The sequence below is a fragment of the Pontibacter rufus genome (assembly GCF_015694705.1).
Classification (GTDB): Bacteria; Bacteroidota; Bacteroidia; order Cytophagales; family Hymenobacteraceae; genus Pontibacter; species Pontibacter rufus.
Genome location: NZ_JADQDR010000008.1, coordinates 230,687 through 288,357 on the forward strand (window position 1 = coordinate 230,687; position 57,671 = coordinate 288,357).

Sequence of the window (57,671 nt, forward strand, 5' to 3'; positions counted from 1 at the left end):
AGCTATAAAAAGGATACGAGCTACAAGCTCGCACCAGCAGCGTTTATCTCCCTTCCACCAAAATTCTTCCAGAATGACAGAAGGGAAAACAGGTTTACTTCTCCAGCCATACCGATTCGACCTCCAGGCTGTACGGCTTTTTAGCATCTGCCGGAGTCAGGCTCTCGCCAATGGTGATTTCCAACTTCTCTGCCTGTTTCAGGTTAAAAGGCTCTACGCTGCCCGGCTTAAACCAGAACGGCTGGAAACCGGGGTATGGCCGCGGCAACAGGATAAAAGGAGCCGGCTTCAGGCTACGCAGCGGAATTTCAATTTGTTGAAAATGATTGTTTAAGGTGATGTATGCTGTATAGGCGGAGGCATCATCCGTTATCAGGGACACTTTTACCTGCACCGGCGCGGCATTGCCGGTACGCGCTTTCACGACCAGTTTATCAAACGAGGCAAGCTCCGATTGCCTGCCTTTTACCTTGTTGGCAAAGTATGATTGAAAACCAAGTACACGCTCGCCACCCAGTTCTTTGACTGCCAGCCGAAGTATAAGCTGGCCGGGCTGTGCTGCTGTTATCAATTGCCGCTCGTCGCTTTTCCACAGGTTCGGGTATACGTACACGTCGCGGTCGGTGGTGGCGTTAAACAGTTCCAAAGCACCGTTAGGGGCCGCCACAAACGTCTGCCAGGTGTCGTTCTGGTAATAGTCCCAGGCAAAAGGATTGCCTTTGTGGTTGCCGGGGAAAGTATAAAATGCGCTGTCGGACTGCTGCACCATAATTCTATAGTTTACCAGGCCGGGCGTAGCGATGTCGGCGGGTGCTTCTGCCTGGTACATGTAGGCGGCAGTGCGTTCCATCGGTATCGTCTTCCAGACAGCGCTTGTGTTGTTCATCAGCAGCGTTACTTTAGCGGTGGTGTCTATCCCAACAATTTTTGCTTTCACAGTAAAAGGCTGCCCTGCTGATACTTCCTGATAAGGCTGATGTACCACAACGGGGCCAGAGATAGCAGGCGCAGGAGCCACAAATTCATTTAACTGAATGGCACCCAACCCGCTGCTTCCGCTCCAGGAGCTTTTGTTTTTTGTGGTTAAAAGATATGTGCCGGGCCGGATTTTAAAGTTTCCTGTTTTAGCTTGCACATCGTAGCTGTTGCCTTGGTTCAGGCCTTTAATGTGGAAGCGCTCGCCCAGGTCGGGGAGGCTGATTTGCATGGGCTGCGTTTGCCACTGAATGCGGGTAACGGTTTTCGCGGGAGAGGCTTTGGCAACAGGGTCGCTGACCTGAATGGCATCCGGCATCACTTCCAGCCGCCACACGCCTTTGTCCAGTTTATCTATAAAGTAGGCGCCCAGCCCCTCATACTCCACTACCGGCGAGCTGCCTACACCGGCAATGTGTTCGAGTTTGGCGGCATCTGCCGGTTTGGTGCGGGTGGTGTTGGAGTAGTAAAATTCCTGCGGCGTATTCATCTCGCTCAGCTGCTCTTTGTAACTCACCCGAAACACATCAAAAACAGTATCGTTGGGGAAAGTACCGTAACTTTTGAGGCGGGGCAATTTGTGAAAAGCTTTGGAGGCAATCAGCAGGCTGATGGCTTTGCCGGGCGTATAGGCCAGGTTCAGGTAGTGCGTCTGGTATTCGGTGTTGGCATAGGCGGTAGCCATCGGGTCGTAGGCAAACTGGGTGGCCCACTGAAAGCCCGCGCCTCGAAAGCTGCGCGCCATAGCCGGGTACATATCGGACTGCATCACATCGCCCGCATCAAACTCATATACCATACGGGCCTTTCCTGCAAACTCCGGAATGGTGTCAAACGGGATGCGGTAGGTGTCCACGTTGGGCAGGTAGTTGCCCTGCAAGGTATGGCCTGCTACCAGCCCCGTGGGGTACCACTGAAAACTGAAACCATCTACATCCGCTTTGGCCACCGCATCGGCATAAGTGGGTGACTCGCTGATGTTGTAGAAAACAGGTTTGCTCCAGCCGGTGCTGCGGATAGCTTTCACCAGGCGGTTAATGTATGCTGTGGTTCCGGCTTTTGGGCCGCTGTGGTGGGGTTCGTTGTTTATTTCGGCGGCAATTACGTCGGGGTCCTGGCCGTAGATGCGTTTGGTGTAGGGATTTACGTGGCGGAAGAACTGTTTCAGGTAATTTTCCTGTGCCTTTATGGCTTTCTCTGTTACCAGTGCCTGCTGTTTGTTGTAGATGCTGGAGAAACCTGCCGTTTTCTCATCCTTTTCCGGGTAGCCGTTCCCCCAGAAAGCGATGGGCGTGACGAGGATTTTAATATTTCGCTGCTTCAGCTTGTACACCAGGTAATCGAACAGGCGCAGGTGCTCGTTTTCCAGCAGGTTGCCCACTGAATCCGTTATCTCGGTGTCCCAGACGTGTACCCGGAAAGCATCGAGCCCAAGCCGGGCCATGTGGTATACATCATTGTCGATGGCTTTTTCCAGGTCTGCGTGCAGGGCTTTGTGCGAGCGGTAGCCGTAGGCAAAAGGAACGGTATAGTTTACACCGAAGAAGGCGGCCTCTTTGTTGGTTTTCTCCCAGCGCAGCACGCCCTTTTTATCCACGTATACGCCGCTACGCTTCTGGCTGAACACGTGCGTACTCGTTATACTTAATAGTACACCTAAAAACAAAGCCTTAAAAGCTGCTTTTATCCAATTCCTCATTTATCTAATGTTTTAAGTACTAACGTTACGCAAAAGTATGCGAAATCTCTTGTTTATACGCTTGCTGAAAAGTCCCCCTTGGAAGGTAATCTTGCAGGAAAAAATAGTAAAACGCTACAGCCGCTCCTCAGTTTTGCTTTTGATGCTGGTGCGAGCTTGCAGCTCGTACCTTTTTTCATCAAGGAGTGCATTCCGCCATCTCTGTATAGTCGCTCTACAACAGATTAAATAACAAAAATCTGCTTAAAGCTGGTATACAAGCGGAGGTACGAGCTGCAAGCTCGCACCAGCTATATGCTTTCATTTTTCCCTGCAAGATGAGCTTCAAAGGGGACAAAAAGTAAAGGTGCGTAACGTCAGTTGTAAAGTATAATCAGGGCAGTTTTACCAGCTTCCTGACCATGCGTTTTTCGCCTGTCTGTATCTGTAAAAAATAAGTGCCGGCAGCCAGGCCCTGCAGGTTTAGCGGCTGTGTCAGGGTTTCCGTGCTTTTCCGCATTTTTACCGTGCGGAGTATAGCGCCTGTCAGGTTGGTGAGCTGCATCGATACTTCGCCGCGGTACGCATCCGACAGCTCAACAAAAGCTTTGTCCTGCGACGGGTTGGGGTAAACGAGCATGTTGGCATTGTCGGCCAGTTCGTCTTTGGCTGCCAGCACCACGCGCTGCCAGGGCACTAAATCAGGCTTGGGGGCAGGCAGCGGTTTGGTGGTATACAGGTGAAACTCGCCCGGCTGCAGCACAATCGTTTCGGCGGTGTTGCTGACGCTCAGCTCCTGGCCTGTAAAATAATCATACCATTTGCCGGCCTGCGGAAAGCCGGAAGGCACCGACAACTTCTGGATATCAAAGTTACCGATGATGTACACGGTCATACTTGTGTCGTTCAGGGTAATGCGCTTTATGTATCCATCCAGCGAAAGCGTGAAATCTTCGGTACGGAAGGCCGGCTGTGTTTCTTTCAGGTGGATGAGGGCGGCATACACGTCGTAGAGTTTTCCGCGGTCGGCATTTTGCTGGTATTCCCAGTGCAGCGGTTTGCGCCCGGTGCGGCCATTTTCGTTGATAGGCACATCGTAACCCAGTTCCCCGAACTGCCAAATAAGTTTGGGGCCAGGTATAGGCAGGAAGAAAGCCGCTGCCAGCTTCGACCGGTTGAGGGCTGTTTTTAAATCACGCGTGTTGTAGCTGCTGTTGGAGCGGCCGTTCTGCAGTACATCGTACAGCAACCTTTCCTCGTCGTGGCTTTCCAAGTAACCTACCACGTTCGGGTTTTCCCAGCCTCTTTCCTTGTAAGATATCCAGCTTGGATTAGCTTCGTTTCCTTTTGCGGCATTGCGGTAATCGTAGTTCAGGTTGCCCCAGAACAGCATGCCATAGTCGGCCAGCACCTTTTCCTCCTCGTTCACGGCAAAGTGCTCGAGTATCACATAAGCAGTTTCGTCTACGGCGCGGATGTGGTCATAAATGCGTTTCCAGATGGCGATGCGGCTGGCGTCGTAAGCGCTCCAGGCATCCACATCGTTGCCGCTGTTTTTCTGCGTAAAACCTTTGGAAAGGTCGAAACGGTAGCCGTCCACATGATATTCTTCCAGCCAGAATGTAGTAACCCGGTCTACAAAAGCCTGCGTGTTGGGGCTTTCGTGGTTAAAGTCGAAGAAAACGCTGTAGGGGTGCGTGGCCTGCTGGTTGAAGTATGGGTTATCAGCCGAGGGCTTGTTGCCATCCCAGTACAGCTTCACGTACGGAAACTCATAATCGGCCTGGTTCAGCACCATGTCCAGTATCACAGCGATGCCGTTTTCGTGACATTTGTCGATGAAGGCTTTCAGGTTTTTCGCCGTACCATAGGCCTTGTCGGGAGCAAAGTAAAAGGTAGGATTGTAGCCCCAGGAATCATTACCGGTAAATTCCGTTACCGGCATCAGCTCAATCGCATTTATACCTAAGCGCTTTAGGTAAGAGAGCGTATCGGCCAGCGTCGTATAGTTCTGGGTTTCCACAAAGTCGCGCACCAGCAGCTCGTAGATGACCATTGTTTCCACTTCCGGCCGCTTAAAGTCCTGTACCTTCCAGGTATAAGGCGTTTGATTTGTCTGCATTATAGATACGATGCCGGTAGCGCCCTGTGGGTATGGTTTCAGGTTGGGGTAGGAGGTGCCGGAAATGTACTTATCGTTGTCTGGGTCCAGGATTTTCTGCGCATAAGGGTCAGCCACGGCAATGGTGCCATCCACCAGGTACTGATACGCTACTTCCTCACCGGCCGGCAAATCATCCAGCACAATCCAGTAGCGGTTGCCGTCGGGGGTGCGGTTCATCAGGTATGGGGCAGAAGGCGTCCAGTTGTTGAACTCGCCGATAACATATGCAAAGCTTTTACCGGATGCGAACAGGGACAGGATGACTTTGGTGGGACTGATGTAGTTTACGCCGTCCACAATGCCTGCAGGAAGCGCGGCCACGGTGGGCTGTGGTTTTATAGTATAAGCGAAGCTGGCCGTAGCCATTTCGGTGGCAGTGGCAGCTTCGAGGGTTATTACCTTTTCGGCTCCGGCATCTGTTCCCGTGTTTAAAGTATAGGTGATGGCATCGGCATCCTCCACCGTTTTCAACACCGTATTTTCTGCCTTCAGCATGAGGGTGGCCTTTTGGGAGGCAACGGCGCTGATTTCTATAGTTGCATTTGCATCCACGTAAAAGGACTTCTCTGCAGGATTGGTAAACGCAATAGTCAGCTTGTCGTCATACACGGTGATGAAGAAATCTTCGGTCTGCGCTTTCCCGTCGCCGCTCTTCAGCAACACCCCCAGCCTGCGGATAGGTTTATCGGCCGGAACCCCGAAGTATTGTCGCGGCACCAGCGTTATCTGCCACTTGTCGTTGCCCAGCGCGGTCATTTTGCCCGGTGCAAAAGGTTTGCTGAAGTCTGTCTGCCCGGTGGGCTGGTATTCAAAAGCTTCGCCGGTAGCTGTCGTGCCTGCGCCCGACCACAGGTATACATCATCAGTTTTGCCCAGCAGCCCTTTGGCGCGTGCGTCTTTGGCTTTCGACAGGTCAAACGTAATGGTTACTTCCTTGTCGGCAGTCGGAAATTCAGGACTGGTGGTGACGACCTGCGCCATCAGGCACAGGGGCAGCAGGAGGAAGGTAAAGAGCAGTAAGTAGATTTTTCGCATAGACATGTCGTAAGCAGGCAAAAGAAAACGTACCAAAGACCCGATATTTGAAAGTCCCCGCTCTATACTGCTTTCCAGGCAAGCATGATTAATTTTCGCACTTATACTCCGCATCACGGAGCCGTAGTTATAGCGCTAAAGGTAGCAAGATTCTATGGTGAATTTTAATGCTGCAGCATAACAAAAGCACACCACACAGTAAAGTATTATTTGTTTCTATACCAGGGTATGGCCTGATAGCCTGCTTTTTTAATGCAATTTAAGCCGGGCAGCTCTGCATATTATTCTGCGAAATGATCGTTCAACCGGATAAAAGCAGATGAGCGTAACGAAAGACAGCCTCCCCTCGTTCTTAAAATTCGTGCTATTGACTTTAAACAAACTTAATAAAGAAAGGGAGAGAACGTATGTTTTATCACGTAAAAGAATTACAGTTTAACGCCCGGGTTTCGAAGCCCGATCCAAAATTTGCCAGCCTGCTGCTGGAGCAGTTTGGCGGCGCAAACGGCGAGCTGAAAGCGGCCATGCAATATTTTGTGCAGGCATTTCCGGCAAGGCAGCCACACCCCGATAAGTATGATTTACTCATGGACATCGCCACAGAAGAATTCAGCCACCTGGAGATTGTAGGCGCTACCATTCAGATGCTGCTGGGCGGTATCAGCGGTGAGTTGAAGAAATCAGCAGAAGAATCAGAAATCATGCAGTTGCTGGACGGCAAATCGGCCAAGGAAAATTTCATACACGAGGCGATGGTAAATCCGCAGTTTTTTGCCCTCAGCGGCGGAGGCCCAACCTTAACAAACAGCCAGGGTGTGCCCTGGAACGCAGCCTATGTAACAGCCAATGGCGACCTGACTGTGGACCTGCGCTCTAATATGGCGGCAGAATCGCGCGCCAAAATTGTATATGAGTACCTGTTACAGTTCACCGATGACCCTTACGTAAAAGAAACGCTCCGCTTCCTGATGACGCGTGAGGTGGCACACTTCCAGATGTTTGAGGCTGCCTTGGATTCTATCCAGCCAAACTTCCCGCCCGGAGTGTTGCAGAGTGATCCGCGATACAGCAATACATACTATAACATGTCGAACGGCGCGGATGTGCGTGGCCCCTGGAACGAAGGCCCTAGCCCCAAAATGGGGGAAACATGGCAGTATGTACATGACCCGCTGCGCCAGGTAATTGAAACCAACGGCTTGCTGGATAAGGAGATTGAAGGTACCAGCCGCACACAGGAAAGCGTAGAGGCCATGAACAAACAACTCAGCGAAGAGCGCAGCGCCAAAATAGAGGCAGCCGTGCCAAAAGGTGAGAACGAGTGGAGCACTTATCCGCAAAACGGCTATTAAGCTGCTGAGAGCGTTATTTATGACGAAAAACGAGAACGAAGTTAATAATACTTCAAAACATAACGGGTCGGTGGAGATTCAGGTCTACACCGACCCGCTTTGTTGTTGGAGCTGGGGTTTTGAGCCGCAATGGCGCAGGCTGCGCTACGAATATGGCAGCCAGGTGAAATGGCGATACCGTATGGCTGGCCTTATACCGGACTGGAGCAGCTATACTGATCCGATGAACTCGGTAAGCAGGCCCGTGCAGATGGGGCCAATGTGGCTGGAAGTACACCATTTGTCGGGTATGCCCCTGCAGGATAAAATATGGTTTACTGATCCGCCTGCTTCTTCCTATCCGGCTTGCATGGCTGTGAAAAGTGCAGGCTTGCAGTCGCCGGCAGCCGAGGAGATGTACCTGCGCCGCGTACGCGAGGCCGTGATGCTGCAGGGCCGCAACATTGCTAAACGCGAGGTACTGCTGGATGTGGCAAAAGAACTTTCGGAAAGCAAGCCGGAGCTGCTGGACTATACTGCTTTTGAGCGGGAACTTACCGGGCAGGTGGCGCGGAAAGCCTTTGAGGAGGATCTGCAGCAGGTGCGCTACCATCTCATTGGCCGCTATCCCACGCTCACCATCAGCAAACCCGGACAAACGGGCGTAATGATAGTGGGCTACAGGCCTTATGACGCTTTGGTAACCGCCCTCGGGCAGGCTGCCCCGGAACTGCAACCCGTGCAACAGGCCACAGACGCCGAAAGCTACCGCCGCTTTTGGGCAGGCGCCACCGACAGGGAAGTGCAGGAAGCGCTTGGCCAGGAGGCTACCAGTTCTTCGGCAGCAAAAGCCTGATTGCTTTTTCTGTTGCCTGGCTTTATAACTGGAACTCCGAAGAAGTATAATTATGCTGATAGTGCAGGCGCCATATAGTTTGATAAACACCAGATGCTAAAAATTACTACATTCGCCTGTCCATAACAACAGCATCCGCTGCAGAGGTATTATGAGCAGACTAAACCGTTACCAGCTCGCTTTTTTCAGATGGCGCCGAAGCCAGAGCAATAACCGTATCCTGCCTTTTATACTTAGCGTGGTAGTTGGGCTGATAGTAGGGCTTTCGGCCATACTTATCAAAACAATCATATTTTATTTTGAGCAGTATGCGGTATACTTCGCCCCGCAGCTGCTATACTTCCTGCTGCCCCTCATCGGCTTTTTGCTGGTTACTTTCCTCAACCGCAACATATTCAGCAAAACCGCCCATTTTAATGGTGCGCGCAGCGTAATAGAGGCCATTGAAAAGAAATCATCCATTATCAAGCTCAGGCTTATTTATTCCAAATTTATCACGACGGGGCTTACCATCGGTTTTGGGGGAAGTTCGGGCGTGGAGGCGGCTATTATTACCAACGGCGGGGCAGTAGGCTCTAACCTGGGCCAGATACTGGGGCTGGGGTACCGGTTGCGTACCCTGCTGGTTGGCTGTGGCGTGGCAGCAGGCATTTCGGCTGTGTATAATGCACCGATGGGCGGTTTTATATTTGCCCTCGAAACCATACTGCCGGAGTTTACGCCCACCTTGCTGATTCCGCTGCTGGTGGCAGCGGCTACCGGTAAAATCCTGTTCGAGTTTATCATGGGGCAGGAGTTCCGGTTTGAGGTGCCTATTACAGATTTTGCCTATGAGCAGATCCCGCTGGTGGTTTTACTGGGTGTGCTGGGCTGGCTAATGTCAAGCTACCTGCTGCGGACATACAGCTTCTGTTTCCGTTATTTCTCCAAAATTAAAAACGATTACCTGCGCGCACTGACAGGCGGCATTGCCTTGGGCAGCATTATCTTTCTGCTGCCGCCCATGTATGGCGAGGGATATGTAAGTATAGATGCCCTGCTGAAATCGGAGGAGCGATCGCTGTTGTTTAACTCGCCGCTGGCAGCGCTGCCCAACACCACCTGGGTTACTTTGGCCTACTTTTTCCTGATAACGATGGCCAAGCCGCTGAGCACAGGTATTTGCGTAAACTCCGGTGGCGAAGGCGGCTATTTTGCGCCATCCATTATCACCGGGGGCTTTATGGGCTTCTTTTTTTACAAACTGGCGGTACTGGCGTTTCCTTTTTATGGACTCAACCAGGCTACGTATATGTTCCTGGGCATGGCCAGTATTTTTGCCTGCATTATGAACGCGCCGGTAACTGCTATATTCCTGGTAGCGGAAATTACGCAGAGTTATGAGCTTTTCGTGCCGCTGATGCTGGTTTGCGCTGTTTCCTATTTCCTGAAATATTATGTGGAGAACCTGCGCCAGAACGTGAAGCAACCCAAGGCTCAGGGCAAAGCATTGCGCGTAGACAGGATTTTGCTGAACCAGCTAAGTATAAGGCAGCTAATGGAGGAGGACGATCTGCCTGTGCAGGAAGATACTACATTCCGGACGGTGGTAGAAAACTTTTCCAATTCAAGCAAAGACCTGCAGCAGGTACTCGATTCGCGCGGAAACCTGAAAGGCATTATCTCTCTCAACGATTTCCGCAAGCGCCTTGGCGATATCTCTAACTATGATACCATACTTGCCCGCGACCTGATGCATCCGCCCACCGTTACTGTGGATATTGACGAACCCGCCTCCGAAGTACTGGCAAAATTTGATGCCTGCAAGCTGTGGTCTTTGCCCGTGGTGCGGAATGGTAAGTTTAAAGGGTTTATTTCCAAGAGCAGGCTCCTATCGCAGTACCGCAACGAACTGACCCGTGTGAACCGTTTTTTCTGAGAGTACAGTAGTTTAGGGAGGTATGGGCACAGCACAGGTATCGCTTTGCTGCCTGTGCTTGCGCTGCTTGCAGGCAACTTACTGAGCCTGCTTCTTAAGCTTCTGAATAGTTGTATCGCTCAGGGGCTTTTCCAAAAAATCAGTAACAAGTTTATACTTACCGGCCCTTTTTACCTCCTGCGCATCCAGGGAGGAAGTAAGTATAAAAATCCGGGTGCTGTCGATAATTTGCTGCTCGTAAGGTGCCAGGGCATCCAGCAGTCCCCAGCCGCTCATCAGGGGCATGTTCAGGTCAAGGAAAACTATTTCCGGCAGGGGCTGCGGCGAGGTACCGTCTATGTTCGCCAGCAAGGCGTCGATAGCATCTTTGGTACTCATAAAGCTCTGGTACTCTTCTGCAAACGCTTCAAAATCCAGCGTTGCCTCCGTCAGGAAAATGCTTACCTCATCATCATCCACAATAAAAACTCTTTTATACATGTATTGCGCCTAGGTATAGTATAAATGTTGTGCCCTTGTCAGGGCGCTTTGCACCGCTATTTTCTGCCGGCGCTTCCGCCTGTGTTTTTAGTACAAAAAGGTACAGGCGGCATCCTGAAATTGCACGGAACGGAATACCGCCTGAAGTATAGTTTCTTAAAACTCAGCTTCTGATGTTACGTTTCTGACCTTGCCCTGCTTTTCCCAAAGTTTCAGGTCTTGTTTCAGGAACTTTTTGTTGCGTTTGGTCAGGCTTTCAGGGTCCAGACCGGAAAGATCGGGGCGACCGGCGTTTACCCAGGCTGTGTACCAGTAACTTGCCGTTTCGGCAATAGCCTGCCGCATCTGCCGTTCTACCATACCGCGCAGGCGCTTGTGGTATTCGGCAGCGTAAGCCTGGGTATGCATCGGCTGGTTATACTTGTTTTTGGCCACTGCGCCCACAGAATCTTTGTCATAAATCTGCGCCTCCGGGTACGTATTTTTTAATTGCAGCTCTACCTGCAGCAGCGAGTCGGCCAGGCTGTTGCTGTGCGCGATGATGTTCCAGGTTTCGGCGGTAATATCTTCGATATAACGGGCCTCGCCTGCGTTCAGGTTATAAGTGCCGCCAAACATCTCGGGCAACTGCGACTCCCAGAAAGCATGAATGCCGCGCTGGTTGGTAGCCTGCCCGTCGTGGTTGATGGATGTATGAAGCGGCATGTGTGCGTCAGCAATGTAGTGGCCCAGGTCGGCGGCTAAAAACAGGATTTCCGATTTGCGCTTCGCTTTAAACGCCTGCGTCAGTTTCTCCGTCATTTCCTGTATATACCAGGGCAGGATGCCATTGTCCTCCAGGGTTTCGGCATTGAACTGTGCTTTGGCCTCTGTTGCGGTTTTGGGGAGGCTTTGTACCGCGTTATCGCCATAAGCTTCCAGATCGATGAAGTGACGGTTGAACTCAGCTTTGTCGTTGATGGTATACTTGCGCAAATCCGGCACAACAGCCTCTTCGGTTATAAAATCGAGGTGATTGTAGAAGAAGGTACGCATCGGCGCAGGAAGGGCAAACACGGCAGCACGGTTGATATGCTGATGCCCCCATGCCCCCCACGCAAACAGCAAAGGCACGGCACCAAACAGGGCTATTGCTGTAAAAATGATTTTTTTAGACAGGAAACGCTTCATTCGTTCAATTGTAAAAATGGGCCGCGTCTATAACTTAACCCGGCCGTTGATATCCTTGCAAGCCTTAAACATACTTACAATTCCTGTCCTTAAAAAGGGGTGGACAGGCATGAGCAGAGCGAAAGGCAAACTGTGGCAAAATAAACAAGCCACCCGGATGAGTGGCTTGTTTATTTTGCTGCCTGATTGAGCAGGGTTATTTTACGGTTTTATTGTCGTCAGTGGTAGCGTTCGAGATTTCACTCGTAACTTCTTTGGCGGCATTCTTAAACTCGTTAATACCTTTTCCTAAACCTCTTGCGAGTTCAGGAATGCGTTTTGCGCCGAACAGCAGCAGGATAACAACCAGGATTAAGAGAATCTCTGAACCTCCCAGGTCGCCTATAAAAGCTAGAATGTTGGTGATAACCATGGCTTTATATTTTAAATGAACCGCAACAAAGGTAAATGGAATTTAAATTAAATGCTGCAAAAAATGAGGGTAAATTAAAATTCTTTTTAATGTGCCGGCGGCCGGAATTAATTTCCTGCCAGGCAGTATAGCGCGATTGCCCCGGCCAGCTAATCTCAAGCAAGTATACCTATCTGCGCTTCGCCATGCTGAAAAAACGGTGAAGCTTCTCTGCTTTAATCTGACAAATAATAAAGTAAGCTGAATATGCAACTTTTTATATGAATATGAGTTAAGGGGGCTTTAAGCTTAAGAACTTGCTTTCGCCATACTTTTATCATCTTTTATCCTTCATAATGTACCTTTAAAACTTTTATCTGAAAATTTAATGGAGGAATATCACCACGAGAGGCGCATTTAAAAATATTTCTCGTATTTAATACAACCAAGAAAAAGTTTTACTGTATCAGGATGTTGAAGATATTCATCTTACAGCGCCCAAAACTATGCACACCAAAGTCAACAAGTAAAATAACAGAACATGAGGGAAAATCTACAAAACACAATACAGTCAGGTAAAATTAAGGGGGAGTTATTTTTAGGTTCGTCTAAAGTATTCAAAAAAAGCCTGTTTAAGCAGAAATGGTCTTTCCTGCTGCTGTGCTTTCTGTCGTTTATAAGTTTACCTGGCCGGGGGGCTATACTTCCTGCTATGCCGGAAGTAGGCTTCATCATGTCTCCGGCACCTGCCGGTGTAGCAGGGAATGCGCCTGCTTTTGCCAAGTCAGCTTATACCTTTGCCGTGTCGGATAATGCAGACCTGGGATACTCTGTAGGCAGCGTAACGGCTTCGGACCCTGAGGGCAGCTCTGTAAGATATACCCTTACCGCAGGAAACACGAATAGTACCTTTGCCCTTAACAGTACAACGGGTTCTATTTCTCTGGCTAAATTTCTGGACTATCATTTACAGGATCGCTTTACATTAACGGTGAAAGCAACTGATGCGGAGGGGTTGTCTGATGTTGCGACGGTTACGGTTACAGTTAACAGCGGAACTCCGTCTCCTGATTTTAGCAGTATACAATGGGGTACGGCTGCCAGCCAGCCGATGGCCACGCATGAGGTACACGGCGTAACGGTAAATGGCAAGCTCTATATTTTTGGAGGATATGATGTTGAGAAACAACCCGACTGGACACCAACAAAACGGTCGTATGTGTATGATCCCGCCCTGAACAAGTGGAGCAGCATTGCCGACCTGCCACATACGCCACGAGGCGCAGACTTTGGGGGAGTAACCCATGAAGGGCTTACCACAGACGGTACAGATATTTATTTTGCCGGTGGTTACACAGCAAGATCGACCGGTACCGGGCAGGTATTTGGTACCAAGCAGGTATGGAAGTATAATGTTGCCAGCAACACCTACACAGCCCTTCCCAGTCTTCCGAAGGAACTGGCGGCAGGCCAGATGCAATACCTGAAAGGTAAACTGCATTATGCGGGCGGAGCAAACTTATCCCGTGCAGACATTGCTGACCATTATGTATTAGATTTAGACAACCTTTCTGCCGGCTGGAAAACGTTAGCGCCTCTATCTAATCCGCGCAACCATCCGGGTTCAGCTGTATACCAGGGCAAGCTATACTATATTGGCGGCGCGCATCACCAGAACGATGCAACTGTGGCACAAAAGACAGTTGAAGTATACGATCCGGAGAAAAATACCTGGACCAGAGTAGCGGATATGCCTGTTGGCCGGGATCATATCTCCTCGTCTGTTTTTGTGATGGGAAACCGCATTATCGTCATCGGCGGTGAAACGTCACATAATGTCAGATCAAAATTGGTGTCGGCTTACAATCCCGCCACCAACACCTGGTCGGAACTTACTCCCCTGCCTGCCATTACGTCTGCCGGAATAGGTGTAGCGCTAAAAGGAGCTATGTTTTATACTGGCGGTAACTTTTCTAAAACTAACCGCAAAGGAGTTTTGCCGGCCACAGCAGTAAGTCAGCAGGTGTCGAGCCTGACCCTGGTGAATGCAGACAACGAAGCAGACCTGCAGACGCTGGTGAACGGGAGCACTTTGAACCTGGCAACGCTGCCCAGCAGGAGCTTCAACATCCGGGCCAACACCAATCCGGCTACTGTAGGCAGCGTAAAGTTTACCTTAAGCGGCACACAGAGCAAAACGGCTACGGAAAGCGGCAAGCCTTACGCCCTGTTCGGCGATGACGTGCATGGCGACTACTACGCCTGGACGCCTGCTGTGGGAAGCTATACTTTAACAGCCACACCTTACACTGCTGCCAAAGGCGCAGGCACGGCAGGCACTACCCTGACGGTGAGCTTCACAGTGGTGGACCAGGCCCCGGAAGAGAACCAGCCGCTGATAAGCAACGTGTCTGCCACCACAGGCAATGCTTACACGGTCACAGATGTGGCAGCAGGCAAGCTCATGTATACCGACCGTACTTACAAAATCACCTCTGTGCCTGCTTCTCTTGCTGGCGCATCGCTGATTCAGACGGCCAACAATGATAAATGGAATACCAGTACTTCGCTGCTCAGCTTCCGCCTGGCACAGAAAGCAACTGTCTACATCGCTTACGACCCGAGAGGCACCACGCTTCCAGGCTGGCTGAGCGGCTGGCAGAAGCTCAGCGATAGATTAGGGGTAGATGATTCTAAAATCAGCAGCATGGATTTGTACAGCAAGAGCTTTGAAGCAGGAGAAGTAACGCTGGGCGGCAACAAGGCAAGCCCTGCTGCAGGCGCAGAGAACAACTACCTGGTGCTGGCGCTGGCTGCTGTCACTCCGGCCACCTCTTCTGCGCTGGTGAGCAATGTCGCTGCTGTGAGCGGCCGCAGCTACAGCCTGGCAGAAGCACAGGCAGGCGAGCTCATGTACACTGACCGTACTTATCAGATTACATCTGTGCCATCTTTTTTGCAGAATGCAGCGCTGATTCAGCCGGCCAATGACGATAAAAAAAGCACGAGCACTTCGCTGCTCTCTTTTGAGTTGTCGGAGCAGGCGGTTGTCTATGTGGCTTACGACCCGAGAGGCACCATGCTACCAGGCTGGCTGAGCGGCTGGCAGAAGCTCAGCGACAGATTAGGTGTGGATGATTCGCAGATAAGCAGCATGGACCTGTATAGCAAGAGCTTTGAAGCAGGAGAGGTAACGCTGGGTGGTAATCTGGCCAGTCCGGCAAGAGGTGCCCAGACGAATTACCTCGTCATTGCTGTGCCAGCCAATCAGACGCTCACTGCCACGGCACAAGCTGTTCAGGCAGCAGAGCAGCCCCTGCGCCTGCGCCTTTTCCCTAATCCGAATACGGGAAGCAGCGTGTATGTAGAAGTAGAAAGCCTGGCTGCTCACGAAACTGTTAAAATAACTTTATATGATGTACTGGGCCATGCGCTGATTTCGCAGGAGATTGTTACAGACAAAGCGGGAAAGGCAGGAACTGCCATGTTACTTAGCAGCCAGATGAAGAAAGGTGTATACTTTATAGAAGCCCTTGCCCCCTCTGGTAAACTGCAGTCTAAGCTGCTCGTACAATAGCAGGAATTATTTAAATAACATGAGTAGTACCTCAGGAAGGATAATCAACTGTCCCGGGGTGCTACTCATACTTATACTTGCGGGGAGCACTTTAATTGCCCGGAGCCAGGTGAAGAACAGGAGATAAACTTATGTTGCACTGCAGCAAATTAGCAGAGCATAAATGATGTTTTTTCGTTGGTGGAATGCAAGGCTTTCGCCGGATCAGGGTTATACATAATCTGCAAATAACGTTAATCAGAACATAAGATAAAGAACTACTGCTGCGTAGCTTGGGAATAGGAGAATATTTCGGTTAGCTCTAGCTTAAGAAAAAATTATTATATAATTATTGCAAAAAAATTATATAAAATAACTAGATTTGCCGTATACAGAATTTATGCACAATTGTAACAAACTACTATAATTGTATCTACATTAAAACTACCTTACACTGCCGCATGACAAAATAATTTAAGCACGCCTGAGTTCAATTATACTTTAGAAGTATAAAGCCGCTATTATAAAAGCACGACGTTATAAAATACTTTGTGAAGAATATCAAAATTTAAACTCCGAAAAAGAGTAAATATGAATAAGATTTATACTTACAGTTCCTGCAGCCGCAAGTCTTTGGCAATGCTGATTATGGGACTTATAGCTGGCCTACAGCTTTTATCGTTTGCTTTTGCACCTGGAGCCGCTGCATACAGCACGGAATACCGGAAAAGCAACAACATTACCACTATAGCACAGCCCGCTGAAGCAGCTGCCCTGATAACAAATGTTTCGGCGAGTAGCGGTAAGAGTTACGTGGTTACTGATTTGGCAACAGGTAAGCTCATGTATACCGACCGCACTTATCAGATTACATCCGTGCCATCCGCACTGACAGGCGCTACGCTTATCGAGACGGCCAATGACGATAAAAAGAGTACCAGTTCTTCACTGCTCTCTTTCGACCTGTCAGAGCAGTCTACTATTTATGTGGCTTACGACCCCAGAGCTACAACACTTCCTTCCTGGCTCAGCGGCTGGCAGAAGCTCACTGACAAATTAGGGGTAGATGATTCGCAGATAAGCAGCATGGTCTTGTATAGCAAGACCTTTGATGCAGGAGAAGTGACTTTAGGCGGTAATCTGGCAAGTCCGGCAAAAGGTGCTGAGACGAACTATCTCATAATAGCCAAGCAAACTGCCATCACACCCGCGTCTACAGGATTGGTAACGGATGTTTCGGCCAGCAGCGGCAAAAACTATGTGGTTACGGAGTTGGCGGCAGGCAAGCTCATGTATACCGACCGTACCTATAAAATCACTACAGTACCATCCTCCCTTACTGGCGCTACACTTATTGAGACGGCCAATGACGATAAAAAGAGCACCAGCACCTCGCTGCTTAGCTTTAACCTGTCGGAGCAGTCTGTTGTATATGTGGCTTACGACCCGCGCGGCACCACGCTGCCAAGCTGGCTCAGCGGCTGGCAAAAGCTCACCGATAAATTAGGTGTGGATGACTCGCAGATAAGCAACATGGACCTGTATAGCAAGACTTTTGCTGCAGGAGAAGTGGTTTTAGGTGGTAATCTGGCTAGCCCGGCAAAAGGTGCCCAGACGAATTATCTGGTCATAGCTAAGCAAACTGCTACGCCGCCTACATCTACAGCATTAGTAACAGGTGTGGTTGCCAGCAGCGGTAAGAAATATGTGGTTACGGATTTGGCAGCAGGTAAACTCATGTATACCGACCGTACTTACAAAATCACTACAGTGCCATCCGTGCTGACAAGCGCTACGCTTATCCAGACGGCTAACGACGACAAGTATAATACCAGCACTTCACTGCTTAGCTTCAACCTGTCGGAGCAGTCTGTTGTGTATGTGGCTTACGACCCGCGCGGCACCACGCTACCAGGCTGGCTGAGCGGCTGGCAGAAGCTCACTGACAGGCTGGGTGTGGATGACTCGCAGATAAGCAATATGGACTTGTATAGTATGTCCTTTCCGGCTGGTAAAGTGAGCCTGGGCGGTAACCTGGCAAGTCCGGCAAAAGGTGCAGCGAACAATTACCTGGTAATTGCTAAGCGGGAAGACGTAGCGGTTAAATCACTGTCTTTTACCACGACTTCATTAAATTACACCGCAGTGCAGGGAGGTACCGTTTCTGCTCAGTCTACACAGCTATCAGCGAGCCAGGGTACACCAACTATTACGCTTAGTAAAACCAGCGCTACCTGGCTGACCCTGCCAAATGCCGGACTTGGCACAGTAACTTTCGGCTCCTCTAACATCAGCACGAATCTTACGCCCGGCACTTACCAGGCAACGGTAACGGCTTCGGCAGACGGTTATACATCCGCCAGTCTACGCATAACACTGACCGTAACAGCTCCTCCAGCTTCTTCTTCGGAGGTGAATATAAACTTTCAGCTGGCTTCCACATCCACGCCTTCGGGCTATACAGCGGATGCCGGCCAGGCTTATAGCTCAGCACGCGGCTACGGCTGGCTGGATGCGGCTACCGGACAACCAAAAGATATAACGGCTAGCATGCGCCAGCGATCAGGTACAGACGAACTGCGCCTGCGTACGTTCGCGCAAATGCAGGACACGCCGAGCAGCTGGGAGTATGCAGTGCCCAATGGCATGTATAATGTAACGGTAAGTGCCGGCGATCCGAGCTACTTCGACAGCAAACATCAGGTAAACGTAGAAGGTATACCAGCCATTTCTGGATTTGTGCCAAGCAGTACAGAGAAGTATCGCTCCGGTACTGTAACAGTAGAGGTGAAAGACGGTAAGCTGACCATAGATGCTGCAGGCGGACAGAACACAAAACTAAACTATGCACTCATCAGTCCGTCCACAGCCGGTAGCGATGACATTGCGCCTATTGCCACTGTTAAACTATCCGGAACGCTGCAATCTGAAGGTGTATACCAAAACGAGGTACTGGTAACTATCAACGCATCAGATACCGGCGGTTCAGGACTGGCTTCCGTACAATACAGCCTGAACAGCGGCGCCTATACAGCTTATTCCGCTCCAATCAGAATCACGGCAGTGGGTAACTACACCATTCGCGCAAAAGCTACGGATAGAAGCGGCAACGTAACAGTATCTGATGTTACCAGCTTTAGCATAGAAAAGGCTGCAGCAAGCAACACATACATGTTTGTGGAGAATGCAGATAAATTCCCGGCTTTGGATGAAATGACCTTTTCTCTTATACAGATACCCTGGAGACGTGATAACGGCGATGGTACCTATACTGCTTACAATGCTAACCACAACCAGGTAAAATTAAAGATTAGCAATAAAGGCAAAGGAACACTTATCGTGAGCGATCTGGCACTGTCTAATAACAATGCCTGGAAAATTGAATCTTTAAACGGAGCTGCTTACGATGCCTCTGCGGCAACGCCATTTAGCGTTGGCCCCGGTGCCTCCGCAGTAGCAGTAATAGAGTTCATTGCCAAAGATCAGGCTACGCGGGTGAAGGTGCTGAACGATACACTTTATATTCACTCGAATGATGATTTGGCTCCTTTCAAAAAAGTAGTATTACGTGGTCTCTGGCAAAAGGCAGGAGAGGGTAACAACGAACCTTGGGCACAAGAAATCATCAGAGCTTTTGGCTTTAAAACAAGAACAGGGTATAGCCATGACGATGGTAGTATAGATGGTAACACTATAGTGCCAAATTCGGATGAAATCATAACCCCTTTCTTTGTAAAAGCAGATCCAAGCAAGGACATTATCCTCACGCAAATGGCTGCTTACCATGGTTGCTGTGCGGCAACCGAAAAGATCCAATGGTATGCTAAGAATACAAGCACCTTTACAACGGTGTTTACCCACAACTCATTGGATGGGCAATCGCTTCTTCCACGTAAAAGCGGTTCTTCAACGGTGCTGGCACAGGGCAAAATAACTGCTATAGGAGCCTTTGGGATTAGAACAGGGAAATCCTATTCAGACAGAACAAAGAACTTTGAGGGTAAACTGGCAATGCGCATCTGGAAGGCAGTAGACAGCAATGGTAACGTAATTCCCAATGCTTATATTATTGGTTCAGACTACCTGGGCACTTCATTTACCAACTACGACTACCAGGATAATGTGTATTACATAACCAACGTGAGGCCTGAAACCGGATCAGCCAATTACTCGGAGCTGGCTGCAGCGCCTTCAGCTGTCTATTTTGATGCGCTACAGGCTGGAAGCAGCAAAACAATGAGCATCAGCCTCAGCAATTCAGGCGAAATGTATGAGAGCGGTAATGATCCGGCCATTCAGATTAAGGGAGTTGAACTGGTTGGGCCTGACTATGATGAATTCTCTTTTACGATGCCGTCGGCTACCGTGCTGGCAGCCCAAGCTTCTACGAGTATTTCAGTTAAGTTTAACCCGAAAACGCTGGGTATAAAAAATGCAGCTTTGCTGGTGCATTACAACAGCGGGGCTTCGCCGCTTCGCATACCGCTCTATGGTATTGCCAATACCAGCAGTGCAGCCATTTCATTGGTGAAACGCATCAAAGGCGGTTCCGATAACAGCATAACGATACAGGGAAATGTATGGGAATCGGATGCTAATTATCGCAAGGGATCTGTTAGACTGGATAAACAGGTGGTAACGACACCAATAGCATCCACGGATGAAGATGTGCTCTATCAGACATATCTCTCTGCCGCCACAGATCTGGCTGAGACACGATTTGAGGTACCACTGGCTAATGGAAGTTATAGGGTACGCTTACACTTTGTAGAAAACTATTTCTCATCTACAGGTGCCAGGGTATTTAATACGACCATAGAGAACTCGCTGCAGCTGGCTAACTTCGATATTTACCGGGAAGTCGGATACAGGGCTGCTTTGGTGAAGGATTTTGAAGTGAACATAACAGATGGTGTTCTGAACCTCAAGTTTAATCCAACTGTAAACCGATTGGCATTAGCGGGTGTCGAAATCTATAAGGTTACGGCTACTTCCAGCCTGGCCGCACAGTCGGCTTCGGAAAGCGCTCTTGTGGCGGAAGAGGATGCCTTAGGCAAGCAAGGACAAGGCCTGCGCCTGTATCCTAACCCGAATGCTGGTGACAAGGTAATGATAGAGTTGAACGGCTTTGCACCGCATGAGGTAGCTACAATTACCATGTATGATATAGCAGGCCGACAGGTAAGCTCCGGAACAACGGAAACCGACGGACAAGGGGCTGCTATAAAGGAGATGTCTATTGCAGGAAATGCGAGCAGGGGAGTTTACCTGATAAAAGCTGTTTCCGCATCGGGGCAGGCACAGAGCAAATTACTTATCGCACGTTAACAATAGCATAAAACAAAAAAGGGCTGTAGACATACAGCCCTTTTTTGTTTTATGCTAACCTAAACTGCCGAAAACACAGGTTTAGACAACAATGAGAGAGCCCTCTAGCTTTGATGAATCTGGCAAATACGGATACGAAAATTATGTGGAATGCCTGGAAGGGAGCAGGAAAGTTAAAGTGCCTGTTATGTAATAGAGACCGAAGTATAAAAAGTAAGTAAAAGAATTAATTGTATAATTAAAGATTAAATTTAAAATAGCTAATATTATAGACAAAATAATCTTGTCAGCGTACTAGCATCGTAAGTGTTTAAACATTAATTTAAAGTCCTTATCCTAATAAGAGATGGTTACCTGAAATGCTTTAAACATTTAGGGGAAGTATAAAATAGAGAGCAGGTACAGTTAAGGATTGCTTCAACTTCAGCACTCTATGGCGCGAAAGACAAAATTTCTTAAGATGTAGCTTGTTGAGAACGAGCGCTTTAAAAATGAATTAGAAATAAATTAAATTTATTATATGAAATTTAATCATTTTTTTGTGCAAGTTACGTACTGTAAATTTGTAAATTATATAATTCAATAATACAACACATCAGGAGAGCAGTCGTGAAAAAGGAGCAGCACTCATTTCTTACAATGCAATTAAATAACATAATCATCTTGCAATCTATATTTCCTGCAATACACTACCGTTTAGTACCTGCTTTGAAATAGAACAGGCACTAAACGGTAGTGTATTGCAGGCTTTAATTACCTGAAAGTTTTAAATATAAACCAGGTATAGTATGATACTATACTAAAATAATGCTGATAAAACAATTAAGCGAGAGCTGGAATGGAAAGAACTATACTAAAGCATACCTTATCTATGAACCTTAATTTTAATCTAAAGGTGCTGCTGCCTGTTAAGCACCTTTTTCTATCATTATTTTTGCTTCTACTTCTGCTGCCACTATTTAATTCTCCTGTTTCTGGAGCAGAGCTTCCTGTACATCTGGATTTTAATGCAGGTGTGCCGGGCACGGTGGCAGACGCATCAGGCCAGGGAACAGGTTTTGAGGTGGTGGCTCCTTTCTCGGGTGCTCGTCTGTCTGAGGATGGCGCACCTTCGGATGCTTCACGTCCATGGTATGAACCTTCACGGTTATCACTCACCAACGGACAGCTGAAAATAACTACAAACAAGGGTATAGCCTTTCAGTCCAATAACAATCAGCTTAATGTGCTTTCAATATCAGCCGACGGGAGCAAAGGCCTGGTTGCTGAAGCAACACTGGTGCGCCCTTACTACGGAACGTCTTCACAGCAGGCAGGAGTATGGGTAGGGTTGAACGATCACACTTATATAAAATTGGTTGTGAACGGTAACCGCGTAGAACTGCAACGGGAAATTAATGATGTTTCGGCCGGAAGTGGTTCAACTGACCAGCGGCAGACGAGCTACCTGAGTGGGCTTAATACACAGACGGTGCGGCTGCGGCTTGTGGTAGATGCGGCTACCGGCAAAGCCGAAGGCTTTTACTCAACTGATGGGGTAAATTATAAAAGTACGGGAGCGGGCTATACAGAGCCCTGGCTGAGCGTATACGGCACGGGCCTGATTAGTTCGCAGGTGCTGTGCGGCGTGTTGTCTACTCACCGAAATGCAGGCACACCCATTACTTATACTTTCGATGACTTCAGTCTCAGTGCATTGGTTAATACTACAACATCTGAGCTTGCAACACAAGATGTAAAGATAAACTTTCAACTGGCCTCCACTTTCACGCCTTCGGGTTATACAGCGGATGCCGGGCAGGCTTATAGCTCAGACCGCGGCTATGGGTGGGTAGATCCGGTAACAGGCCAGCCCAAAGACCAGACCGCCAGTATGCGGGAGCGCACGGGCACTGAAGATGTAAGACTACGCACTTTTGCACAGATGCAGGCGACTACCAACGGCCAGACACCCGGCAGCTGGGAGTATGCGCTGCCCAATGGTGTCTATAATGTAACGGTAAGTGCCGGCGACCCAGACTACTACGACAGCAAACATCAGGTGAATGTGGAAGGCGTGGCGGCTATTACCGGGTTTGTGCCAACCAAAACAGTGAAGTACCGCACCGGCACTGTAACAGTAGAGGTAAAAGATGGCAAGCTGACCATAGATGCCGCAGGCGGTCAGAATACAAAACTAAATTATGTGCTGGTAAGCCCGGTTCCGGCGCTGGCATTTTCAACTGACACGTTAAGTTATACTGTAGTACAGGGGGGAGCAGTGTCTCCACAATCCACAGAATTGTCAGCTAATGTTGGCGCACCTGCTGTTAGCCTGGGCAAGCCGGCAGGGGCAGACTGGCTGACCTTACCTGCCGCTGCCTTGGGTACACTTACTTTCGGCCCGGAAAACATCAGCACGAGCCTTACACCCGGCACTTACCGGGCCACGGTAGCGGCTTCGGCAGACGGCTATACTTCAGACAGTTTACGCATAACGCTGACCATAACAGCACCTCCTGCTCCTGCTTCAAAGGTGAATATAAACTTTCAGCTGGCCTCCACATCCACACCGTCCGGATATGTGGGCGATGCAGGCCTTGCCTTTGATGTTGCCCGCGGCTACGGGTGGGTAGATCCGGTGACAGGCCAGCCCAAAGACCAGACCGCCAGTATGCGCGAGCGCACGGGCACTGAAGATGTAAGACTGCGCACTTTTGCACAGATGCAGGCGACTACCAACGGCCAGACACCCGGCAGCTGGGAGTATGCGCTGCCCAATGGTGTCTATAATGTAACGGTAAGTGCCGGCGACCCAGACTACTACGACAGCAAACATCAGGTGAATGTGGAAGGCGTGGCGGCTATTACCGGGTTTGTGCCAACCAAAACAGTGAAGTACCGCACCGGCACTGTAACAGTAGAGGTAAAAGATGGCAAGCTGACCATAGATGCCGCAGGCGGTCAGAACACAAAACTAAATTATGCCCTCATCAGCCCATCGGTTCAGGCCGTTAAGGAATTATCTTTCTCTCCGGTGTCATTGGATTTTACGGCTGACAAAGGGGTAGCAGTCACCGGCCAAACCACAAAGCTTTCTGCCTCCACAGGAACTCCGGCTGTCAGCCTGAGCAAATCGACAGGGGCAGACTGGCTGACCTTGCCTGCCGCTGCCTTGGGTACGCTTACTTTCGGCCCGGAAAACATCAACACGAACCTTACACCCGGCACTTACCAGGCAACGGTAACGGCTTCAGCTACCGGCTATACTTCAGCAGATTTACATATTACCCTGACCGTAACACAGCCTGCGTCAGCCCAGGACATCAATGTTAATTTTCAGCTTGCCGGATCTGCAACGCCTGAAGGTTATGTGGCCGAAACAGGTCTTGCTTTTGATACTTTCCGCGGCTACGGGTGGGTAGATCCGGTAACAGGCCAGCCCAAAGACCAGACTGCCAGTATGCGGGAGCGCACGGGCACTGAGGATGTACGACTGAGGACACTTGCACAGATGCAGGCGACTACCAGTGGCCAGACACCCGGCAGCTGGGAGTATGTGCTGCCGAGTGGCACCTACAACGTAACAGTAAGTGCCGGCGACCCGGATTACATCGACAGCAAACATCAGGTAAACGTAGAGGGTGTGCCGGCTATTTCAGGTTTTGTACCATCCAAACAGGATAAATATCGAATTAACACAGTAACAGTAGAAGTAAAAGATGGCAGGCTTACCATAGATGCTACAGGTGGCCAGAATACCAAACTTAACTATGTTTTAGTAGCGCAGGTGCCTGAAAGTGAATTGATGAGGCCACGGGTTACGGCAGTGAGACCTGCTGATGATGCAACCGATGTGGCCCTGGATGAATCGGTGTCGGTTGATTTGGAATTTCCAAGCGGCGTATCGCTGGATGGCAGCACAGTGAATCCAAACACTGTAAAGCTGTATACTATTGCTTTGGGAGGCGGGGAAGAGGTGTCGGGTACTGCTGTCAACACAACAGGCGGCGGCGATGCTATCACGCTTTCTGCCACACTTAAGCCCAGCACCACCTATGAATTTCAGATAACGGATCAGGTGAAGGATATGAATGGCAATCCGATGGTTGCCTTCTCTTCCCGCTTTACAACCACCAGCAACACGCCTGAAACTCCTACTGATTTGGCGGGTGTGTCATTCACAGAAATAACCTTAATTGATAATGATTTTGGTGCACATGGGTTTACCAGCCTGGTAATAGGGCCCGACCACAGGCTGTATGCCACAACCTCTCAAGGGAAAATCGAGCGGTGGGATATCAACCCGGATGGCACCATTACAAACCATATTACCATCGCGCCTTTCGGTGACGACAGGCGACTGCTGATAGGTTTGCGCTTTGACCCGGCAGCCACGGCTACTAATCTGGTAGCTTGGATCACGCATTCGGCACCGCAGTTTATGAATGCCCCCGACTGGTCTGGCAAGGTTTCAAAAATCATCCTGAATACTCCTTTGGCGCCTCAGGTAATTGATTATGTTGTAAACCTGCCAAGGTCTTATAAAGATCATTCGACCAATGGTATCGATTTTGGCCCGGATGGTGCTTTATACTTTGTTCAGGGCAGTAACTCTGGTATGGGAGCTCCTGATGGTGCCTGGGGAAATAGACCCGAAAGGTTGCTGAATGCAGCAGTGCTTCGCCTGGATGTTAACAAAGCTGACCAGATGGGCTTGCCTATAGATGTTAAGACTGAAGAAGGCGGAACTTACAATCCGTATGCAGCGGATGCCCCGCTTACCCTTTATGCCACAGGCGTCAGAAATGCTTACGACCTGGTATGGCATTCAAACGGGCAGCTGTATGTGGCTACAAACGGCTCTGCAGCGGGTAGCAATACGCCTGCCCTTAACACTGGCTCAGTCTGGTCAAACGGGCAGCAGTATACCGGCCCCACAATAGAAGCTCTTTCTAACGTACGCGATACACAGGGCGATTTCCTGTTCAGAGTGCAGAAAGGCGGCTACTATGGCCATCCGAATGAATTGCGTCATGAGTACATTATGGGAGGCGGTAATCCAACTGAAAGAGAGGATCCGAATGAAGTGGTCTGGACGATTAATGGCGTAAACTATGGCTACCCGGTGGGTACACCTACAGAGCCCAACTATCGCGGGTGGGCGTATGACTTTGGCTTAAATATTTCGCCGAACGGCGCGATAGAGTACAAGAGCAATGCTTTTGACGGAGCATTGAAGGGTAAGCTGATGGTATGCCGCTTTAGTGGTGGTGACGACATCATTGTGCTGGAACCAGGTGTTACAAACACAGACATCATCCGGGCAACAGAAGGCATTAAGGTTCCGGGGCTGCGCCGTCCGTTTTCTAACCCGCTGGACGTGATTGAGGATGTTTATACCGGTAACCTGTATTTGTCTGAATATTACGACGGCAACGGTGATGGCAGGCCACGCATTACGCTCTTAAAAGCAGATAAATCTGCTGTGTCAGCAACGCAGAGCATCTCCAATGCCTTAAAAGCTGCTGCTGTAGATACGGCAGTGGTGGCAGATGGCTATGAAATGCGGGTTTGGCCGAACCCAAGCACAGGTGACCGGGTGCAGGTAGAATTGCACGGCTTCAGACCACACGAGGCAGTAAAGGTAATGATGTATGACGTGGCAGGGCAGGAAGTGCAGTCCAGGAGCGTAGAAACTGATGGTACAGGCGCCGTGATAACAGAGTTGCCCGTACCAAACGGCACGATACAAGGTGTATACCTGGTGCGTGCGGCTTCGCCTTCGGGCAAGGCACAGGGCAAGCTGGTGGTTGTACGCTAGTACCTGTTTCAAATAAAACGAAGAAGGGCCGGTTATGCTGGCCCTTCTTCGTTTTTAGGCTGGAATGGTCGTACGCTTAATACAACTAGGGCAGCAAGTATAGATTATCTTCCTGCAATGCAGCTTACAAGGTTGGTGGCGAACTGAATCAGGCCGGAGCGTGTTCAGCAGGAAGGTTCTTTGTGTATTTACCACATCACTGTTCCAGGTAAGGTGCATGAGGCCAGTCTAGGAGAAGTAAAGCTGCACCATGTCTTACACAAGTATAAATAAGCATTTAAAGAAGTTAACACAACGTGTGCCGGCTGCCCGCATAAGCCGTAAGGTATGGCCGGGACTGCTGGTGGTACTGACCGGCATATTTCTGGCCGGTGCCACGCAGCCTGAAGCTGACATACAACCTATTGTGCTTCGTGCAGAGCCTTTGCCGTTTACGCCAAAGGAATTTTATATTGCAACCGTAATAGACGAGCGCAAAGATCCTGCTGCCATAGCTTATCTTTTGCCCGAAGCCAGTACTACGGCGAAACCCGCTGCGCGGCCTGTTGATTTGCAGGGAGGTGGCTTGAAGGCCATCCGGCAGTATATACAAAAAAGCATGCCGGCCAACACGAAGCTGCGCCCCATAACCATACGCCTGAAAGAATGCCGCGTAACAGAAACACCCGGTGATAAGGGCCGTGTGCAGGGACATGTGGCGGTGGCTATGGGGTTCGAGTTGCAGCAGCAGGGCGAAGAAGAGCCGGTGCAGTTGCTGACTTATAAGGGAGGCGCTAAGTATAACCGGCCAGCAAATCAGCTGTCCGTAGTGGAGCCGGTGCTCCGGCAGTCGCTGGCCGATGCATTAACATACTTAAACACCTGGATGAACCAGGAAGCCGGCCGCAATCCGAAGCTGGCCAAAAGTTTAACCGTGTCGGTAAAAGATTATACCCGCAATGCAGATGATGATACGGTATTTTATGCTGTAAGCCGGCCGTTGGTATGGGATGACTTCCGTGCCAGCCCCAATACAACAAGCCACTTTGCCGCCTCTGTTTTCCCGGGCTTTGCCTACGAGGGCCAGGCTGAAGTTGAAGACGGTATTATTAAGCTTGATATTACCATGAAAGTATACGTACTGCGGAGTTCATCGTGGGTAAAGGCAGCGGCCCGCAATTCTTACAGCCTGAACCACGAGCAGCGGCATTTTGACATCGTAAAACTGGTGGCCGAGCGCTTTAAGCAGAAAATGAAACCTGAGAATCTTACCCTGGAAGATTACAACAGCATCATGCAATACCAGTACATTGAATCGTTCCGGGAGATGAACCACCTGCAGGAGCAGTATGACGGTGAAACCCGCCATGGTATTGATGAGGCCGCCCAGCAACAATGGAACAATCGTATAGATAAAGAACTGCGCTCCTTCGGCATCAAATAATAAAATTTTACTGATGGTTTTCCGGCTATCCTTTCCGGGCAGGTATAAATTTTGTGCTTGCGGTCCGGTTACTATTCCATAATTTGGCGCCATGTATACACGGGAACAGGCCTCACAGCTCCGGCAGGCTTTCTGGACAACTTTCGGGCAGTACATTGCGCCACTGCTTTCTGCGGAAGGCCTGAAAACGAACTGGCTAAATTACCGGACAGGGGTAAAGTATGTGAACTTCAGGATGCACGCCGGTAAAAACACAGCTTCCATCGCCATCGAACTGACACACCCCGACATTGAATTGCAGCAGCTTTTTTTCGAACAGTTTGAGGAGCTCAGAAATGTGCTGCACAGTTGCCTGGGCGAAGAGTGGGAGTGGCTTTTGCACGTAACCAACGACGAAGGCAGGGTTATCAGTAAGATCTATAAGGAGATAGCAGCTGTCAATGTTTTTGACCGGAACGACTGGCCGGCACTCATTTCTTTCTTTAAACCGCGCATTATTGCCCTGGATGCGTTCTGGAGCGATGCCAGGTACACGTTTGAGGCACTGTAACTAAGCGTTCTTTTTCGGATAGTTTACCTGTGCCTGCTGTGCACGGCAGCAGACTGGAGTTTATACTTAGCTTCGATTTTCCGGTTGGGTGCATGCTTATACTTTCAGGCCAGCGCCAGTATGCAGAATGCATTCAGCCTCATCGGAGCAGCCTTGCCGGGCAAACGCTCAAAAGCAAAAGCCGCCCCGACAGAGCTGTCAGGGTGGCTTAAGTATGAAAATGTGTTCCTAAAGTTTAATGATGCTGCCGCTGCAGCGAAGCAATTTCCTTGTTGAGCTCTTCTACACGGTTCATCTCTGTCTGAAGTTCTCTTTTAAGCTTCAGCTCTTTTTCGCGGTAGGTTTTTTTGCACTCGTTCAGTTCCTGTTCCATCTCATCGGCAGCACGTTGCTTTGCATCTGTTACCTGCTTGCTTCTCCTGTAAATTGCCATTATCACGGCCAGCAATACCAGCAGCGCCAGGATAATAATAGCCGATAAAAGCACGTACAGCTGCTTTGGCATATCGAGGCCCAGCACCGAAATGTTGGCAATAGCACTGGCGCTTTTCTGCACTTCCTGCTCTTTCTGCGCATTCTCTGCTTTTAAAACCTGCAGTTGCTTTTGCTGCTGTGCAATGGTTGCCTGCGCCTCTGCCAGATCCTGCCGCGTTTCCTTGCTTCCATCCAGCAGTTTCTTTTCGCTTTGCTCCATGGTGCGCTGCACGTTTTCCCAGAAAGCATCCAGCTCCCTTACGTTCACAACTTTATACGCCTCTCCTTTCTCCCGGTAAGAGTTAGAATTATCCTTAAGTTTATTAAACTGGCTGGCCAACCCATTGGAGGCAGGTGCAGCCGCTGTTTTTTTGGTTCCCTGGGCCATGGCGCCAGCGGAAAACAAAACGAGCAACAGGGGTAGAAAAAATGCCTTCATCATGTTTAAATTTAGTACTTCAATCCTGATTTTGCAAATAAAACAGCTGCTGCAGCAATTATACGCCTGGCTTATACGGGATTAACCTACTCAGGCGAAATGATTTGGCCACAGGGCTTGAACATACTTTATACTTAACAACGCCTTGTATCTGCTTGCTGGGTGCTGTAAATCAAAGAGAGAGCAGGCAGCTTAAAGTATTACTGGTATAACGTGTGCATCCGAATCTCCTCAAATAACTCACTTCGTACGGCTTTATTGCAGTTCTGGCGATAAAAAACGGGGCAAGCGGCAGCTTGTGCCATCAGGCAGCCTAATCCTTGCCGGATTCATAATAACAAAGGCCTTCGCTGATGTCTTTGTCTTTGGGCGGTGTGGGATGGCTTGCTGTTTAACATGCCCGGCGCGGATGCAGCGCTACCATTGCTTTTTATACTATTTACCTCAGACATAATTTTTTACGGCAGATCAGGTCTTGCTGCACGTTTTTAAGCAATTTCTTGTTTATCGGGTATGGAATTTTTTGTAGAAAGAGGCTCAGTTGTGAGGCAGATCTGGGGAAAGGGAGATACCATCCTGTTTATCTTTGCAGGCGCCTCTGCTGAATTTGCCCTCAACAAAGCCGTAGATTGGTTATACTTTACAGGGCGTCTTCCCGCCGATCCGCTCGGTAGGCTGTTCTCTACGGTAGCCTATGCGCGGCAGATTGTTTTTTCTGAGCTGGCGGAAGCCCATCAGGCGATTGATAAAATGACGGCCATACATGCAGGCGTAGAGGCAAAGCGGGGTGCATCCATACCTGACTGGGCTTACCGCGACGTGCTCTTTATGCTTATCGACTACTCCATTCGTTCGTTTGAGGTACTGGAGCGCCAACTTACAGAGGCAGAAAAAGCAGAAGTATTTGAGGTATTTAACCGTGTTGGCAACCGCATGGGCATCAAAGGCTTGCCTGATAATTACCGGGATTGGCTGCTGATGCGGGAAGATCACCTGCGGGAAAACCTGGAGCGGAGCTGGCATTCTGATGATTTGTACAGGCAATACCGCAAACATCTGGGTTGGGTGAGGTATAGACTGCTGCTGGAGGCACAAGTGCTGGTAGTACCGCAGCAGGTAAACCGGCTCCTGAAGTTAGGACAGTTCTCGCTGCTGCAGCCGGTGTTGCTCTTGTATAAATTCAGCCGGAAGCTGCGCCTGGAGTGGCTCCTGAAAGCGGTTGTGCTGCCCCCGGCTTACAAATCCGAAATTAAGGCCCTGGACAGCATGCCGTCCTGAGGCAACAGCCCGATGGCTATGTATAGCTTTAATAAAGTATAGATACAAGTATAAACAAGGCAAGGCGACATGCTGCATCAGGCTGATTTTCTTTTCCATGGCGCACTCAACGATTTTTTGCCACAAACGAGCAGACATACCCTGCTGCGTTATACTTTCCGCGATGCGCCTGCGGTAAAAGATGCCATCGAAGCTATAGGTGTGCCGCACCCGGAGGTAGAAGTGGCGCTGGTTAATGACGTGCCGGTAACTTTGCTGCACCCCTTGCGCCCGCATGATCAGGTAGCGTTGTTTCCGGCTGGCCCTGAGTATACCTGGCCGGCGGGGTATGCCTTAAAGGCCAGAACGCCTCCGGAGATTAAATTTGTGCTGGATGTACACCTTGGCAAACTGGCCAGATTGCTGCGGATGCTGGGTTTTGATACCTGTTACGAGAACCATTACGCAGATAAAACGATTGCCCGCATTGCCGAGCAGGACAACCGCATGGTGCTGACCCGCGACGTTGGCCTGCTCAAGCAAAAAATAATTGAATGGGGCCACTGGCTGCGATCGCAGCAACCCGGAGAGCAGTTGGCAGAAGTGATACATTACTATGAACTGGCGGGGAAGTTCAGGCCCTTTGAGCGGTGCATGGCCTGCAACGGAAAAATAACGCAAGTATCCAAAGCAGCCATTCTGGACAAACTGCCTCCGAAAACAAAAATGTATTTTAATGAATTCTTTCAGTGCCTCTGCTGTAAACGCATCTACTGGAAAGGCTCGCATTACGAACGGATGCAGCAGTTTGTGGTGCAGCTTCAACAGCAATGATAATTGTTGCCTTACACCTGATATTGCTAAAAATCCCTCCTACTGTATTCTGCAGGAGGGATTTTCTTAAAGAGGTAAAGTATGATTGATGCTCTTTTTGTCACCTTAAAAATATCCTGTGGTGATAAGCAGGTAGTCTGCAAAAACCTTTCAGGTTAGCAGAACGGCTAAACCAGCGCCATACCTGATCTGTGGCTTTGTATTTATGCCTTATCAGCAAAGTTAAAGTGTTTCAGGCCCAGGGTTTCGCTGGTGTACGCCCGTATTTCGTCGCAGAGCATGGGGTTGCCAGCCAGCGACTGCCCATAAGACGGTATCATCTCCTTTAATTTTTGCTGCCATTCCGGTGTGTTTACACGCTCCTTAAAGCAGCGCTGCAGGAGGCCTAGCATAATGGAAACAGATGTAGATGCGCCCGGCGATGCGCCCAGCAGGGCAGACATGGTGCCATCCGCAGAACTGACTACTTCGGTGCCAAACTCCAGAACGCCACCCTCCTTTGGATCTTCCTTGATAATTTGCACACGCTGCCCGGCCACCTCCAGCTTCCAGTCCGCTTTCACCGCTTTGGGCACAAACACCCGCAATGCTTCCATACGGTCGTCGGCTGATTGGCGCACCTGGTCAATAAGGTATTTGGTTAGCTTTAGATTATCCAGCCCGGCTTCGATCATCGGCACAATATTGCTGAACTTAATCGACCGTGGCAGGTCGAGGAGAGAGCCTTTTTTTAGGAATTTTGTGGAAAAGCCTGCATAGGGGCCGAACAAAAGAGCCTTTTCGCCGCCTATAACCCGGCTGTCGAGGTGCGGCACGGACATAGGAGGTGAGCCAACAGAAGCCAGGCCGTATACTTTGGCCTGGTGCTGCGCAACAACGGCCGGGTTCTGGCAGATCAGCCACTGGCCGCTCACCGGAAATCCGCCAAAGCCTTCAGCTTCCGGAATACCGGTTTTAAGGAGCAGCGGCAGTGCACCGCCACCAGCCCCAATGAATACAAACTTAGCATAAGCCTTTCTTTTCCGGCCTGTAGACAGGTCTTTTACTTTAATGCGCCACCTGCCATCCGGCTCCTGGCGCAGTTTGCGTACTTCGTGGTGCAGGTGCAGCGTCACGCCGTCCTTCTCCTTTAGCTGGTCGAACAGCTGCCGGGTGAGTGCGCCAAAGTTTACATCGGTGCCCAGCGCCATACGGGTGGCAGCAACTTTTTCAGATTTGTCGCGGCCTTTCATCACTAGGGGCATCCATGCTGTCAGCTGTTCAGGGTCTTCGGAATATTCCATCCCTCTGAACAGCGGCGACTTTATCATGGCATCGTGCCGCTTGCGCAGGAAATTTACGTTTTCGGCGCCTAGTACAAAGCTCATGTGCGGAATGCTGTTGATAAAAGCATGCGGTTCACTCAGAAAGCCCTGCTGCACCAGGTGTGCCCAGAACTGCCGCGAAACCTCAAAAGAATCCGCAATTTTAACCGCTTTGGAAATATCGATGGAGCCATCGGGGCGCTCGGGCGTGTAGTTGAGTTCGCAGAAGGCAGAGTGGCCGGTTCCGGCATTGTTCCAGGCATCCGTACTCTCTGCAGCCACGGTATCCAGGCGTTCAAAAATCTCAATCGATAAGTCTGGCTGTAGCTTTTTCAGCAATACGCCCAGGGTGGCGCTCATAATTCCGGCACCAACCAATATTATATCAGGGTTTGTTTCCGCAGGGTTATGTCTTGTCTTCATCATCAGTAAGTATAAGTCTAAAAGGATACGTAGAAAACCTGAAAGGGTGTTATTTGGGCATGGATGCGGCAGAATTATCCGCCTGCTGGCTGCTGTTCCTCTTAAAGTATAAAATGAATGTGCGCAGATTTATATTTAGAAAAACTGATGCAGATAAAATTTCCGGAAAGCATCAAGGCTTTTGCAAACCCCAGGTGCAGGGCAGCGGTATTTTAAAAAGCCTTGGTGTTCAGTGCATATGGCTTGTGTTTTCGTGTACAAAGCTGCTGTCTGCATCGGTTCTGGTTGCAGCAACGCAGCGTTCTTCGCATGCAGCAAACAATTTAAGTTGCATCTGCTAAGTATAAAAGCGCGTAAAATTTATTACTTATTTATAACTAACAGAAAAGAATCATGGCAAAACAAATGAATGCGGCTTTATATGAGAAGTTTGGCGGCTCCGAGAATATTAAAATAGGTACAATTGATGTCCCGGAGTTGCAGGAAGGCGAAGTGTTGGTACGGATAAAAGCTGCTGGTGTAAACCCGGTAGATTACGCGGTGCGGGAAGGCTACTTAAAGGATTTCCTGCCTACCAGGTTTCCCGTTATTCCGGGATGGGATATGGCAGGCGTGGTGGAAGATCGGGGTTTTAGTGCCCGAAGATTTAGCAAGGGCGATGAAGTATATGCGTACGCCCGCAGGCCTGTGGTACAGGATGGTACCTTTGCGGAGTACATCGTTATACCTGAAACTTACCTGGCCAAACGCCCCGGCAATATGAGTTGGGAAGAGGCTTCCGGCATTCCGCTTGTCGGCCTTACAGCTTATCAGTGCTTGTTTGATGCCGGAAATCTGCAGGAAAATCAAAGCGTTCTCATTCTGGGCGCATCAGGCGGGGTAGGCAGCATGGCCATCCAACTGGCCAAAGCAAAAGACGCCCGGGTAGTAGGTGTTGCCAGCGAGAAAAATCATGCTTACATGAAAGAGCTTGGTGCCGATTACACCATCACTTACCAGAACACACACGTTGGCGAGGCTGTAAAAGAAGTATTGCCGGATGGAGTAGATCTGATTTTTGACTGTACGGCCGGCGAAACTTTAACCCAAAGCCTGTCCGCCCTAAAGCCATCCGGAAAGCTTGTTTCTATCCTGAGCCACGGCGAAGGCCTTGACCCGCAGACGCAGTTCGAGTATGTGTTTGTAGAGCCAAATGCAAGTCAGCTGGATAGGTTGCGGGAACTGGCTGAAGCAGGAAAACTGCAGGTACATGTCAGCAGGACTTATACTTTAGATGAAACGGCAGAAGCGCTGGAGCAGGTCCATTCGCTGCACACCAGAGGAAAACTCGTTATCGTGCCATAGCAGCCATACTAGCTGCTGCTAAACTGAACAACAGCCCTGCCCGTACTTATTACATCGTTCCCGGCTGCTGGTGTTCAGCTAAAGAAATTATAACGCAGCGCCAGCGGAAATAATCGGCCATTGTGCTTACGGGCCTTAAGCGCACATAAAATGTGCCGGCATAATGATATAAAAGGATTTATGGAAAACTACGCTAAAATTGCAGATACAGGAAAGCGGCGCATCGTGATTGTTGGAGGCGGTTTTGGAGGTCTTGAACTGGCCGGTTCGCTGCAGGACGCGGATGTGCAGGTGGTGCTGATAGATAAAAACAACTACCACACATTTCAGCCGCTGCTGTACCAGGTGGCGACGGCAGGCATTGATGCCGACTCAATTGTGCATCCCTTTCGTAAAATTTTTGAAGGACAGGACAACTTTTATTTCAGGCTGGCGACAGTAGAACATGTAGATACGGAGCGGCAGGTGGTGGAGACCTCTATTGGCCTTATCAAGTATGATTTCCTGGTGATTGCCACAGGGGCGACCTCCAATTTTTTCGGAAACGCCCAGATGGAGCAGAATGCTATTTCAATGAAGAGCGTGGAGGATGCCATGGAGCTACGGAACACCATCCTCTACAACTTTGAAAAAGCCCTGCAACTCGACGATTGCGAACAGCAGAACAGCCTGATGGATTACGTAATTGTAGGTGGCGGCCCCACCGGGGTAGAACTGGCCGGTGCCCTGAGTGAGCTGCGCAGGCATGTATTCCCGAAAGATTACCGGGAACTCAACTTTAAGGAGATGGATATATACCTGATCCAGAGCGGGCCGCAGCTGCTGAAAGGAATGTCGGAAGAGGCATCGCAGAAATCGCTGGAGTACCTGCAAAAGTTTGGCGTAAATGTATGGCTGAACCGCCGGGTGCTGTCTTACGACGGCTATACCGTATCGCTTGACACAGGCGAGAAGCTCATCACGCGCACCCTGATATGGGCGGCAGGCGTAACGGGCGCGCCTCTACAGGGCCTCAGCAAAGATAGCCTGCTGCGCGGCAACCGCCTGCAGACAGACAGGTATAACCGTGTGGCCGGCTATGAAAATATTTTTGCCATAGGCGATGTGGCAGCGATGGTAACGGAAGAGAACCCGCAGGGCTATCCGATGCTGGCCCAGCCGGCCATACAGCAGGGGCATTTATTGGGCAAAAACCTGCAAAACCTGCTGGCCGGCAAACCGCTGGAAGCTTTTACTTACAACGACCAGGGCTCGATGGCAACCGTGGGGCGCAACCATGCCGTGGCCGATCTCAAAGTCTTTAAAAAGGACTTAAGGACACAGGGATTTATGGCTTGGCTGATATGGGTGTTCATCCACCTGACCTCCCTGGTTGGGTTCCGTAACCGCATGGCAATACTTCTGGACTGGATATGGAGCTATTTCACTTATGATACCGGCAACCGCCTGATTCTGGGCGGCAAGCATGTGAATATACCTGTAAAGGAAACGATTACACATAAGGCTGTAGAGTAGCGATTTAATCAGGCCATCATACCCGATTCAGGTTGGGGACTAATCTGCCAATCAGGGCTTAGCTGCAGCATTAAAAAGCCCTTACTTCAACGGGAAGCTGCTAATGAGTAGTAGTAAATAGCGTGGCACTTTCCTGTCGAGCCTGCCCTTACTTATACAAAGTGTTAGTTGCTGGTATTTCTCCCTTTGTAAATCAGATTTAGCTTTGATTTTAAGCTCTATAATTGGCTGTCTAAAACAAGATAATGAGAATCTTTATTCATTTAGTTTTTTGATTACTCTTGCTGGATTTCCCACAGCTAAAGTATCGGCTGGGATGTCTTTTGTGACTACCGTTCCTGCACCGATTACGGCTCTGTCTCCGATTGTTACACCGGGACAAATTGTTGCATGTCCGCCAATCCAGCATTCTTCGCCAATTGTTACAGGGAGGCAGTCTTCCCAAACTCTTCTATCTTCAATATTTAAAGGATGCCTTGCTGTATAAATATGGACGCCCGGAGCAATAAGAGTTTTCTTTCCTATCGTAACTTTTGCTCCATCTAGTATAACAGCTCCAAAATTGATAAAGACCTCATCTGCAGCAAAAATATTTTCTCCATAGTCACAGTAAAATGGTGGTTCAAGGTGTATATTTTTAGCTGAATTAGGACACAGTTCATGTATTGTATCTTGAAATTTGTCTGTGTAATATTCTGTTACATTTAGTTTATGAAGAATATGTTTAACCCTGGTGCGAATAGTAATCATCTCTTTACAATGTGCATCATAAGGCTCTCCCGCTAACATTTTTTCTTTTTCTGTTTTCATTTTACTATGTCTTTGAATAGGTTTGATTTTATTAAGAGCGAATATCAATCTGGAGGTATTTGGGGATTTGTCATACATGCAGCTAACGGGTTGGTATAGCAGATGGTGAGGCATAGCCGAAGCATACCTGCTATACTTTGTTATCTGCTTTTGTTTTTCTATTTCTTTGCTGATTCAAGCAACTCTGCCATCTGCTCATACCACTCAAGGAACGCTCCGTCTGGCTGAAACTTGCTCTTAAATTCTTGAAAGTATACTTCTGCTTTCTCGCTTCCTGAAGCTGCTGCAATCATCAGGCTGTTAGCCAATTTCATTTTCTTCTCTGTGTATTCTTCAGTCGCTCCATTCTGCGTTTGCCATTTTGTAGATTCATACTCTTGCAGCGACTGGTCGATTTGGTCTTGGCTGTACCTGGCTTCTGAGTTCAGTTTCTTTTCCCTTTTGAGTTTTCCATTCTCATAGTAGAAGTACTCAGTAAGCCACTTCTCTTTTACAAACTCCCTATTTTTACCTAAAGCCAGTAGCTCCAACTTTTGCAGTTGAAGCGTATCCTGGTCAAACCTGATTTCATACTCTTCAACTGCGCTCCAAAAGTCAATGATACTGTCCTTGCCGCACTCTGACAGCACAAACTCTGAGTACACTTTTCTTCCTTCTCGTAATTCAGGATAGCCACAGATGAGGAGTTTGCTGCGGTTGGAAAATATAAAAGCAGTATCGGGCTCTGATTCTGCATACTCAGAAGCTGCACATTTATTATAGTACCCTTCATCCGCACCTGTGCTACTAACTTCTTCTGTTTCCGCTACTTGCACTACGCCCTGCTGCTTAGGAGCACAACCAGCTATAAGTATGTAAAGAAGTATGTACAGATTCTTCATGATTTTTATTGCTACTAACTTATTGCTAAACGCAAACATACGCTTATCTGCCCTATGTATGATACAGATTTAAAGCTCCTTCTCTAGCTGCCATCCACCTTTTTCATAGATCTACATCAGTTTCCGTAGCAAGTATGGCCGCAAATATCTGCTATACCTGCGCTTTTTTATACTTATGCCTACTATTCCCTGTTCTTCTTTCGCCTTTTTTCCTGGCGGCGCTTCTTCCAGTCTTCTTTCCATCCTTTAAAAGTTTCTACAGCTTTGTCCGCTACCTTGTCCAGCACACGCTCCAGGAAATTCTCTTTCGGCGGTTCGGCGCGGAAAGAGGCGCAGCTGAGGCTGGCCAGCAGGCGTGGCGGCAGCGGATCGAAGTGGCTGTTGTAGTAGCCTTTATAATCAGGATCGATGGCAATGCGGCGGATGAAATCACCCCAGATCGGCAGCGCGGTATGGGCGCCCTGCCCCAGCGCCAGTGTCCGGAAACGCACCTGCGGACTTTCGCCGCCTACCCAGACGCCCGTTACCAGTTGCGGCGTGATGCCGATAAACCAGCCGTCGGCAAAATCCTGCGTGGTGCCCGTTTTGCCGGCAATGTCCATCTTTAAGCCAAATCTTGAGCGCAGGCTGGCGGCACTGCCTTCTTCCACCACACCCTGCATCAGGTATAGCATCACAGCCGCCGTTTTCTCCGACAGCACTTTTTCTGCATGCTCATTTTTGCGATGTTCCCGCAGCACCTTGCCGTTCCGGTCTGTTATTTTAAGTATGTATACCGGGTCTACACGGTAGCCGCGGTTAGCGAAGGTAGCGTAGGCGGTAACCATTTCCTGCAGCGAAAGATTAGCTGTGCCCAGCGCCAGCGACGGCACCTCAGGCAGCTTAGACGAAATGCCCAGCCGATGCGCCATGTCCATGGTGTTATCAATCCCGGTTTTCATAATAAGCTGTGCTGAGATGGTATTAACCGAATGCGCCAGGGCGCCGCGCATGCTGTACTCGCCGCCATACTGCTCATCAGCATTACGCGGCGACCAGTTATCGTACGCCGGGTACGTCATGCGCTCGTTCGGGAAATAATCGCAGGGCTCCACGCCTTGCTCCAGTGCCGCGGCATACACAAACGGCTTAAAAGTAGAGCCTACCTGCCGCCTGGCCCGCACATGGTCATACTTAAAAATACGGTGGTTGATGCCGCCCACCCAGGCACGTACATAGCCCGAATGCGGCTCCACCGAAAAAAGACCGGTATTCAGAAACCGCTCATAATAAGCCAGGGAATCCATCGGGCTCATTGTTTTCGTGCTGTTGCCGCTCCAGCCGAACAGCTGCATTGGCACCGGCTTCCGGAAGGCAGCCGTAATTTCCGCCTCTGACTTTCCGGCTGCCATCATTTTTTTATAGCGGTCGGAGCGATGCATGGCTGCCTGCAGCACCTGCGTATTGCGGCCCCAGGGTGTGCGGCCGCGCCAGTGTGCATCAAACTGCTTTTGCAGCAGGGTCATTTGCTTATGCACGGCCGCTTCGGCATGGCGCTGCATACCGGCATCAATGGTTGTATAAATCTTTAATCCGTCGGTGTAGAGATTATAGGGCTCGCCGTCTTTCTTCTTTTTGCCGGCGGCCCAGGCAGCCAGTTCCTGTCGCAGGTGCTCCCTGAAGTAAGTGGCCAATCCATCATTGTGGGTAGTATAATTATACTTAAGCTGCAGCGGCAGCTTTTTGAGAGAGTCAGCCTGAGCAGTTGTCAGGTAATTATACTTGGCCATCTGGGCCAGCACCACGTTGCGGCGCTGCTGTGAGCGTTTGGGGTTGAGGCGCGGGTTATAAGTGGTGGTCGCCTTCAGCATACCAATCAGTACGGCAGCCTGTTCGGGTTTAAGAGCGCCGGCAGAAGTGCTGAAGAAGCGCTGTGCAGCACGCTCGATGCCGTACAGGTTGCCGCCCATTGGCACGGTGTTCAGGTATAGCTCCAGTATTTCTTCTTTGGAATAGATGGCTTCCAGCTTCTGCGCGATAATCATCTCGCGCAGTTTGTTTACGGGCATATCCCAGAGCCAGTAATTTTTGCGCGGATAAAGGTTTTTGGCCAGCTGCTGGCTGAGCGTGCTGCCGCCGCCGGAACTTTCATCCTGCAGCAGCAGCGTTTTAACAATCACCCGCCCCAGACTGCGCACATCTATGCCGCTGTGCTTGTAAAAGCGGGCATCTTCGGTGGCAACCAGGGCCTGTATAGCGGATGAGGCAATATCAGTATACTTTACATTGGTCCGATCCTGGATATAATAGCGCCCCAGCAGCGTTCCGTCGGTGGCGTATACTTCGGAGGCGGTACTGTTCTGCACTGCTTTCAGCTCGCGCCGCGAAGGCATATCGCCGAGCAGGCCAATGTATACCGCAAAGTAAAACAGCACCAACAGGAGCAGGCCTGCCAAAGCCAGTTTATATACTGCCCGAAGTATAGGTCTGTAGTCAGAGCGACGGCGGCTTTCCTGCCAGTGTGCCCATTTCTGCTGCCAGTAAGTGCGGGTAAGCTTTGGTTTTAAGCTATGGAAGAAAGCTGACAACTCGGCATGTACCAATTGGATGACCGGTACCAGTATTTTGGTGATGATGAATTTAAGTACCTTTTTCAGCGTATGCCTCATGACAGGTTTTATTCCAGGTTTGCTACAAATACTCCTTTTCCGGCAGCAATGCATTGTAGCGCAAATTACGGATTTTGGTGCAACGGCAAGTGTTTTACAAGAATTGCGCCAATGCCATATTTTATACTACAATGCTTTATTAAAGAGCCGTGTGCTTACGAAAACGGATGCAATTGGCCAGTGCAGCTGCTGTTGCAAAGTATAAACCGGTAACTGAAAGTAGGACACAGGATGTTTATACTTCAGCAGAGCTGCTTTTATACGGGCAATCCGCCGATATCTGTTATAAAAGCCGGCAGTAAAGCAGAAAACTCATGGTTAAGCCTTTTACTTATACTGTAACTTTCAAAATTAATTCAACAGGTGTGTGTGATTACTCAAATTTTATAACTAGATTAGTCTGACGATAAGCAAATGCAACATTTCTTCTCAACAGGAGATTGCTGATATGGCAGATAATGCAAAAATGTTATGCAATGAAGCGGAACTCTGGGACAGCCTCAGAGCCGGGGATGAAGAAGCTTTTTCTCTCCTGTATACCAGCTTTGTTGATGTTGCTTACAGTTATGGCTGCCGCCTGCATCCGGATAAAGATCAGGTAAAAGACTGCATACAAGACCTTTTTGTAACTATCTGGCGCACCAGGAACAAATTAGGGCCCACAACCTCCATCAAATACTACCTCTTCCGATCTTTAAGAAGAGAGTTAGGCAGGCAGCAAAAACATAACAAAGTATATCAGGGCGCAACTTCTGATGTCTTGGCAGAAGAGTCTGCCGAAGCACAATGGATAAGTTTGGATGAAGATACGCAGCGCAATACTGCTTTAGAGAATGCCCTGCAGCAGCTCTCCGAGCGCCAGCGGGAAGCTGTTTACCTTAGATTTTACCAGAACATGGAGTTTGAAGAGGTAGCTTTGCTGATGGAAATATCGCCAAGAGCTGTATACAAACTAATCTACAGGGCGATTGATGTTCTGAAGAAAAGTTATTTTACTGCCCCATTGTCTGATGTCTCACCCCTGTATGTTTCTTATTCTCCACTACAGGCCGGCATCCTTTTGTTCGTTATTCTGATTTCCTGTTAAAAGCACCTGCTGGCAGGTGCTTTTGTTTGCTGCCCGACGCCATATGTGAAAGAAATTTTAGAAAAAATAAAAATATTTCTGAAGTGATGGGTCACTTACGTTAAAACCTGTCTTTATACATGCAGTAACACCTCGTAGTTTCAGTTTTTGTAATGAAAGATTATCAAACGGTTCAGGATTTTGTGATGGACGCCTCCTTCTGCCATTGGGTGCGCGGCACTGATCCAAATGCCGGTGCTTACTGGCAGGCACTGTTAGAAGAATATCCTGAAAAAGCTGCTTTAATCAGGCAGGCCAGAACCATAGTACTGGATTTAAACACCGGTGGAGAACAACTGGCAGAGGACGAAAAGGCTGCAATGTGGTTTCATATTATGGCGGGGAAAGCAGCGGCGGAGACGCCTGCTGCATCTGGTGATATCAGACCTGCCAGGTTGTTTCAGTTGTATCGCTGGGGTTCGCCTTTGGGAGTGGCTGCTGGGTTAACGGCTATCCTCATGCTGAGTATTGGGGTGTTCTGGATGCTGACACAGCAAAGCAAGGAAATCATCAGCTACAGGACCAGGTATGGTGAAATTAAAAACATCACCCTGCCCGACGGCTCTGAAGTTGTTTTGAATGCCAATTCAAAATTGACTTTTGAGAAGGGGTGGGATGATCAGACTACAAGAGAAGTGCAGCTTAGCGGAGAGGCTTATTTTAAAGTAAGGCATAAAGCCAACAAGCAGAAGTTCCAGGTAAAATTATCAGATAACCTGAAGGTAGAGGTGTTGGGAACTGAGTTTACTGTAACGCAATGGCCCCGGATGAAAAGAGTAGTACTAAGTGAGGGCAAAGTAAAGATGGTGCGTTTCCAGGAAAAGATGTTTGGGCTTGTGGCTGATACCAGGGCAGAAGCCACCTTAAAGCCAGGCGAACTGATAAAGGTAAATGAGCGCACAGGTGAGTTAGAGAAGAGAAAAGCTGAGAATACAGAAGCATTTGCAGCTTTCCGGTATCATAAAATTATGTTTTATGATACCTCTCTTGCAGAAGTAGCACGGGTACTGGAAGATAGTTATGGGTATAAGGTAACATTTACAAACTCTGACTTATTGCTAAAACGGTTTACCGGTACTGCTCCGGCAAATCAGATAGAGACGCTCTTTGTCTCTTTAGAGAAATTATTTCACTTAACTATACATAAGGATGGCAAACAGGTAACCATTAGCTAACTTTTAAAATCATTCGGCCTCCTTAGGCGCTGGCTGGATTAGGAACATTAATTTTTTTCATTTTAACTGCAAAATATGATGAAATATTTCCGCAAAATTCCGCTGCTTGCTCCAGTCATCTTGTGCGCCAGCTTGCAGCTGCCTGCACAGGCGCAGGTACTGACAGCTTTGAATACTTCTCTGCGCGGCAAAGTCCACTCCGAAGGGCGACGAAATCTGAAGCCGCTGACAGATGTGCTCCACGCATATGAGACGCAATACCAGGTAAGCTTTAATTACGACAGCGACATGCTGGGTAAAATTATGGCTAATCCGGAGCCGGTGAAACAATCCGCTGCCACAGTGGATAAGGCTTTAATAGATCTGCTCCAACCCCTTAATCTTAAGTTCGAGAAGGTAAGCAAAGATACTTACCTGATCTTACCAGTTGAAGAGGAGAAGAGCCAGGAAACAGCAGATTCAGAAAAAGCAATTAAAGCTGTAGCCATCACCGTTAGTGGTAAAATTACGGGAGATAATGGTGATCCCCTTCCAGGTGTGTCCATAAGTTTGAAAGGCACTGCGTTGGGAACTGTAACAGATGCAGATGGTAACTTTAACCTAAGTGTTCCGGACGGGCAGGAAAACGGTACCCTGGTCGTTTCTTATATTGGTTTCGTAACACAGGAAGTTCCCATCCAGAACCGTTCTGTAATTAACCTTCAACTAAAAACAGATACCGAAGCCCTGGAAGAGGTAGTGGTAATTGGTTACGGTACCCAAACAAAAGAGTCTATAACTGGTGCGGTTTCCGGGGTTACAAGCAAAGACCTTGAAGCTGTGCATGCTTCAACCGTTAGTGCGACCTTAGCCGGTAAAATTCCTGGGGTATCTTTCCGGATGCCTGACGGACGCCCGGGAGCCAGCGCCAATGTGCAAATCCGTAATATGGGTAATCCGTTGTTTGTAATAGATGGTGTACAACAGGATGCCGGCCAGTTTAATAACCTGTCTCCAAACGATATCGAGAGCATTACCGTGTTGAAAGATGCTTCTGCGGCCATTTATGGATCAAGAGCGGCCAATGGGGTAGTTATTGTTACTACCAAAAGAGGGAAGAACGGTAATGGTAATACAATAAGTCTAGATGCATACACAGGCTGGCAGAACTGGAGCAGGTTTCCTGAAACTGTTAATGCATACGAATGGATGGCTGGCAAAGCAGATGCTGATATGAATCAGCGCGGTACAACTGACATTACACCAGCTGAACTGGAAAAATGGAGAGCCGGCACAGAACCGGGGTATCGTAGTTTCGACTGGTATGATTTTATTATACAGCCAAATTCTCCCTTAACCTCTATCAACGTAAATGCCACCGGCGGATCAGATAAAATAAATTATTACCTCTCTCTTACCAGGTTAGATCAGAATTCTGTACTTGGCCGGGAATTTACTTTTGGCCGAACTAACATCCAGTCTAATATTGGGGCTAAGATCACAGAGCGGCTGAAAATAGGGGTTCAGATTAACGGACGCATCGAAACAAGAGATAACCCGGGAGTGCCTGGTGGTGACGATTACTGGCAGCCGCGTTTCGCCCTTTTCCGCAACCGTCCTACCGAACGCCCTTATGCCAATGATAATCCGGCTTATGTAGCTGATATAGGTCATAACGAAACAAACTGGGGCATACTCAATAAGGATATTTCGGGTTACTGGACAGAGGACTGGCGTGTTTTGCAGGCTAACTTCGATGCGGAATACGAACTGCCTATTAAAGGGCTCACTGCTAAAGGACTATATTCTTATTACTTGGCAGACAGGCTTATGAACGGGCACGAGTATACGTATGATGCCTATACTTATAATGCCCAGACAGATGAGTATATCAGAACGGGCGGTAGCACAAACCCGTGGCGTGAACGTGGAACACGTAAAGTTTTTGGTACAACTCTGCAAGGGCAGTTAAATTACAACAACTCATTCGGCAAGCACAACATCGGCGCTACTTTTGTTGCTGAGAGGATTGACAGACGTATTCTTGACGTTTGGGTACACGCCGTACCAAAAACCAACGCACTGCCCATTATTCAGTTTGCTGATGTAGATACCTATAATGATGATGATTATGAGGAAGCACGGGTTGGTTATGTAGGTCGTTTTACTTATAACTATGCCGACAAGTATTATTTTGAAGTAAGCGGGCGCCGGGATGCTTCCTGGAAATTTGCTCCGGAGCAAAGATGGGGCAATTTCGGTTCCGTATCAGCCGGATGGCGGATTACAGAAGAAAACTTCTTCAAATCTCTTGGGCTGAATTCATTAACAGACCTAAAACTGCGTGCTTCTTATGGTGTATTAGGAGATGATAATGTAGGGATCGGTTCTTTTGATTACATAGTTGGCTATAATTATCCTGCCGGGGTAAATATTTTCGATGGCACTGTGGTAGCAGGGGCAAGGCAGAACAGAGCAGTACCAACCAACAATATTTCTTGGTTTACCAGCAAGATTACGGATATCGGCCTAGACTATGGCTTCCTTAATAGCAGGATATCTGGATCATTCGACTATTTCTACAGAAAACGTTCGGGTTTATTCCAGAACAGGTATGATGTGCTGGTACCAAGCGAATTAGGATATACCTTACCTGCCGAGAACCTGCGCAGTGACGCACAAATGGGCGGTGAAGGATCGATTGCCTATAGTGGAGAGATTGGTGAAGTCCAGTTCAGCGTAGGCGGAAATGCTTCTTATTCAAGGCACAAAAACCTGGAATCCTACAAGCCAACTTGGGGCAACTCCTGGGACAACTATGTTAACTCAGCAGAAAACAGATGGGCTGGCACCTTCTGGGGATACGAAATTGTTGGACAATTCCAGTCTCAGGACGACATAAATAATTATCCTGTAAATATTGATGGACAGGGTAACAAAACATTGTTGCCGGGCGATTTGATTTATAATGATATAAACGAGGATGGAAAAATTGATGGCTACGATGTAAGACCGATAGGGTATGCTAGAGATCAAAACCCGGCAGTTAACTTCGGGTTGAATTTTACAGCTGCTTACAAAGGATTCGATTTCAGAGCTGATTTTTCAGGTGGCGGAATGTATTCTTATTTACCAGAATGGGAAATGAGAATACCTTATCAAAACACAGGTAATTTACTTAAAATATTCTACGATGACAGGTGGCACCGACAAGACCCTTTTAACCTGGATAGCCCCTGGGTACCTGGTACATACCCGGCCTTGCGCTTTAATGAAGGCGGACACAGCAATGTTAACCGGCAATCTGATTTCTGGCTGGTTAATGTGAAATACCTGCGTGCCCGGACAATAGAACTGGGATACAGCCTGCCGGAGAGCCTGCTAAGTAAGGTGCATATAAAAAGAGCCAGGATCTATATCAATGGATATAACCTGTTTGCCATAGATAATGTGCATCAATTTGGTATAGAGCCGGAGATTATGGATACGAACGGACTCCAGTATCCCCAGAACAGATTTATAAATCTGGGAGCTAATCTTTCTTTCTAAAAACATTAAACTGATAAAGATGAAAAAATATATTTTTATAATATTATCGGGTTTGCTCGCTTTTAGCTCCGGATGCGACGATGAAGAGTTTCTGGCCAGAGAACCCCGGAATATTTTGCTGGATGAACAGATCTGGCAGGATGAAACTTTGGTGTTATCTGTTTTGGGAGACCTTTATGGCCGTATGCCGGATTACCAGTCTATTACACAATGGGGGTCTTATGCAGATTTTGATGAAGCTTTTGCCTCAGCGTTTGGGGATTACTGGAGGCACCGAAACACAGAGTATGGTTTTGGGGAATGGAGCTACTGGGATTATGGCTACATTCGCGAAATAAACCTTTTCATACAAAAAGCAGAAGCGGCCACAGAACTCTCTGAAGCTGACAGGGCAAGGTTTGTGGCGGAAGCCCGCTTTATACGAGCTGGTGTTTATTTCGAACTTGTGAAGAGAATGGGAGGGGTTCCGTTAATCTTAGAACCAATGACTTATGATTTCAGTGGAGACCCGTCTTATCTTCGACATCCGAGGGCGAAAGAATCTGAAATTTATGATTTCGTAATCAGTGAATTAGAAGCTGTAAAATCCACGCTTCCAGCTGATATCAATACAAAGTCAAGGGCTACCAAAGGTGCGGCATTAGCCATGCAGGCAAGAGCAGCTTTGTATGCAGGTTCCATAGCAAAATACGGACAGAGAACACCTTCTGTATCGCTGCCTGGCGGTGAAGTAGGCATTCCGGCTGACAGAGCTGAGGGTTATTACCAAACAGCCCTGAAAGCAGCGCAGGAAGTGATGACGCTCGGATATTCTTTATACAAGAAGAAGCCTGATTTAGGCGAAAACTTTGCCAGCCTTTTCTATGACAAGGATAATAATCCTGAAGCTATTTTTGTTGAAGATTATAAAACGAAAAGTGGAAAAGTTCATAACTGGACTATAGTTAATCAGCCACGCTATCAGGCAGAAGAACAGGAGGGGGGAAGGATTAATCCATCTTTAAACCTGGTGCAGTCATTCGAGAAGCTTGATAACACCTATGCGCCACTTCCTATACAAGATGCTAATGGTAATTTAATTCACTACAGTGATCCCACAGATTTATTTGCCGGACGCGATGCTAGACTTTGGGGAACCGTAATTCTTCCCGGAACGCAGTTTAAAGGAAAAGAGGTAGATATATGGGCTGGCTTCATGCTTCCAAACGGGAATGTCGTTAGCTCAGGCGGATTTGGGGGACGAGGAGACGTGAATGGCGATGGAATAGAAGAGCAGGTAGTGGGCTTTAGCGGGCCTATTGATAACCTGGAATTCAGTGCCCAAACAGGTTTCTATATCAGAAAGTACATGGATCCACAGCCAGGCTCCGGTCAGAGAGGGGTGCAAAGCGATGTTTGGTGGATCCGCTATCGTTATGGAGAAGTGTTGCTTAATGCAGCAGAAGCCGCATTTGAGTTAGGGCAGAAAGATCTGGCAGCGGAGTATATGAACCAGGTACGTGAAAGAGCAGGACTAATCATACCGCTGACAGCTGCCGATATTACTTTCGACAGAATCGTGCATGAAAGAAAAGTAGAGTTAGCTTTTGAAGGCCATCAACTCTGGGATATGAAGCGATGGAGATTAGCCCATATTGTTTGGGATGGCACCAGAATGACTGTTAATGATCTATTAACAGGTATTGGAGAAGCTGAAGATCCAAGTACAATGGTTTTCGGCATGTGGCCTTATAAGTTCTATGATGGCAACGGAGATCCAAACCAAGCGGAATGGAATGACTGGGTATTCAAAATAGTTTTGCCTAGCCAGGTTACAAACCCTGACAGATTCAGGCTGGGAAACTATTACTCAGAGATCAACGACGGCATTGTTAACAATAACCCTCTGATCGTGAGAAATCCAAATCAATAAGTTTAAACTGTAAAAGTAACATATTATGAAAATCAAAGTTTGTTATATCCTATGGTTTGCTCTGAGTCTTGGATTAGCGTCTTGCGAACTGGATAATTACGAAGCACCGGACTCTTCGCTCAAGGGAAGAATAGTTTATAATGGTGAACCCATCAATGTAGGGTATGACCAGGTATACTTTGAATTGTGGGAACCCGGTTGGCAGGAGAAATCTCCTATCAATGTTGTTGTTGATCAGGATGGCTCTTTTTCGGCCCTACTTTTTAATGCTAACTATAAACTAATCATCCCGGCATCTCAGGGGCCATTCATTTCTAATCCTAATGATGCCACGCAGTCTGATACCATTCTGGTTAATCTGAATGGAAATCAAACATTGGATATTGAGGTGACACCTTATTACATGATTAGGAACCCTCAATTTTCTGTTTCAGGCAGAACAGTTTCTGCCAATTTCGGATTGGAGAAGATCATAACTGATGCCAATGCTAAAGACGTGGAACGGGTTTCGCTGTATGTTAACAAGACCTATTTTGTAGATCTGGGTAACAACATAGCTGCTACAAACATAAATGGAGGCGATATTGCGGATATGAATAATATTAGCCTCAGTGTAGAGGCTCCTGCGATAACGCCTGCTCAGAATTATGTTTTTGCCCGTGTTGGTGTAAAGATTAGCGGAGTAGAGGACATGATATTCTCACCTATCGAAAAAGTTCAAATACAGTAATACTTGCTTTTTGGCCCGGAATAGTACGAGGGCTGAAGTTCTGATTAATTTTTTACCTATACAATAAAACCGTGGTTCGGGGAAGATGCTGTTCTCAAATAGCATCTTCTCTAAACTACCGGGTAGACTTTACTTGCCTCAGTCGTGCAGCATACTTAATCAAGTATAGATTCTATAGTGCACTTTATCATTAAAATAATTAACTATAATGAAGAAGGTCGTCTTTTTGTTATTTTTTGCCGGACTTTTCGGTTGTGCTGATAAGGCGCAGATGAAAGGTAGTAGCTCTCTAGAAGAAAATGTTAGTCAGGAAGCTCCCAGAAGGGCAGAAGTGTTGTTTCTGGGGCACGACAGCGAACACCATGATTCTGGTAAGTATGCCCCATGGCTTGCAACAGCCGTTTTTAACGATGGCATTAACATAACCTACACGGAAGAGCTGAAAGACCTAAACGCGGATAATCTAAATAAATACGACGGCCTGATAATCTATGCAAATTATGATAGCTTACCTGCCGCTCAGGAACAAGCCTTAAAACAATTTGTGGAGAGCGGCAATGGTTTGATTCCGCTTCATTCAGCAACCGGCTGTTTCAAAAACTCTGATTGGTATATAAAAACAGTTGGCGGGCAGTTTAAATCTCATGGCACAGGCAATTTTACAGCCGAAATTGTTAACACAACCCACCCCGTTATGCAGGGAATATCTGAGTTTGATACCTGGGATGAAACCTATGTACACCAAAAGATTAACCCGGATATGACAGTGCTCATGGAACGCGTTGAAGGTAATACCCACGAACCTTATACCTGGGTACGCAATCAGGGTAAAGGCAGGGTCTTTTATACGGCCTATGGTCACAACGACAGTACCTGGACGAACCCGGAATTTATGGAACTAGTCGAGAACGGTATTATGTGGGCGATTGGAGACGATGTGAGGGAGCAAGTGGAAAAGTTAAATATTCCTGATGTAAGTATATATCATTCAGCGATAGCCGGTTTAACGGAGCGGTTGGAAGTGTCTAAAATGCAGGAGGCTTTATCTCCGGAGCAATCTCAGAAACTCATACAGGTTCCGGTTGATTTTGAAATTCAGCTTTTTGCAGCAGAGCCTGATATCACGAATCCGATTGCAATGGCATGGGACGAAAGAGGTCGTTTATGGATAGTAGAGTCGGTGGATTATCCAAATACGTTCGCAGAAACAGACGGCGAGGCAAATGACCGCATCAAGATATGTGAAGACACGGATGGCGACGGGAAAGCGGATAAATTTACCGTGTTTGCCGATAGCCTGAATATCCCGACCAGCATGGTGTTTGCTAACGGTGGGATAATTGTTTCGATGGCACCTTATTTTGTTTTCTTAAAGGATACCAACGGAGATGACAGAGCAGATGTGCGGGAGAATATCATGACCGGTTGGGGAAAGAACGATACCCATGCGGGGCCCTCAAACCTGCAATATGGGTTTGATAATAAGATATGGGGAGTTACCGGATATTCCGGTTTTAACGGCACCATAAATGGCAAGCCTATGCGGTTTGGGCAAGGAGTTTACCACTTTAATCCGGATGGATCTGACTTTGAGTTTCTGGCCAGCACCAGTAATAATACCTGGGGCTTAGGGTTCTCGGAAGATAACAATGTTTTTATCTCTACAGCTAATAACACGCATAGTGCCTATTATTCTATCCCGGCCAAATACACACAACGCAAGCTTCCTGCCTTAACTGCCCAGGCAGCAGACGGGCAGCCAGCGGAGGAAAATTCAATAGATCCGGTTCAGAAAATAGACGGGCATTATGATGTGCATTCTATGACGCCTAATTTAAGGCAGGTTGATGTGATTGGCGGATTTACGGCAGCGGCAGGCCATCACCTGTATACCGCCAGAAGTTTTCCGAAGGAGTACTGGAACCGCATTGCTTTTGTTAATGAGCCCACCGTGCGGCTAACGCATAAAGCTATTATAGAGCCTGATGGAGCAGGGTTTACAGAAAAAGACGGCTGGAATTTTATGGCCAGCTCAGATGAATGGTTCGGGCCCGTACAAGCCCAGGTAGGACCTGATGGTGCCGTGTGGATAGCCGACTGGTACAGTTTTATAATTCAGCACAACGATTTTGTGGAACGCCAGTCTCCTGTAAAGTATATTTTGCCTAACACAGAGCAGCCACAGAAACGGGGCCCGGGAAATGCGATGTATAGCCCCATCCGCGATACAAATCATGGAAGAATCTACCGCGTAGTTTACAAAGAAGCGAAGCCTGCTACGCCGGTTAAACTATCTGTGGATGATCTGCCGGGATTACTTTCAGCTTTAAAAAGTGATAATATGTTCTGGCGTATGACGGCCCAGCGGTTACTGGTAGAATCAAAAAACCAGGCGGCTATACCTGAACTTTACAAAACAATAGCTAATCAGGGGGTGGATGAAATCGGGCTGAATAGTCCGGCTGTGCATGCCTTATGGACATTGCAGGGATTAGGTGCTCTGGATGGTTCTAATGCCGAAGCATTACAGGTAGCCATCAAGGCATTGTCACATCCGGCCGCCGGAGTTCGGAAAGCTGCCGTAGAAGTTTTGCCTAAGAACCAGCAAGCGATAGATGCGATTCAGGCAAGTGGCATAATTAATGATCCTGACTTAAATACCCGTAAGGCAGCCTTGTTAGCTATAACTACTTTTCCATCATCAGAAGAGCTGGGCAAACTTGTATACGAGGCAAGCCTTGTACCTGAAAACGCGCAGGATGACTGGATTACCAAAGCGCTTTTTGCCGCAGCGATTGCCCATGAAGACGGCTTTCTTTCAGCAGCAAATAAAAGCACAGCTTCGACACAATCGGAACCAAGCTTAAGCCAGCGAATGGTTCAGGCAGTTAAAAATGAGGTGTACTCGTTAGGAAGACGAGGTAGCTTACAGTTCCCGACCGATGTCAGTGGAAAGAAGATTGTCATGAGGGCATCGGTAGCCAAACGGGCATCCCGAGACTTGCAGGGAGTTATCATGGCGCAGGGTGGCAAAGAAAATGGATATGGCTTGTTTATTCAGGATGGAAAGCTGCAAATGGTGGTAAATCAAAATGGTAAGACTTACAGCGCCATATCAAAAAAGCCATTGCCTGAAAAATTTGATGTCACAGCTATTCTAGAAAAAAACGGGCAAATGACAGTTAAAGTAGATGGGAAGACATTTGCAACAGCCAAAGCGCCTGCTGTTTTCACAGAGCCACTGGTTGGTAATGTTCGTTCAGGTGAGGATTTCGACAATGAAAACAAGATTGGAAACTATGAGGGATCTTTCCAGTTTGAAGGAAATTTGCAGAACATCTCTCTGGAATTGATAGACTGATAAGAATAGATAATAAAGTCCGGACTTGTATGCTAAGTATAAAGCGGAAGGATAATTGCTTCAAGGCAACAAACGGGCTTGTAAGAAAGAAAATAATACGAATACAATTTTAAACGATAATGATAAAGAACCTTATACTTTGCGGCTGCTTCGGCATACTACTGGTTTGCAGCAGCGCCTCAGAAAAAAAAGATAGTAAGACCAGCCAGCAGGACAGCAGCATACAGGCCCAGGCCAATACAAGTATAGATGCAAACAGAATTAAAGCATCTGAAACAGATCCGGCTGATCAGACTCAGACCAAGACTATTATCATGAGTATTGTACCGGATATGATGCAGTTTGATAAAGAACTGATTACTGTAAAAGCAGGCCAGAAGGTTATCATTGAGTTAGAAAACCCGGATGGCATGCAGCATAACATGGTTATAATAAAGCCGGGAACAACGAAAAAGGTTGGTGCAGCGGCTGATGCTTTAGCCAGAGATCCCAAAGGCGCACAGAAAAATTATGTTCCCGATATGCCGGAGGTATTACATGCTACTAAACTGCTGGATCCGGAAGAAGTTGTTACCTTAACTTTCACCGCTCCTGCAACACCAGGGGATTATCCTTTTATGTGTACTTTCCCAGGGCACTGGCGGATGATGAACGGCATTATGAAAGTGACAAAGTAAATATTTCAGAAATCATCGGGAGAACACACCAGGCAAAAGTTGGCACAAGCTGGCTTGTAGATGGAGACGCCATACTGACGTGCCGGCGTTATCTATAAATATTATTTTAACGCAGTGACCTTACAACAAATTGATAACACTATACTTGTTTCTTTATGAACACTAAAACTGCTTTTCATTCGTCCGCAAGAGTAAGCGCACCGGTTGTATTATTACTGATTTTGGGGCTTTTATTAGCTCAGTGTAAGGCTAATTCGTCTGGTGTAGGTGAAAAACGGGCAAGTATAAATACTTTAATAGTTGGAGGCGGTTCTTCTCATGATTTCGATCGCTGGTATAAACAAGCTGATGCTGAGACACTAAGAAGAGATGGATTTGCAACAGTAAGGTATACTGATAATACCGATTCTATAGCTTACTATTTACCCGACGTGGATGTGCTTTACCTGAGCAATAACCAGCCTATAAATGACCCGAAGGTACGGCAGGCTATTATGGACTTTGTAAATGCCGGAAATGGATTGGTTTTGGGGCATGCAGCTTTGTGGTATAACTGGAGCGACTGGCCGGAGTATAACCGCGAGCTGGTGAGCGGCGGATCCCGGGGGCATAATCCGTACGGCCCTTTTGAGGTTACCGTTACAAACCCAAATCATCCGGTTACACAAGATGTTGCGCAGAAGTTTACGCTCAAAGATGAGCTTTATTATTACAAGCCAGACCCGGCTGGTCCGGGTATTGATGTTCTGGCAACCGCTAAGGCTGCTAACTCAGACGAAGTTTTCCCTTCAATATTTACTGTAAAGCATGGCAAGGGCCGGATAGTAGGGATCGCCTTAGGCCACGATGCGGAGTCGCATGATTTACCTGCGTATCAGACGCTCCTGCGCAATGCTGTTAAATGGGCAGCCGGGAAGTAGTGCCATAGATTGTTTCGTTGGTAATACCACATACCCTGATAAGAGCAAAGCAGGTTCTTTAAGTATGTTATTTTCATGTTTCATAACAATAGTTAAACAACATATAAAACTATGAGTCAGAAAAAAATTACAGTAGTTATTGTAGGTATGGGCTTTGGGAAAGAGTTTATTCCCATTTATCAAAGTCACCCCAATATCAAAGCGGTGGGTATATGCACCCGCAACAAAAATACATTAGAGGAACTCAGAAATAAGTTTAACCTGGATGAAGACTTGTGTTTTACAAACTTCGAGGATGTTCCGAAAAGAGACGACGTTGATGCGATACACATCGTAACTCCCGTGCCCGAACATGCTAAAATGACGCTGGCCTCACTAAATGCCAACAAGCACACCGCCTGCACCATACCTATGGCTATGACGGTTGAAGACTGTAAAGCCATTGTGGAGGCAAAGAGAAAGGCGAATAAAGTATACATGATGATGGAAACAGCCTTGTACACCAGGGAGTTTCTATATGGCTTGGAGCTGGCCGAAAGCGGAAAGCTCGGGCGTATTCAGTTTGTAAGAGGCTCGCATATACAGGATATGAGTATGGAGGGCTGGGCAGAGTATTGGAAAGGCTTTCCGCCGATGCTGAATGGCACCCATGCCATCTCCCCGCTGCTACGCATAAATAATACAAAAGCCGAATCGGTTGTATGCCATGGCTCGGGCCGCCTGAGTGAAGATTTGGCAAAAAGGTATGGATCTCCTTTCGCAGTAGAAACGGCTACCTTTACTTTAAAAAATTCTGATGTGATTGCTGAAGCGACCAGATCCTTATTTGATGTTGTAAGGCAGTATAGGGAAAGCTATGACGTATATGGCACTAAAATGTCGTTTGAGTGGGAGCAGTTGCAGGACGAGAGCCATGTACTATTTGAGGGTGGTGAAAGCGCCAGGCGAATAGATGTGCCTGACACTGACCCGCTTTTAATTGAAGAAATCGCGCATTTTACAAAAAGAGAAAAAATCGATGATCCGAATCACGTCTCGTTCCTGCAGGGCGCGGGGCATGGTGGCTCGCATCCGCACCTGGTACAGGAGTTTGTTGCCGCAATTATGGAAGGCAGAAATTCTGCGGTGGATGCCGATGTAGCGGCTAACTATACCTGTGCAGGTATATGCGCACACGAATCTGCCATGAATAACGGTAAAAGAATTTTTATTCCGGATTTTGAACTGGAGAATGCTACATCAGGGAAAGTATATTCCTGAGTTTTAAAGCGGAGGGTATAAGCTTTCGAGCTTATACCCTCTTTTATTTAAAATTTTAAAGACATTTTCTATGCAATTTGGAGCAAGCACTTTCATCTGGGTATCCCCTTTCAATACAGATTCCTTTAACCTGGTTCATAAAGTCAAGGAAATGGGCTATGACATACTGGAGATAGCAGTTGAAGATAAGGATTTAATAAACTGGGGTAAGTTAAAAGAAGTTGTAAAGGACGCAGATTTAAAAGTAACCATAAGCGGTGCCTTTGGTCCTGAAAGAGATATTTCCAGTGATGATCCCCGCATCCGGGCACAAGGACTGAAGTATATTACAGATTGCATCAGGATTGCAGAAGATATGGAAAGCCCTGTGTTTGGCGGTCCTGTTTATTCGGCAGTAGGTAAAACCAGAATTGTATCTGCAGAGCAGAAGAAGCAGGAAAGGGACTGGTGTGTGGAGAATCTCATTAAAGCTGGAAAGATAGCGGAAGATTGCGGCGTAGTGGTAGGTGTGGAACCTTTAAACAGGTTTGAAACGGATATGGTGAATACTGCTGATCAGGCAATTTCGCTGGTCAAAGAAGTAGCTAATCCGAACATTAAAATTTTACTGGATACTTTCCATTGCAACATCGAAGAAAAGAACATTCCGGATACTATACGCAAAGTAGGTAAAGACTTACTATGCCATATCCAGGGGAACGAGAGTGATCGGGGAACCCCAGGTACGGGGCACCTGGATTGGACTGGTATCAATGAAGCGTTAACCGAAATCGGGTATGAAGGAGCTATTGTTATTGAAACGTTCGGAGCGCCCTCGAAAGAACTCGCAAGGGCAGCCTGCATCTGGAGGCCATTAGCCAATAGCCCGGATGAACTGGCAATAGATGGTCTTGCCTTTTATAAGAAGCAGTTTGCCCGCTAAAATTTTGCCGCAACAATTTTTTAATATCAGATCCGGAATACTAGCGCCGGATGAGCACCTCAGGGTAAAGTATGGGAATGGTGGCTTTTTGGCTCTGGAAGCAGTCTGATTGTTATACTTTAACTAACCGTTCTTTAATAACTCGAAGATCACAAGCTAATTCTGTTCTTCACTTATCAGCAAGTTATGCACCGGAGATTTATAGTTATAATGTTGATGTTTTTGAGCATGCTTGCCAACGCGCAAGTGCCCGTAAACCTGCATGATTTTGATAAGAGAGGAGAAGTTACTGCTACTGCGAAGGAGAATCATCTAAATGTTACCTGGCCTGTCAGTGAGGCTGAAAAGGGGAAAATTACTTTTAATCTTGAGAAAGGTAAGCCTCTATTTGAGAGTATACAACTGAGTGAAGCGGGAACCTACAAAGAAATCGCGAGCAATCTTGATCCGGCTTTTGTGCTTACGGTAGGGAAAAGAGACCTTACCACGCAAAGCGGCTGGAACATTTTCTTTGATAAAACTGCCTACTTGCCCTATGAAGCCTACACCGTCAATCTGGAAAAACAACGTGCCGAGGTAGTAAGTTCGGGCACCCGGACCAAAATCATAGTTTCTGACGTAAAGGCCGGAGACTTTTCCGGAACATTGGAAATAACCTTATATAACGGCAGCCCTTTATTAAACGTAGCGGCAGTCGTTTCCACTCAAAAAGATTCAGTAGCCATTATCTACGATGCAGGACTGGTAAGTAAAAAGCCTGTCTGGAAAGAAATTTTCTGGTCTGATACTGAAGATTATCTACAATCTTCGGAGGTGGACGCTGCAGCAGCCAGCCAGGATATAGCTGTAAAATATCGTACAATCATTGGCGAGAGCAGCGATGGGAGTATAGCTGTTTTTCCTCCTCCCCATCAATATTTTTATCCCCTGGACAATGCTTATAATCTGAAGTTCGTCTGGTACGGCAGTAATTATCGCGGCATGCTTCCTGAATATGGTATTGGGATCAGGCAGGATTTAATGGGAGACAGGCGCCATGTGCCCTGGTTTAATGCCCCTCCGGCTACACAGCAACGCTTGAACTTCTTTTGCTTGTTAAGCACCCAAAAAGACGGGAAAGTTCTGGAAAAGGTAAAGCAGTTTACGCATGGTGATTCTTATAAGCCTCTTCCAGGGTATAATACGATGGCAAGCCACTTTCATACCGAGCATATTGATGATGTGCTGACGCATAAACCTATAACCGAAATTCCGGGCCATGTGAAAGCTTTGCGGAATTTAGGCGTCAACATCATGCATTTAGGTGAGTTTCATTTAGCCGGTAACCCGAGAGACCCGGGCCCCCGAAGGCTGCCAGAGTTAAAGCTCATGTTTGACGAGTGTGCGCGGTTATCAAGTGGTAACTTTCTAATGCTTCCGGGCGAAGAGCCAAATATTTATTTCGGCGGCCATTGGATGAACCTGTTTCCTAAA

Annotated in this window: 35 protein-coding genes (1 of these 35 cut by a window edge); 25 read left to right on the forward strand and 10 right to left on the reverse strand. The window is 48.0% G+C overall.

Features of this window, described 5'->3' with window-relative positions; translation table 11 throughout:
- Positions 1 to 94: 94 nt before the first annotated feature.
- Together I2I11_RS14830 and I2I11_RS14835 are read right to left on the reverse strand one after the other, a co-directional pair.
- On the reverse strand, positions 95 to 2,674 hold the full coding sequence (locus tag I2I11_RS14830) for a cellulase family glycosylhydrolase (RefSeq protein ID WP_230680314.1): 2,580 nt from the start codon (positions 2,672 to 2,674) through the stop codon (positions 95 to 97).
- Between the two features lie 373 nt (positions 2,675 to 3,047).
- Positions 3,048 to 5,852 carry a DUF4961 domain-containing protein gene (locus tag I2I11_RS14835; protein ID WP_230680315.1) on the reverse strand — a complete coding sequence of 935 codons (2,805 nt, stop codon included), beginning with the start codon at positions 5,850 to 5,852 and terminating at the stop codon, positions 3,048 to 3,050.
- Positions 5,853 to 6,259: 407 nt separating this feature from the next.
- Here I2I11_RS14835 and I2I11_RS14840 point away from each other — a divergent pair, with 407 nt between their 5' ends.
- The 3 genes from I2I11_RS14840 (at position 6,260) to I2I11_RS14850 (ending at position 9,957) form a co-directional block, all read left to right on the forward strand.
- On the forward strand, positions 6,260 to 7,204 hold the full coding sequence (locus I2I11_RS14840; protein ID WP_196268508.1) for a manganese catalase family protein: 945 nt from the start codon (positions 6,260 to 6,262) through the stop codon (positions 7,202 to 7,204).
- 19 nt (positions 7,205 to 7,223) lie between these two features.
- Entirely contained in the window at positions 7,224 to 8,039 is an 816-nt protein-coding gene (locus tag I2I11_RS14845) for a DsbA family oxidoreductase (RefSeq protein WP_196268509.1), read from the forward strand.
- A 151-nt stretch (positions 8,040 to 8,190) separates the two neighbouring features.
- Positions 8,191 to 9,957 carry a chloride channel protein gene (locus I2I11_RS14850; RefSeq protein WP_196268510.1) on the forward strand — a complete coding sequence of 589 codons (1,767 nt, stop codon included), beginning with the start codon at positions 8,191 to 8,193 and terminating at the stop codon, positions 9,955 to 9,957.
- 78 nt (positions 9,958 to 10,035) lie between these two features.
- On the opposite strand, the gene I2I11_RS14855 is transcribed toward I2I11_RS14850, so the two are convergent.
- The 3 genes from I2I11_RS14855 to I2I11_RS14865 form a co-directional block, all read right to left on the reverse strand.
- Positions 10,036 to 10,437: a response regulator gene (locus I2I11_RS14855; protein ID WP_196268511.1), complete on the reverse strand. Its 402-nt coding sequence runs from the start codon at positions 10,435 to 10,437 to the stop codon at positions 10,036 to 10,038.
- 156 nt (positions 10,438 to 10,593) lie between these two features.
- A complete protein-coding gene (locus I2I11_RS14860) occupies positions 10,594 to 11,607 on the reverse strand; it encodes a zinc dependent phospholipase C family protein (RefSeq protein WP_196268512.1) in 1,014 nt (337 codons plus the stop codon).
- 196 nt (positions 11,608 to 11,803) lie between these two features.
- Positions 11,804 to 12,019 (reverse strand): Sec-independent protein translocase subunit TatA/TatB, encoded by a 216-nt coding sequence (locus tag I2I11_RS14865; protein ID WP_196268513.1) that lies wholly within the window; start codon positions 12,017 to 12,019, stop codon positions 11,804 to 11,806.
- 520 nt (positions 12,020 to 12,539) lie between these two features.
- Here I2I11_RS14865 and I2I11_RS14870 point away from each other — a divergent pair.
- The 6 genes from I2I11_RS14870 (at position 12,540) to I2I11_RS14895 (ending at position 28,870) form a co-directional block, all read left to right on the forward strand.
- Positions 12,540 to 15,575, forward strand: a complete 3,036-nt coding sequence (locus I2I11_RS14870) for a Kelch repeat-containing protein (protein ID WP_196268514.1) — start codon at positions 12,540 to 12,542, stop codon at positions 15,573 to 15,575.
- Positions 15,576 to 16,145: 570 nt separating this feature from the next.
- Positions 16,146 to 20,882 (forward strand): malectin domain-containing carbohydrate-binding protein, encoded by a 4,737-nt coding sequence (locus tag I2I11_RS14875; RefSeq protein WP_196268515.1) that lies wholly within the window; start codon positions 16,146 to 16,148, stop codon positions 20,880 to 20,882.
- A gap of 934 nt (positions 20,883 to 21,816) precedes the next feature.
- Positions 21,817 to 26,685 (forward strand): Ig-like domain-containing protein, encoded by a 4,869-nt coding sequence (locus tag I2I11_RS14880; RefSeq protein ID WP_196268516.1) that lies wholly within the window; start codon positions 21,817 to 21,819, stop codon positions 26,683 to 26,685.
- A 250-nt stretch (positions 26,686 to 26,935) separates the two neighbouring features.
- A complete protein-coding gene (locus tag I2I11_RS14885) occupies positions 26,936 to 28,108 on the forward strand; it encodes a hypothetical protein (RefSeq protein ID WP_230680316.1) in 1,173 nt (390 codons plus the stop codon).
- Positions 28,109 to 28,199: 91 nt separating this feature from the next.
- Positions 28,200 to 28,658, forward strand: coding sequence for a DUF4268 domain-containing protein (locus I2I11_RS14890; RefSeq protein ID WP_196268517.1), 459 nt, complete (start codon positions 28,200 to 28,202; stop codon positions 28,656 to 28,658).
- Positions 28,659 to 28,696: 38 nt separating this feature from the next.
- The gene (locus tag I2I11_RS14895; protein WP_196268518.1) at positions 28,697 to 28,870 is read left to right on the forward strand and encodes a hypothetical protein; all 174 of its coding nucleotides are present in this window, start codon (positions 28,697 to 28,699) and stop codon (positions 28,868 to 28,870) included.
- A 23-nt stretch (positions 28,871 to 28,893) separates the two neighbouring features.
- Here the strand turns inward: I2I11_RS14895 and I2I11_RS14900 are convergent, their stop codons facing one another.
- Positions 28,894 to 29,574 (reverse strand): hypothetical protein, encoded by a 681-nt coding sequence (locus I2I11_RS14900; RefSeq protein WP_230680317.1) that lies wholly within the window; start codon positions 29,572 to 29,574, stop codon positions 28,894 to 28,896.
- A 510-nt stretch (positions 29,575 to 30,084) separates the two neighbouring features.
- Between I2I11_RS14900 and I2I11_RS14905 the strand changes: the two genes are divergently transcribed.
- Both I2I11_RS14905 and I2I11_RS14910 read left to right on the forward strand, forming a co-directional pair.
- The gene (locus I2I11_RS14905) at positions 30,085 to 30,849 is read left to right on the forward strand and encodes an oxygenase MpaB family protein (protein WP_196268519.1); all 765 of its coding nucleotides are present in this window, start codon (positions 30,085 to 30,087) and stop codon (positions 30,847 to 30,849) included.
- Between the two features lie 69 nt (positions 30,850 to 30,918).
- Positions 30,919 to 31,662 carry a Mut7-C RNAse domain-containing protein gene (locus I2I11_RS14910; protein WP_196268520.1) on the forward strand — a complete coding sequence of 248 codons (744 nt, stop codon included), beginning with the start codon at positions 30,919 to 30,921 and terminating at the stop codon, positions 31,660 to 31,662.
- A gap of 203 nt (positions 31,663 to 31,865) precedes the next feature.
- Here the strand turns inward: I2I11_RS14910 and I2I11_RS14915 are convergent, their stop codons facing one another.
- Complete coding sequence (locus I2I11_RS14915; protein ID WP_196268555.1) at positions 31,866 to 33,389, reverse strand: malate:quinone oxidoreductase; 1,524 nt, start codon at positions 33,387 to 33,389, stop codon at positions 31,866 to 31,868.
- A 59-nt stretch (positions 33,390 to 33,448) separates the two neighbouring features.
- On the opposite strand from I2I11_RS14915, the gene I2I11_RS14920 reads away from it, so the two are divergent.
- From I2I11_RS14920 to I2I11_RS14930, 3 genes are all read left to right on the forward strand, one after another.
- Complete coding sequence (locus tag I2I11_RS14920; protein WP_196268521.1) at positions 33,449 to 33,730, forward strand: hypothetical protein; 282 nt, start codon at positions 33,449 to 33,451, stop codon at positions 33,728 to 33,730.
- Positions 33,731 to 33,782: 52 nt separating this feature from the next.
- Positions 33,783 to 34,733, forward strand: a complete 951-nt coding sequence (locus tag I2I11_RS14925; RefSeq protein ID WP_196268522.1) for an NADP-dependent oxidoreductase — start codon at positions 33,783 to 33,785, stop codon at positions 34,731 to 34,733.
- A gap of 180 nt (positions 34,734 to 34,913) precedes the next feature.
- Positions 34,914 to 36,248, forward strand: a complete 1,335-nt coding sequence (locus I2I11_RS14930; protein ID WP_196268523.1) for an NAD(P)/FAD-dependent oxidoreductase — start codon at positions 34,914 to 34,916, stop codon at positions 36,246 to 36,248.
- Positions 36,249 to 36,503: 255 nt separating this feature from the next.
- On the opposite strand, the gene I2I11_RS14935 is transcribed toward I2I11_RS14930, so the two are convergent.
- The 3 genes from I2I11_RS14935 to I2I11_RS14945 all read right to left on the reverse strand — a co-directional run bounded on the left by I2I11_RS14935 (position 36,504) and on the right by I2I11_RS14945 (position 40,587).
- Positions 36,504 to 37,058: a sugar O-acetyltransferase gene (locus I2I11_RS14935; RefSeq protein ID WP_196268524.1), complete on the reverse strand. Its 555-nt coding sequence runs from the start codon at positions 37,056 to 37,058 to the stop codon at positions 36,504 to 36,506.
- Positions 37,059 to 37,216: 158 nt separating this feature from the next.
- Entirely contained in the window at positions 37,217 to 37,939 is a 723-nt protein-coding gene (locus tag I2I11_RS14940) for a hypothetical protein (protein WP_196268525.1), read from the reverse strand.
- Positions 37,940 to 38,121: 182 nt separating this feature from the next.
- On the reverse strand, positions 38,122 to 40,587 hold the full coding sequence (locus tag I2I11_RS14945; protein WP_196268526.1) for a penicillin-binding protein 1A: 2,466 nt from the start codon (positions 40,585 to 40,587) through the stop codon (positions 38,122 to 38,124).
- A 448-nt stretch (positions 40,588 to 41,035) separates the two neighbouring features.
- Between I2I11_RS14945 and I2I11_RS14950 the strand changes: the two genes are divergently transcribed.
- The 11 genes from I2I11_RS14950 to I2I11_RS15000 form a co-directional block, all read left to right on the forward strand.
- Positions 41,036 to 41,674: an RNA polymerase sigma factor gene (locus I2I11_RS14950; protein WP_196268527.1), complete on the forward strand. Its 639-nt coding sequence runs from the start codon at positions 41,036 to 41,038 to the stop codon at positions 41,672 to 41,674.
- A gap of 152 nt (positions 41,675 to 41,826) precedes the next feature.
- On the forward strand, positions 41,827 to 42,888 hold the full coding sequence (locus I2I11_RS14955; protein ID WP_196268528.1) for a FecR family protein: 1,062 nt from the start codon (positions 41,827 to 41,829) through the stop codon (positions 42,886 to 42,888).
- A gap of 75 nt (positions 42,889 to 42,963) precedes the next feature.
- On the forward strand, positions 42,964 to 46,416 hold the full coding sequence (locus I2I11_RS14960) for a SusC/RagA family TonB-linked outer membrane protein (protein WP_230680318.1): 3,453 nt from the start codon (positions 42,964 to 42,966) through the stop codon (positions 46,414 to 46,416).
- Between the two features lie 19 nt (positions 46,417 to 46,435).
- Positions 46,436 to 48,328 carry a RagB/SusD family nutrient uptake outer membrane protein gene (locus I2I11_RS14965; RefSeq protein WP_196268529.1) on the forward strand — a complete coding sequence of 631 codons (1,893 nt, stop codon included), beginning with the start codon at positions 46,436 to 46,438 and terminating at the stop codon, positions 48,326 to 48,328.
- 25 nt (positions 48,329 to 48,353) lie between these two features.
- Positions 48,354 to 49,058, forward strand: a complete 705-nt coding sequence (locus tag I2I11_RS14970) for a DUF3823 domain-containing protein (RefSeq protein WP_196268530.1) — start codon at positions 48,354 to 48,356, stop codon at positions 49,056 to 49,058.
- A 271-nt stretch (positions 49,059 to 49,329) separates the two neighbouring features.
- Positions 49,330 to 52,419: a PVC-type heme-binding CxxCH protein gene (locus I2I11_RS14975; RefSeq protein ID WP_196268557.1), complete on the forward strand. Its 3,090-nt coding sequence runs from the start codon at positions 49,330 to 49,332 to the stop codon at positions 52,417 to 52,419.
- 119 nt (positions 52,420 to 52,538) lie between these two features.
- Positions 52,539 to 53,096 (forward strand): plastocyanin/azurin family copper-binding protein, encoded by a 558-nt coding sequence (locus tag I2I11_RS14980; protein WP_196268531.1) that lies wholly within the window; start codon positions 52,539 to 52,541, stop codon positions 53,094 to 53,096.
- A 155-nt stretch (positions 53,097 to 53,251) separates the two neighbouring features.
- Entirely contained in the window at positions 53,252 to 54,016 is a 765-nt protein-coding gene (locus tag I2I11_RS14985) for a ThuA domain-containing protein (RefSeq protein WP_196268532.1), read from the forward strand.
- A 111-nt stretch (positions 54,017 to 54,127) separates the two neighbouring features.
- Entirely contained in the window at positions 54,128 to 55,276 is a 1,149-nt protein-coding gene (locus I2I11_RS14990; protein ID WP_196268533.1) for a Gfo/Idh/MocA family protein, read from the forward strand.
- A gap of 70 nt (positions 55,277 to 55,346) precedes the next feature.
- Positions 55,347 to 56,198 (forward strand): sugar phosphate isomerase/epimerase family protein, encoded by an 852-nt coding sequence (locus tag I2I11_RS14995; protein WP_196268534.1) that lies wholly within the window; start codon positions 55,347 to 55,349, stop codon positions 56,196 to 56,198.
- A 210-nt stretch (positions 56,199 to 56,408) separates the two neighbouring features.
- Positions 56,409 to 57,671 carry the 5' portion of a CehA/McbA family metallohydrolase domain-containing protein gene (locus I2I11_RS15000; RefSeq protein ID WP_230680320.1) on the forward strand. Its footprint extends 792 nt past the window's final position, so 1,263 of the gene's 2,055 nt are visible here — the first part of the coding sequence; its start codon is at positions 56,409 to 56,411; its stop codon lies beyond the right edge, outside the window.

What these genes read in the sequence shown, in the direction of transcription:
- I2I11_RS14950 (WP_196268527.1), top strand. Translation starts at nt 41,036, where the DNA reads ATGGCAGATAATGCAAAAATGTTATGCAATGAAGCGGAACTCTGGGAC.
- I2I11_RS14985 (WP_196268532.1), top strand. Translation starts at nt 53,252, where the DNA reads ATGAACACTAAAACTGCTTTTCATTCGTCCGCAAGAGTAAGCGCACCG.
- I2I11_RS14905 (WP_196268519.1), top strand. Translation starts at nt 30,085, where the DNA reads ATGGAATTTTTTGTAGAAAGAGGCTCAGTTGTGAGGCAGATCTGGGGA.
- I2I11_RS14920 (WP_196268521.1), top strand. Translation starts at nt 33,449, where the DNA reads ATGGATGCGGCAGAATTATCCGCCTGCTGGCTGCTGTTCCTCTTAAAG.
- I2I11_RS14930 (WP_196268523.1), top strand. Translation starts at nt 34,914, where the DNA reads ATGGAAAACTACGCTAAAATTGCAGATACAGGAAAGCGGCGCATCGTG.
- I2I11_RS14870 (WP_196268514.1), top strand. Translation starts at nt 12,540, where the DNA reads ATGAGGGAAAATCTACAAAACACAATACAGTCAGGTAAAATTAAGGGG.
- I2I11_RS14935 (WP_196268524.1), bottom strand. Translation starts at nt 37,058, where the DNA reads ATGAAAACAGAAAAAGAAAAAATGTTAGCGGGAGAGCCTTATGATGCA.
- I2I11_RS14975 (WP_196268557.1), top strand. Translation starts at nt 49,330, where the DNA reads ATGAAAGGTAGTAGCTCTCTAGAAGAAAATGTTAGTCAGGAAGCTCCC.
- I2I11_RS14860 (WP_196268512.1), bottom strand. Translation starts at nt 11,607, where the DNA reads ATGAAGCGTTTCCTGTCTAAAAAAATCATTTTTACAGCAATAGCCCTG.
- I2I11_RS14855 (WP_196268511.1), bottom strand. Translation starts at nt 10,437, where the DNA reads ATGTATAAAAGAGTTTTTATTGTGGATGATGATGAGGTAAGCATTTTC.
- I2I11_RS14910 (WP_196268520.1), top strand. Translation starts at nt 30,919, where the DNA reads ATGCTGCATCAGGCTGATTTTCTTTTCCATGGCGCACTCAACGATTTT.
- I2I11_RS14990 (WP_196268533.1), top strand. Translation starts at nt 54,128, where the DNA reads ATGAGTCAGAAAAAAATTACAGTAGTTATTGTAGGTATGGGCTTTGGG.
- I2I11_RS14925 (WP_196268522.1), top strand. Translation starts at nt 33,783, where the DNA reads ATGGCAAAACAAATGAATGCGGCTTTATATGAGAAGTTTGGCGGCTCC.
- I2I11_RS14830 (WP_230680314.1), bottom strand. Translation starts at nt 2,674, where the DNA reads ATGAGGAATTGGATAAAAGCAGCTTTTAAGGCTTTGTTTTTAGGTGTA.
- I2I11_RS14970 (WP_196268530.1), top strand. Translation starts at nt 48,354, where the DNA reads ATGAAAATCAAAGTTTGTTATATCCTATGGTTTGCTCTGAGTCTTGGA.
- I2I11_RS14945 (WP_196268526.1), bottom strand. Translation starts at nt 40,587, where the DNA reads ATGAGGCATACGCTGAAAAAGGTACTTAAATTCATCATCACCAAAATA.
- I2I11_RS14995 (WP_196268534.1), top strand. Translation starts at nt 55,347, where the DNA reads ATGCAATTTGGAGCAAGCACTTTCATCTGGGTATCCCCTTTCAATACA.
- I2I11_RS14960 (WP_230680318.1), top strand. Translation starts at nt 42,964, where the DNA reads ATGATGAAATATTTCCGCAAAATTCCGCTGCTTGCTCCAGTCATCTTG.
- I2I11_RS14875 (WP_196268515.1), top strand. Translation starts at nt 16,146, where the DNA reads ATGAATAAGATTTATACTTACAGTTCCTGCAGCCGCAAGTCTTTGGCA.
- I2I11_RS14840 (WP_196268508.1), top strand. Translation starts at nt 6,260, where the DNA reads ATGTTTTATCACGTAAAAGAATTACAGTTTAACGCCCGGGTTTCGAAG.
- I2I11_RS14915 (WP_196268555.1), bottom strand. Translation starts at nt 33,389, where the DNA reads ATGAAGACAAGACATAACCCTGCGGAAACAAACCCTGATATAATATTG.
- I2I11_RS14890 (WP_196268517.1), top strand. Translation starts at nt 28,200, where the DNA reads ATGTATACACGGGAACAGGCCTCACAGCTCCGGCAGGCTTTCTGGACA.
- I2I11_RS14980 (WP_196268531.1), top strand. Translation starts at nt 52,539, where the DNA reads ATGATAAAGAACCTTATACTTTGCGGCTGCTTCGGCATACTACTGGTT.
- I2I11_RS14845 (WP_196268509.1), top strand. Translation starts at nt 7,224, where the DNA reads ATGACGAAAAACGAGAACGAAGTTAATAATACTTCAAAACATAACGGG.
- I2I11_RS14850 (WP_196268510.1), top strand. Translation starts at nt 8,191, where the DNA reads ATGAGCAGACTAAACCGTTACCAGCTCGCTTTTTTCAGATGGCGCCGA.
- I2I11_RS14835 (WP_230680315.1), bottom strand. Translation starts at nt 5,852, where the DNA reads ATGCGAAAAATCTACTTACTGCTCTTTACCTTCCTCCTGCTGCCCCTG.
- I2I11_RS14900 (WP_230680317.1), bottom strand. Translation starts at nt 29,574, where the DNA reads ATGATGAAGGCATTTTTTCTACCCCTGTTGCTCGTTTTGTTTTCCGCT.
- I2I11_RS14940 (WP_196268525.1), bottom strand. Translation starts at nt 37,939, where the DNA reads ATGAAGAATCTGTACATACTTCTTTACATACTTATAGCTGGTTGTGCT.
- I2I11_RS14885 (WP_230680316.1), top strand. Translation starts at nt 26,936, where the DNA reads ATGTCTTACACAAGTATAAATAAGCATTTAAAGAAGTTAACACAACGT.
- I2I11_RS14865 (WP_196268513.1), bottom strand. Translation starts at nt 12,019, where the DNA reads ATGGTTATCACCAACATTCTAGCTTTTATAGGCGACCTGGGAGGTTCA.
- I2I11_RS14965 (WP_196268529.1), top strand. Translation starts at nt 46,436, where the DNA reads ATGAAAAAATATATTTTTATAATATTATCGGGTTTGCTCGCTTTTAGC.
- I2I11_RS14955 (WP_196268528.1), top strand. Translation starts at nt 41,827, where the DNA reads ATGAAAGATTATCAAACGGTTCAGGATTTTGTGATGGACGCCTCCTTC.